Origin of the sequence: Microbacterium sp. (assembly GCF_031180975.1) — a bacterium.
GTDB lineage: Bacteria > Actinomycetota > Actinomycetes > Actinomycetales > Microbacteriaceae > Microbacterium.
The window spans coordinates 227839-283612 of sequence record NZ_JAPSLI010000005.1; the positions used below are offsets into that span (position 1 = coordinate 227839).

At 69.7% G+C, this 55774-nt stretch carries 59 protein-coding genes (2 of these 59 running past the window's edge); 40 read left to right on the forward strand and 19 right to left on the reverse strand.

The window, feature by feature from the left end:
• Positions 1-743 carry the 5' portion of a fumarylacetoacetate hydrolase family protein gene (locus RIF65_RS09195; RefSeq protein WP_309065226.1) on the reverse strand. 127 nt of this gene lie to the left of the window's left edge, so the window shows 743 of its 870 coding nt (coding positions 1-743); its start codon is at positions 741-743; its stop codon lies beyond the left edge, outside the window.
• A gap of 59 nt (positions 744-802) precedes the next feature.
• On the opposite strand from RIF65_RS09195, the gene RIF65_RS09200 reads away from it, so the two are divergent.
• Positions 803-2119: a PrsW family glutamic-type intramembrane protease gene (locus RIF65_RS09200; protein ID WP_309065227.1), complete on the forward strand. Its 1317-nt coding sequence runs from the start codon at positions 803-805 to the stop codon at positions 2117-2119.
• Positions 2120-2325: 206 nt separating this feature from the next.
• Here the strand turns inward: RIF65_RS09200 and RIF65_RS09205 are convergent, their stop codons facing one another.
• Positions 2326-3048, reverse strand: a complete 723-nt coding sequence (locus tag RIF65_RS09205) for a cache domain-containing protein (RefSeq protein WP_309065228.1) — start codon at positions 3046-3048, stop codon at positions 2326-2328.
• 33 nt (positions 3049-3081) lie between these two features.
• Entirely contained in the window at positions 3082-3894 is an 813-nt protein-coding gene (locus RIF65_RS09210) for a FadR/GntR family transcriptional regulator (RefSeq protein WP_309065229.1), read from the reverse strand.
• A gap of 111 nt (positions 3895-4005) precedes the next feature.
• On the opposite strand from RIF65_RS09210, the gene RIF65_RS09215 reads away from it, so the two are divergent.
• From RIF65_RS09215 to RIF65_RS09240, 6 genes are all read left to right on the forward strand, one after another.
• A complete protein-coding gene (locus RIF65_RS09215; protein WP_309065230.1) occupies positions 4006-5076 on the forward strand; it encodes an ABC transporter ATP-binding protein in 1071 nt (356 codons plus the stop codon).
• A gap of 40 nt (positions 5077-5116) precedes the next feature.
• On the forward strand, positions 5117-6307 hold the full coding sequence (locus RIF65_RS09220; RefSeq protein WP_309065231.1) for an extracellular solute-binding protein: 1191 nt from the start codon (positions 5117-5119) through the stop codon (positions 6305-6307).
• Positions 6308-6371: 64 nt separating this feature from the next.
• On the forward strand, positions 6372-7199 hold the full coding sequence (locus RIF65_RS09225) for an ABC transporter permease (protein ID WP_309065232.1): 828 nt from the start codon (positions 6372-6374) through the stop codon (positions 7197-7199).
• A 7-nt stretch (positions 7200-7206) separates the two neighbouring features.
• Complete coding sequence (locus RIF65_RS09230; protein WP_309065233.1) at positions 7207-8019, forward strand: ABC transporter permease; 813 nt, start codon at positions 7207-7209, stop codon at positions 8017-8019.
• A 109-nt stretch (positions 8020-8128) separates the two neighbouring features.
• Positions 8129-8497, forward strand: a complete 369-nt coding sequence (locus tag RIF65_RS09235; protein ID WP_309065234.1) for an FKBP-type peptidyl-prolyl cis-trans isomerase — start codon at positions 8129-8131, stop codon at positions 8495-8497.
• 136 nt (positions 8498-8633) lie between these two features.
• The gene (locus RIF65_RS09240) at positions 8634-9185 is read left to right on the forward strand and encodes a YceI family protein (RefSeq protein ID WP_309065235.1); all 552 of its coding nucleotides are present in this window, start codon (positions 8634-8636) and stop codon (positions 9183-9185) included.
• Positions 9186-9267: 82 nt separating this feature from the next.
• On the opposite strand, the gene RIF65_RS09245 is transcribed toward RIF65_RS09240, so the two are convergent.
• Positions 9268-9621 carry a VOC family protein gene (locus RIF65_RS09245; protein WP_309065236.1) on the reverse strand — a complete coding sequence of 118 codons (354 nt, stop codon included), beginning with the start codon at positions 9619-9621 and terminating at the stop codon, positions 9268-9270.
• A 42-nt stretch (positions 9622-9663) separates the two neighbouring features.
• Complete coding sequence (locus tag RIF65_RS09250; protein ID WP_309065237.1) at positions 9664-10476, reverse strand: helix-turn-helix domain-containing protein; 813 nt, start codon at positions 10474-10476, stop codon at positions 9664-9666.
• 115 nt (positions 10477-10591) lie between these two features.
• Here RIF65_RS09250 and RIF65_RS09255 point away from each other — a divergent pair, with 115 nt between their 5' ends.
• From RIF65_RS09255 to rpsO, 3 genes are all read left to right on the forward strand, one after another.
• Positions 10592-10951 carry a YciI family protein gene (locus RIF65_RS09255; RefSeq protein WP_309065238.1) on the forward strand — a complete coding sequence of 120 codons (360 nt, stop codon included), beginning with the start codon at positions 10592-10594 and terminating at the stop codon, positions 10949-10951.
• Position 10952: 1 nt separating this feature from the next.
• Positions 10953-12200: an RNA polymerase sigma factor gene (locus RIF65_RS09260; protein ID WP_309065239.1), complete on the forward strand. Its 1248-nt coding sequence runs from the start codon at positions 10953-10955 to the stop codon at positions 12198-12200.
• Between the two features lie 127 nt (positions 12201-12327).
• Complete coding sequence (gene rpsO, locus RIF65_RS09265; protein ID WP_055993247.1) at positions 12328-12597, forward strand: 30S ribosomal protein S15; 270 nt, start codon at positions 12328-12330, stop codon at positions 12595-12597.
• A gap of 83 nt (positions 12598-12680) precedes the next feature.
• Here the strand turns inward: rpsO and RIF65_RS09270 are convergent, their stop codons facing one another.
• From RIF65_RS09270 to RIF65_RS09300, 7 genes are all read right to left on the reverse strand, one after another.
• On the reverse strand, positions 12681-13904 hold the full coding sequence (locus RIF65_RS09270; RefSeq protein ID WP_309065240.1) for an MFS transporter: 1224 nt from the start codon (positions 13902-13904) through the stop codon (positions 12681-12683).
• The gene (locus tag RIF65_RS09275) at positions 13879-15090 is read right to left on the reverse strand and encodes an amidohydrolase family protein (protein ID WP_309065241.1); all 1212 of its coding nucleotides are present in this window, start codon (positions 15088-15090) and stop codon (positions 13879-13881) included. Before RIF65_RS09275 ends, RIF65_RS09270 begins: the two co-directional genes overlap by 26 nt.
• On the reverse strand, positions 15077-16180 hold the full coding sequence (locus RIF65_RS09280) for an ABC transporter ATP-binding protein (protein ID WP_309065242.1): 1104 nt from the start codon (positions 16178-16180) through the stop codon (positions 15077-15079). The genes RIF65_RS09275 and RIF65_RS09280 overlap by 14 nt, the downstream gene beginning before the upstream one ends.
• Complete coding sequence (locus RIF65_RS09285; protein WP_309065243.1) at positions 16177-17187, reverse strand: ABC transporter ATP-binding protein; 1011 nt, start codon at positions 17185-17187, stop codon at positions 16177-16179. Before RIF65_RS09285 ends, RIF65_RS09280 begins: the two co-directional genes overlap by 4 nt.
• Positions 17187-18188 carry an ABC transporter permease gene (locus RIF65_RS09290; protein WP_309065244.1) on the reverse strand — a complete coding sequence of 334 codons (1002 nt, stop codon included), beginning with the start codon at positions 18186-18188 and terminating at the stop codon, positions 17187-17189. Before RIF65_RS09290 ends, RIF65_RS09285 begins: the two co-directional genes overlap by 1 nt.
• Positions 18189-18253: 65 nt before the next feature.
• Positions 18254-19975, reverse strand: coding sequence for an ABC transporter substrate-binding protein (locus RIF65_RS09295; protein ID WP_309065245.1), 1722 nt, complete (start codon positions 19973-19975; stop codon positions 18254-18256).
• A gap of 45 nt (positions 19976-20020) precedes the next feature.
• On the reverse strand, positions 20021-21031 hold the full coding sequence (locus RIF65_RS09300; protein ID WP_309065246.1) for an ABC transporter permease: 1011 nt from the start codon (positions 21029-21031) through the stop codon (positions 20021-20023).
• Between the two features lie 151 nt (positions 21032-21182).
• On the opposite strand from RIF65_RS09300, the gene RIF65_RS09305 reads away from it, so the two are divergent.
• The gene (locus tag RIF65_RS09305) at positions 21183-22661 is read left to right on the forward strand and encodes a chlorohydrolase family protein (protein WP_309065247.1); all 1479 of its coding nucleotides are present in this window, start codon (positions 21183-21185) and stop codon (positions 22659-22661) included.
• 13 nt (positions 22662-22674) lie between these two features.
• Positions 22675-23337: a GntR family transcriptional regulator gene (locus tag RIF65_RS09310; RefSeq protein ID WP_309065248.1), complete on the forward strand. Its 663-nt coding sequence runs from the start codon at positions 22675-22677 to the stop codon at positions 23335-23337.
• Here RIF65_RS09310 and RIF65_RS09315 read toward each other — a convergent pair whose 3' ends face one another.
• Complete coding sequence (locus tag RIF65_RS09315) at positions 23338-24462, reverse strand: acyltransferase family protein (RefSeq protein ID WP_309065249.1); 1125 nt, start codon at positions 24460-24462, stop codon at positions 23338-23340.
• Positions 24463-24566: 104 nt separating this feature from the next.
• Between RIF65_RS09315 and RIF65_RS09320 the strand changes: the two genes are divergently transcribed.
• Genes RIF65_RS09320 through RIF65_RS09330 form a run of 3 tightly spaced genes read left to right on the forward strand, consistent with a single transcriptional unit; the run spans position 24567 to position 27244 of the window.
• Positions 24567-25793 (forward strand): LLM class flavin-dependent oxidoreductase, encoded by a 1227-nt coding sequence (locus RIF65_RS09320; protein ID WP_309065250.1) that lies wholly within the window; start codon positions 24567-24569, stop codon positions 25791-25793.
• A 1-nt stretch (position 25794) separates the two neighbouring features.
• Positions 25795-26439, forward strand: a complete 645-nt coding sequence (locus RIF65_RS09325) for an FMN reductase (protein WP_309065251.1) — start codon at positions 25795-25797, stop codon at positions 26437-26439.
• A 55-nt stretch (positions 26440-26494) separates the two neighbouring features.
• A complete protein-coding gene (locus RIF65_RS09330) occupies positions 26495-27244 on the forward strand; it encodes an SDR family oxidoreductase (RefSeq protein ID WP_309065252.1) in 750 nt (249 codons plus the stop codon).
• A gap of 24 nt (positions 27245-27268) precedes the next feature.
• Here RIF65_RS09330 and RIF65_RS09335 read toward each other — a convergent pair whose 3' ends face one another.
• A complete protein-coding gene (locus RIF65_RS09335) occupies positions 27269-27442 on the reverse strand; it encodes a DUF5302 domain-containing protein (protein WP_309065253.1) in 174 nt (57 codons plus the stop codon).
• A 58-nt stretch (positions 27443-27500) separates the two neighbouring features.
• A complete protein-coding gene (locus RIF65_RS09340) occupies positions 27501-28088 on the reverse strand; it encodes a DedA family protein (protein WP_309065254.1) in 588 nt (195 codons plus the stop codon).
• 155 nt (positions 28089-28243) lie between these two features.
• Here RIF65_RS09340 and RIF65_RS09345 point away from each other — a divergent pair, with 155 nt between their 5' ends.
• The 6 genes from RIF65_RS09345 (at position 28244) to RIF65_RS09370 (ending at position 35945) form a co-directional block, all read left to right on the forward strand.
• Positions 28244-30172: a glycosyltransferase gene (locus tag RIF65_RS09345; protein WP_309065255.1), complete on the forward strand. Its 1929-nt coding sequence runs from the start codon at positions 28244-28246 to the stop codon at positions 30170-30172.
• A gap of 285 nt (positions 30173-30457) precedes the next feature.
• A complete protein-coding gene (locus RIF65_RS09350) occupies positions 30458-32731 on the forward strand; it encodes a polyribonucleotide nucleotidyltransferase (protein ID WP_309065256.1) in 2274 nt (757 codons plus the stop codon).
• 208 nt (positions 32732-32939) lie between these two features.
• Positions 32940-33965 (forward strand): aldo/keto reductase, encoded by a 1026-nt coding sequence (locus tag RIF65_RS09355; RefSeq protein WP_309065298.1) that lies wholly within the window; start codon positions 32940-32942, stop codon positions 33963-33965.
• Positions 33966-34084: 119 nt separating this feature from the next.
• Positions 34085-34687, forward strand: a complete 603-nt coding sequence (locus RIF65_RS09360; RefSeq protein ID WP_309065257.1) for a histidine phosphatase family protein — start codon at positions 34085-34087, stop codon at positions 34685-34687.
• 71 nt (positions 34688-34758) lie between these two features.
• The gene (dapB, locus tag RIF65_RS09365; protein ID WP_309065258.1) at positions 34759-35505 is read left to right on the forward strand and encodes a 4-hydroxy-tetrahydrodipicolinate reductase; all 747 of its coding nucleotides are present in this window, start codon (positions 34759-34761) and stop codon (positions 35503-35505) included.
• Entirely contained in the window at positions 35502-35945 is a 444-nt protein-coding gene (locus RIF65_RS09370; protein ID WP_309065259.1) for a hypothetical protein, read from the forward strand. The genes dapB and RIF65_RS09370 overlap by 4 nt, the downstream gene beginning before the upstream one ends.
• Positions 35946-36018: 73 nt before the next feature.
• Here RIF65_RS09370 and RIF65_RS09375 read toward each other — a convergent pair whose 3' ends face one another.
• The 3 genes from RIF65_RS09375 to RIF65_RS09385 form a co-directional block, all read right to left on the reverse strand.
• Positions 36019-36444 (reverse strand): OsmC family peroxiredoxin, encoded by a 426-nt coding sequence (locus RIF65_RS09375; RefSeq protein WP_309065260.1) that lies wholly within the window; start codon positions 36442-36444, stop codon positions 36019-36021.
• 121 nt (positions 36445-36565) lie between these two features.
• The gene (locus RIF65_RS09380) at positions 36566-37027 is read right to left on the reverse strand and encodes a DUF4395 domain-containing protein (protein ID WP_309065261.1); all 462 of its coding nucleotides are present in this window, start codon (positions 37025-37027) and stop codon (positions 36566-36568) included.
• The gene (locus RIF65_RS09385) at positions 37024-37452 is read right to left on the reverse strand and encodes a TlpA family protein disulfide reductase (RefSeq protein ID WP_309065262.1); all 429 of its coding nucleotides are present in this window, start codon (positions 37450-37452) and stop codon (positions 37024-37026) included. Before RIF65_RS09385 ends, RIF65_RS09380 begins: the two co-directional genes overlap by 4 nt.
• Before the next feature lie 81 nt (positions 37453-37533).
• On the opposite strand from RIF65_RS09385, the gene RIF65_RS09390 reads away from it, so the two are divergent.
• The 18 genes from RIF65_RS09390 to RIF65_RS09475 all read left to right on the forward strand — a co-directional run bounded on the left by RIF65_RS09390 (position 37534) and on the right by RIF65_RS09475 (position 54480).
• A complete protein-coding gene (locus tag RIF65_RS09390; RefSeq protein ID WP_309065263.1) occupies positions 37534-38340 on the forward strand; it encodes a thymidylate synthase in 807 nt (268 codons plus the stop codon).
• A complete protein-coding gene (locus RIF65_RS09395) occupies positions 38337-38813 on the forward strand; it encodes a dihydrofolate reductase (protein ID WP_309065264.1) in 477 nt (158 codons plus the stop codon). Before RIF65_RS09390 ends, RIF65_RS09395 begins: the two co-directional genes overlap by 4 nt.
• Positions 38813-39574 (forward strand): SDR family NAD(P)-dependent oxidoreductase, encoded by a 762-nt coding sequence (locus RIF65_RS09400; RefSeq protein WP_309065265.1) that lies wholly within the window; start codon positions 38813-38815, stop codon positions 39572-39574. The genes RIF65_RS09395 and RIF65_RS09400 overlap by 1 nt, the downstream gene beginning before the upstream one ends.
• Before the next feature lie 14 nt (positions 39575-39588).
• Positions 39589-40251 carry a hypothetical protein gene (locus RIF65_RS09405; RefSeq protein WP_309065266.1) on the forward strand — a complete coding sequence of 221 codons (663 nt, stop codon included), beginning with the start codon at positions 39589-39591 and terminating at the stop codon, positions 40249-40251.
• Between the two features lie 90 nt (positions 40252-40341).
• On the forward strand, positions 40342-41319 hold the full coding sequence (dapA, locus tag RIF65_RS09410; RefSeq protein WP_309065267.1) for a 4-hydroxy-tetrahydrodipicolinate synthase: 978 nt from the start codon (positions 40342-40344) through the stop codon (positions 41317-41319).
• Between the two features lie 53 nt (positions 41320-41372).
• Positions 41373-43049: a ribonuclease J gene (locus RIF65_RS09415; RefSeq protein ID WP_309065268.1), complete on the forward strand. Its 1677-nt coding sequence runs from the start codon at positions 41373-41375 to the stop codon at positions 43047-43049.
• A 70-nt stretch (positions 43050-43119) separates the two neighbouring features.
• Positions 43120-45864 (forward strand): DNA translocase FtsK, encoded by a 2745-nt coding sequence (locus RIF65_RS09420; protein ID WP_309065269.1) that lies wholly within the window; start codon positions 43120-43122, stop codon positions 45862-45864.
• Positions 45864-46445, forward strand: coding sequence for a CDP-diacylglycerol--glycerol-3-phosphate 3-phosphatidyltransferase (gene pgsA, locus RIF65_RS09425; RefSeq protein WP_309065270.1), 582 nt, complete (start codon positions 45864-45866; stop codon positions 46443-46445). Before RIF65_RS09420 ends, pgsA begins: the two co-directional genes overlap by 1 nt.
• The gene (locus RIF65_RS09430) at positions 46442-46924 is read left to right on the forward strand and encodes a CinA family protein (RefSeq protein WP_309065271.1); all 483 of its coding nucleotides are present in this window, start codon (positions 46442-46444) and stop codon (positions 46922-46924) included. Before pgsA ends, RIF65_RS09430 begins: the two co-directional genes overlap by 4 nt.
• Before the next feature lie 168 nt (positions 46925-47092).
• Entirely contained in the window at positions 47093-47401 is a 309-nt protein-coding gene (locus tag RIF65_RS09435; protein WP_309065272.1) for a helix-turn-helix domain-containing protein, read from the forward strand.
• An 18-nt stretch (positions 47402-47419) separates the two neighbouring features.
• The gene (locus RIF65_RS09440) at positions 47420-47641 is read left to right on the forward strand and encodes a DUF3046 domain-containing protein (protein ID WP_309065273.1); all 222 of its coding nucleotides are present in this window, start codon (positions 47420-47422) and stop codon (positions 47639-47641) included.
• A 238-nt stretch (positions 47642-47879) separates the two neighbouring features.
• Positions 47880-48929: a recombinase RecA gene (recA, locus tag RIF65_RS09445; RefSeq protein ID WP_309065274.1), complete on the forward strand. Its 1050-nt coding sequence runs from the start codon at positions 47880-47882 to the stop codon at positions 48927-48929.
• A gap of 353 nt (positions 48930-49282) precedes the next feature.
• Positions 49283-49747 carry a regulatory protein RecX gene (locus RIF65_RS09450; protein WP_309065275.1) on the forward strand — a complete coding sequence of 155 codons (465 nt, stop codon included), beginning with the start codon at positions 49283-49285 and terminating at the stop codon, positions 49745-49747.
• 48 nt (positions 49748-49795) lie between these two features.
• The gene (gene miaB / locus RIF65_RS09455; RefSeq protein WP_309065276.1) at positions 49796-51346 is read left to right on the forward strand and encodes a tRNA (N6-isopentenyl adenosine(37)-C2)-methylthiotransferase MiaB; all 1551 of its coding nucleotides are present in this window, start codon (positions 49796-49798) and stop codon (positions 51344-51346) included.
• Positions 51347-51460: 114 nt separating this feature from the next.
• Positions 51461-52369 carry a tRNA (adenosine(37)-N6)-dimethylallyltransferase MiaA gene (gene miaA, locus RIF65_RS09460; RefSeq protein ID WP_309065277.1) on the forward strand — a complete coding sequence of 303 codons (909 nt, stop codon included), beginning with the start codon at positions 51461-51463 and terminating at the stop codon, positions 52367-52369.
• 36 nt (positions 52370-52405) lie between these two features.
• Positions 52406-52933, forward strand: a complete 528-nt coding sequence (locus RIF65_RS09465) for a dihydrofolate reductase family protein (protein ID WP_309065278.1) — start codon at positions 52406-52408, stop codon at positions 52931-52933.
• Positions 52934-52942: 9 nt separating this feature from the next.
• A complete protein-coding gene (gene dapF / locus RIF65_RS09470) occupies positions 52943-53815 on the forward strand; it encodes a diaminopimelate epimerase (protein ID WP_309065279.1) in 873 nt (290 codons plus the stop codon).
• Positions 53815-54480 carry an HAD family hydrolase gene (locus RIF65_RS09475; RefSeq protein ID WP_309065280.1) on the forward strand — a complete coding sequence of 222 codons (666 nt, stop codon included), beginning with the start codon at positions 53815-53817 and terminating at the stop codon, positions 54478-54480. Before dapF ends, RIF65_RS09475 begins: the two co-directional genes overlap by 1 nt.
• 16 nt (positions 54481-54496) lie before the next feature.
• Here RIF65_RS09475 and RIF65_RS09480 read toward each other — a convergent pair whose 3' ends face one another.
• Positions 54497-55144 carry a class I SAM-dependent methyltransferase gene (locus RIF65_RS09480; protein WP_309065281.1) on the reverse strand — a complete coding sequence of 216 codons (648 nt, stop codon included), beginning with the start codon at positions 55142-55144 and terminating at the stop codon, positions 54497-54499.
• A gap of 69 nt (positions 55145-55213) precedes the next feature.
• Between RIF65_RS09480 and hflX the strand changes: the two genes are divergently transcribed.
• Positions 55214-55774: the 5' end (the start) of a GTPase HflX gene (gene hflX, locus RIF65_RS09485; protein ID WP_309065282.1), read on the forward strand. 954 nt of this gene lie beyond the right edge of the window; 561 of the gene's 1515 nt are visible here — the first part of the coding sequence; the start codon lies at positions 55214-55216; its stop codon lies beyond the right edge, outside the window.

Here is a 55774-nt window from a genome sequence, read left to right on the forward strand (position 1 = left end):
GAGATCAGGGTGCCCGGCTGCAGGGTGATGGACTGGGACAGATGGGCGATCAGCGTCGACACCGGCCGCACCATCTGGTTCGTGCTGGCGTCCTGCACGGTGTGCCCGTCGACGACGGTCCAGATGTGCAGATCCTGCGGGTCGGCGATCTCGTCGGCGGTGACCGCGAACGGACCGGTCGGCGTGAAGCCGTCGAACGACTTGCAGCGCGACCACTGCGCCTCGGCGAACTGGATGTCGCGGGCGGTGATGTCGTTGACGACCGTGTAGCCCCAGACCACGTCGAGCGCGTCCTCGGCGGGGACGTCCTTCGCCGCGCGACCGATGATGACGCCGAGTTCCGCCTCGTAGTCCACGGACTGGCTGAGCGAACGCGGCCAGGACGTGGTCTCGCCGTGCCCGGTGAGCGAGTTCGGCCACAGCGTGAACACCGTCGGCGCGGCGTCGGTCTTGAGCCCCAACTCGCTGGAGTGGGCGGCGTAGTTCAGGCCGACCGCGAGCACCGCCGGCGGGGAGAGGACGGCCGAGCCGAAACCGAAGTCGTCGAGCGGATGCCGCGGAGCCTGCTCCTCGGAGACTGCCGAGCGCAGGCGGGCGAGTGCTTCGTCACCGCCCTCGATGAGCTCCTGGAGCGTTCCGGGAGCGGGGTCGAGAAGGTCACTGACGAGGATGGCGTCCGCTCCGTCGACCACCGCGAGGTGCAGTCGATCGGAGTCCCGGGCGCGCAGATGGGCAAACCGCATCCCTCTACGCTACCGGCAGACGTACCGGTCTCGCGGCAGCCGACCTCTAGGCTTTTCGCATGAGCTTTGGAGGACAGCCACCGGCCTATACGCCGCCCCCCGCGGCCGGCGACCCGTCGCGGCCGCCGGGGGCGGCCCAACCGGTGTACGGTGAGCCGCCGCGGCCGGTCTACGGGCAGCCGCCGGCGCCGCCACGTGCGGTGCAGGTCCGCGCCGAGTTCGCTTCGCCCTTCGATCGGGCGCCCGCCTACGCACCGCCGGCGCCGCAGGCGCCGTCTCCCGCTCCGGCGATGCCGGCACTCCCGGTCCCGGTGCGCAAGGGACGTTCGGCGTCCATCTGGGCGTTCGGTGTGCTCGGGTTCCTGATGCTCGGCCTGGCCGCCTACTTCGTGTTCGCGCTCGGTGCCGGCGCCTCGATCACCGGCATGATCCTCGCCCTGATCCCGCTGGCCATCGTGCTCACCGGAGTGCACCTCATCGACAGGTGGGAGCCGGAACCGCGGAGCCTGGTGGTCTTCGCGCTCGCGTGGGGCGGCATCGGTTCGATCGGCCTGACCCTGCTGTTCGACCTCGCGCTCACCGTCGCGGCCGGCCAGCGCAACGAGTTCTTCTCCGCCGTCATCCAGGCGCCCGTCGTGGAGGAGGTCACCAAGGGGCTCGGACTCCTGCTCATCTTCGCGATGGGCAGGCGTACGTTCGACGGCCCCGTGGACGGCGTCGTGTACGGCGCCCTGGTGGGCGCCGGGTTCGCATTCACCGAGAACATCCAGTACTTCGGGATCAGCCTGATCGAGGGCGGCGCGGGGCAGCTGACGTTCACGTTCATCGTGCGAGGGCTGTTCTCGCCGTTCGCACACGCCATGTTCACCGCCCTCACCGGCTTCGCGATCGGGCTCGCGGTACGGCGCGGCGCCCACGGGCCCGGGGTGATCGGCGCGGGAGCCGTCGGGGCGATCGGCGCCATCGCGCTGCACGCGTACTGGAACGGGTCGTCGCTGCTCGGAGACTTCCTGGCGCTCTACCTGACCACCCAGGTGCCGCTGTTCGTCGGCTTCATCCTGACCATCGTGGCGCTGCGGCGGGAGGAGGCGCGCCTGACCCGGGAGCGCCTCGCCGACTACGCCGCCGCCGGCTGGTTCACGCCGCAGGAGGTCGTCATGCTGGCGACACCGGCGGGGAGGAGGACCGGGCTGCAGTGGGCAGCGACCCTGCGGGGCGACCGCCGCCCGCTGATGCGCTCGTTCATCAAGGACGCCACCGCCCTCGCGGCGGTGCGGCAGCGGGCGATCCATGGGCACGACGCCTACGCCGCCGAGGACGAACGCGCGCTGCTGATGCGGATGCGCTCCACGCGGGCGGCGCTGCTGGCGTACTGACGGATGCCAGCGGCTTCGCGCATTGATCGAGGGGTGAGGTTTCGACTCGCTTCGCTCGCTCAATCTTGATGCGCAGACGACTCAACGCGCTTCGCGCATCGAGTCGTCTCGCATCAACACTCAGCGCCCGGTGCTGCGGCATTGCCTGCAGGTCTCCCGGGCGCTGAGTTGGTCTACACACAGGGTGTCGCGCCTCGTGGACGATGTCAAGACTTCTCGCTCACCCCGTTGTTCTCCACGATCACGTCCAGAGCCACCCCTTCGCACGCGATACGGGGCAGTTCGGCGAGTCGGCTGCCGCGGACGGAGTCGCCGGTCGCGCATCTCGGGTCGGTGGACACCACCACACGGCCGACGCCGTTGACCAGCGTCACCTGGTGTCCGAGGGCCGCGAACCGCGGGGTGAGCTCGCGCTCGACGTCCGACACCAGCAGGTCGAGGCCGGCGACCCCCATGGCCGTGCCGTCGACCACCGCGGGAACGGCGATGGTGATGGTGTACTCGTCACTGCACAGATAGTCCACGTAGGGTCCCGCGACGTGCGGGGCACCCGTGGACATCGGCACCCGGTACCACTCGAGCTCGCTGTAGTCGATGTGCTCCTTGTTCACCGACTGCGCGGCGAGCACCAGCTGTCGACGGTCGGCGCCCTGCCACCAGGCGAGATGGCTGTGCGCGTCCGAGAGCAGGTCGATTGCGGCGATGAACCCCGCGCCGTACACCGGCGCCTCCTCGAGATCGAGGGTCTGCAGAGCGTACGGCTCCACCAGGGCGTCCACTTTCGCGCGGGTGAGCGGGCCAGCGCGCAGCGCCGAGGCCAGCTGCTCGGCGAACGGATCGACCCAGCTCAACAGCATCCTGATGGGCGAGCCGAAGTAGTCCTGGACGATCTCGGCGGCATCCGCCGGGGCGGTGGTGGGTGTGGTCATCGCGTCCTCCTGTGCACGTCGATGGGGGTCTGGTCAGCGCGGGGCTGCGGTCTGCAGTTCGATGAGCGCGTCGATCACGTCGGTGACCATCTGCTCGCAGCGCCGGCCGGCGGCGTCCGGGTCGGCGTTCTCGACGGCGTCGATGATCGCTCGGATGCTGTCTGCCTGTCGGCGCAGCCCGTCATGGTCGGGAGCGACGAGCCGAAGATACGGCGAGAACTCGGCCTGCAACTTCATCTGCTCGCGGGTGAGCCGCGCCGACTGGCTCAGCGACGCGAGCTCGACCTGCACGTCGTCCAGGAGGCGGCGCTGCTGCTCCGGATCGAGCTCATCGATGCGCTCCAGGCGCCGGCGCACTGTGCGCGTCTCGCTCTCGTCGGCGCGCCGGGCGGCGAGGCGCACCGCTGCCGCCGTGATGGCGGCGTAGTGGGCGCCCATGTCGCGCAGCGCGAGGCGGGAACTCTTCATCACCGCGGCGCGGGCGAAGGCGAGCGGGTCGGCGTCGTCCACCACGAAGCTTCCGCCGTTGCGGCCGCGGCGCGTCACGATCAGCCCGCGACCGCGCACCGCGAGCAGCGCCTCGCGCACGGTGACGGGCGCCACACCGAAGCTGCGCGCCAGCTCCGACTCCGACGGCAGGCGCTCGCCGGCGCGCAGATGACCGCGGTTGATGGCATCCACCAGCCGCCGCTCCACCATCTCGGCGCGGCCCTCGTCGCCGATGGGCTGGAACAGGGCCCCCTGCAGCCGATGGGGCTGGCGCGCGCCGGGCCGCGCCCTCGCCGGAGCGCCCGGCGCACCGGTGACGGGGGCGTCGGTCTCCGGGGGAGACGGCAGCGGTTCCATGTCGCTGATTCTTCCACCTCGACGACTTCGGCAACACCACTTGAAATATGTCCTACGGTTTTATATGTTTAAGCGCACCTTCCGAGTTCGACGGAGATCGAGGAGTCCGAGATGGCCACTGCCGCCCCCACCACGCACGAGGCGAACGACGCCTCTGCCGTCAAGGGCAGCGTCTCGCTGCAGTCGCTCACCAAGTCGTTCGGCGAGTTCACCGCCGTGCGCGATCTGGACCTCGAGGTGGCGCCGGGGGAGTTCCTCTCCATGCTCGGCCCGTCCGGCTCGGGCAAGACCACCGTGCTGCGGGTCATCGCGGGATTCGAGGAGGCGACCTCCGGAACCGTCCGTCTCTCCGGCGTCGACGTCACACGGGTGCCGCCGCACGCGCGCAATGTGAACACCGTGTTCCAGGACTATGCGCTCTTCCCGCACCTGACCATCGCCGAGAACGTCGGCTACGGCCTCCGTGTTCGCGGCACCGGCAAGGCCGAGCGCGTGGAGCAGGTCACCGAGTCGCTCCGACGCGTGCGGCTGGATCATGTCGCCGATCGGCTGCCGCACCAGCTGTCCGGCGGTCAGCGGCAGCGCATCGCGCTGGCGCGCGCGCTCATCCTGCGCCCGCAGGTGCTGCTGCTCGACGAGCCGCTCGGCGCCCTGGACAAGCAGCTGCGCGAGCAGATGCAAATCGAGCTGAAGCAGATCCAGCGCGAGGTCGGCATCACGTTCATCTTCGTCACGCACGACCAGGAGGAGGCGCTCACGCTGAGCGACCGCGTGGCCGTGTTCAACAACGGCCGGATCGAGCAGGTCGGCAGCGCACGGGACGTCTACGAGAACCCGCAGACCGAGTTCGTCGCACGCTTCCTCGGCCTGTCCAACCTCATCGAGGCCGCTCTGGCCGAGGAGCTCACCGGCGACCGGCGCACCATGAGCATCCGCCCCGAGCGGGTCCGACTGCAGCCGGCATCCGATCCCCTCCGCGACGGCGATGTCGGCCTGCTCGGCACCGTGCGCGAGGTCGTCTACACCGGTCCGGCGACCCGCTTCCTCATCACGGCGGATGCCGGAGTCGAGCTCATCGCCGAGCAGCCGAACGCACACCACCCCGCGCACGAGCAGGCGCTCGGCCGCGGCGACCACGTCCGCGCCGTGTGGAATCCCACCCACGCCGCGCGGCTTCCCTGAAAACCCCACCGAGAAGCACTGATCCCGAAGGAGCGATCCCATGCGCAAGAAGATCCTGGCAGCCGGGGCGATGGCGGCAGCAGCCGCTCTGGCACTGTCCGGCTGTTCCGGCACCACCGACGCGGCACCCGCGGCGGGCGGTGACGGTCAGCTGAAGATCGACGTCCCCGACATCCCGATGATGGAGAAGCTGGGGGAGAACGAGAAGGAGGTGAACATCATCGCCTGGTCGGGCTTCGTGGAGCCGGCCTGGAGCGACGAGTTCACCAAGATGACGGGGTGCACGGTCAACCGCCGCGTCGCGGGCACCAGCGACGAGATGGTGCAGCTGATGCGCACCGGCGACTACGACCTCGTGTCGGCGTCAGGCGACGCGAGCCTGCGACTCATCGCCGGCGGCGACGTCCAGCCGCTGAACCTGGACCTGATCCCGAACTTCGGCGACGACATCGTCGAGGGCATGAAGGGCCAGATCTACGACACTATCAACGGCAAGTCGTACGGCATCCCGATCGGGCGCGGCGCGAACATCCTGCAGTACAACAGCGAGGTCGTCACCGAGGAGCCGACCAGCTGGGACGTCGCCTGGGAGAAGGACAGCCCGTACGCCGGCAAGGTGATCGCGTACGACGCGCCGATCTACATCGCGGACGCCGCCGTCTATCTGATGGCGCACGAGCCCGAGCTGGGCATCAAGAACCCGTACGCGCTCGACCAGAAGCAGCTGGATGCCGCCATCGACCTGCTCAAGCAGCAGAACGAGATCGTCTCCGAGTACTGGTCCGACCCCGCCGCGCAGATCACGTCGTTCGCCGGCGGCACCACGGTGCTAGGCACGTCGTGGGAGGTGCTGCGCAAGCTGGCCCAGGACGACAAGTTCAAGAGCGTGCTCCCTGAGGAGGGCTCGACCGGCTGGTCGGACGCCTGGATGCTGGCGGCCGAGGCGAAGAACCCGAACTGCGCGTACGCGTGGATGGACTACGCCTCCTCGCCGGAGGTGAACGGCGCGATCGCGATGAACTTCGGCATGGCCCCGGCCAACGCCGCGTTCTGCGACACCAGCGCCGAGGCCAAGGCCCACTGCGACTACTACCACGCCACCGACGAGGAGTACTTCAAGAAGGTGTGGTTCTGGACCACTCCGATCGAGCAGTGCATCGACGGTCGCACCGACGTCACCTGCACGAACTTCCAGCAGTGGACGGACGCCTGGCTCTCGGTCAAGGGCTGAACACGCGCCGGGGGCGGGGCTCGCGCCCTGCCCCCGGACCCTCTTCTTCGACGACAGGATCGACATGAAACGCCGCGCACGGATCGCGGGCCTGCTGGCCCTGCCGATGACCTGGCTCATCGGGATCTACATCTTCTCCCTCGTGATGCTGCTGGTCACCGCGTTCTGGGTGACGGACCCGTTCACCTCGAAGGTGAAGCCCGGGTTCACGATGCGCAACTTCGAGCAGCTGGTCGTCAATCCGGCCTACCTCTCCACCTCGCTGCGCACGCTCGGGATCGCCCTCGCGGTCACCGCGCTGTCGATCCTGGTGTCGGTGCCGCTCGGGATCTTCATGGCGAAGGTCGCCTCGCCCTGGCTGCGCGCGGTGCTCGCCGTCTCCATCACGCTGCCGCTGTGGGCCGGCTACCTCGTGAAGATCCTCGCCATGAGGATCACGTTCACCGAGGAGGGCTTCTTCAACTGGCTGGTCGCGCCGTTCGGCATCCGCGGTCCGGGCTTCAGCCTCTTCACCGCCGTCCTCACGCTGACCTACCTGTGGCTGCCGTACATGGCGGTTCCGGTGTACACCGCGATCCGGCAGCTGCCGCCGAACCTCTTCGACGCGTCCGCCGACCTCGGCGCCGGCTCGTGGCGCACCATCCGCACCGTCGTGCTTCCGCTGATCAAGCCCGCCATCATCGCCGGCTCGGTGTTCACGTTCTCGCTCAGCCTGGGCGACTATCTCGCGGCGCGCTTCGTGGGCGGCGACACCCAGATGATCGGCAGCGTGATCGCCTCGAACATCAACCTCAACCCGCCGCTCGCCGCAGCGTTCTCGGTGGTGCCGATCGCCTTCGTCGTCATCTACCTCGTGAGCGTGCAGCGCACCGGGGCCCTGGAAAGGATGTGACCGCACCATGCTGAGACTGTCTCGCACGTCCAAGATCGTGCTGGGCGCGATCGTCGCCGTCATCCTCGCCTTCATGTACGTGCCGCTCATGCTGGTCGTGCTGAACTCGTTCAACGCCGCGCGGATCGCCAGCTGGCCCGTGCCCGGCTTCTCGCTGGAGTGGTGGGGCAAGGCGTTCGCCAGCGTGCCCGTCCGCCAGGCGCTGCTCAACTCGGTCCTGGTCGCCGCCGGCGCCACCGTCATCGCGGTCATCCTCGGAACGCTGGTCGCGTTCGCACTGCAGCGGTACCGCTTCTTCGGTCAGCGGGCCGTGAACCTGCTCGTGGTGCTGCCGATCGCGCTGCCGGGCATCGTCACCGGTGTCGCGCTCAACAATACGTACAACCAGTTGTTGGAGCCGATCGGCATCCAGGTCGGGTTCTACGGGATGATCATCGCGCACGGCACCTTCTGCATCGTGATGGTGTTCAACAACGTGCTCGCGCGGCTGCGCCGCCTCAACCCGAGCATCGAAGAGGCGTCCAAGGACCTCGGCGCCACCCCGTGGCAGACGTTCCGGCTGGTGACCTTTCCGCAGTTCCGCAGTGCACTGGTGGCAGGGGCGATCCTGGCATTCGCGCTCAGCTTCGACGAGGTGTACGTGACGATCTTCACGGCTCCGCCGGGCGTCGACACGCTGCCGCTGTGGATCATGAACCAGATGGCCAGACCCAACGAGGCGAACGTCGTCAATGTGGTGGCGACCGTCGTGATCCTGTCGTCGTTCATCCCGGTCTGGGTGTCGCAGCGGCTCGGCCGCGACATCACCGAGCGGGACTGAAACCAGGGCGAACGCGGTCGGGCCGAGGGCCGGAGGAGGGTGCACCGCGTTCGCCCTCAGCGCAGGCCTCGCGTTGACCGATGCGCGAGGCCTCGGGTTGTATGGAGGCATGACTGATCGCACAAAGCCCGAGTTCGACGCGCCGACCGGCCCCGCCCCCGCGGAGCTCGTCATCCGCGACATCATCGAGGGAGACGGTGCCGAGGCCAAGCCCGGTGACACGGTCACCGTCCACTACGCAGGCGTCGAGTACGACTCCGGCGAGGAGTTCGACTCCTCCTGGGGCCGCGGCGAGACCATCCAGTTCCCGCTGCGCGGCCTGATCCAGGGGTGGCAGGAGGGCATCCCCGGCATGAAGGTCGGCGGACGTCGCGAGCTGGTCATCCCGCCGCACCTCGCCTACGGACCGGCCGGAGCCGGTCACTTCCTGTCCGGCAAAACCCTGATCTTCATCATCGACCTGGTCGCCGTCGGCTGACCTCGCCCGTCTTCGAGAGCCTCCGTCCGGTCCGTCGGCGGAGGCTCTCGCATGTGCGGGAATAGATGTATGCGCATGCATGTTCCTCTCGGATGAGCCGCGAACAGCGGCGGCCCCGAACTGAGGAGAAGCATCGATGTCCATCCAGATCCCCGGCTACCGCCCTGGCACCTGGGTCCTCGACCCCGCGCACAGCGAGGTCACCTTCAGCGTCCGCCACATGATGATCTCGAAGGTGCGCGGCAGCTTCGGCATCAAGAACGCCACGCTGATCGCCCCGGAGAACCCGCTCGAGGCCAAGGTCGAGGCGAACGTCGACGTCACGTCGCTCGACACCGGCGACGAGGGACGCGACGCGCACCTGCGCTCGGCCGACTTCTTCGACGCCGAGAACCACCCGGTGATGGAGTTCGTGTCGCGCAGCGCACGCGTGGAGGACGGCGACTTCTTCGTGGACGGCGACCTGACCATCCGCGGCGTCACCAAGCCGGTCAGCTTCGCGTTCGACTTCGGCGGTTTCGGCCAGGACCCGTGGGGCAACTACAAGGCCGGCTCGTCGGCGACCACGGTGATCAACCGCGAGGACTTCGGCCTCACCTGGAACGCGGCGCTGGAGACCGGCGGCGTGCTGGTGGGCAAGGACGTCACGATTAGCCTGGACCTGCAGGGCGCCCTGCAGCAGGACTGACGGTCGTCGCTGCCGCGCTGCCGGGCCCCCCGGACCCGCCCATGGCGGGTTCGGGGCCTTGTGCGTCGTCGGCGGCGTGCCGCTATCCGATCGGCTGCTTGAGACCGAAGACCACTCCGGCCGGATCCGTCACGTAGCACACCAGACCCTCGCCCGGGATCTCGTTGATCTCGCCACGCCGTGCGCCGCCGGCGGCTTCCACGTCGGCGACGACGGCGCGAAGATCGTCGACCTCCAGCCAGACGATCACCGGCTGAGCGCTGTGCTCACGGCTCATGACGGCGCCGTCGATCCCTGTCCCGGCCCCGGTATCGAGGAGCCGGTAACCCGGGAGATGAGGGGAGCTTCGGCTCCTCCATCCGAACGCCTCGGCGTAGAACTGTGCAGTCGTGTCGACCGATTCCGACGTGGTCTCGAAGTAGATGATGCGTCCCATGCCCCAACGGTAGAGACGGCGAGCGCGATGGGCTTGAACGAATCATTCACTCTCAGAGGGCCCGAACATCAGCAGGGCGATTCCGTCGAGCCGATCGCGGAACTCGGTCGGCGAGACGCCGGTGTGACGTCGGAACTCGCGAGCGGCATGCGACTCGTCGGCGTAGCCCCTGGCCGCTGCCAGCATCGCCTGCGTGTCGCCTCCGACGCGGTGGAGCAGGCCCGACGTGAATGCGAAGAAGCGTCGTATCGAGGCGTACGCCTTCGGGCTCACTCCGACCCACCGCACGAACGCCCGATACAGCGTTGCGGGGGACACGCCCAGGGCGCTCGCCAGCTCGCTCACCGATACCGCGGGCGGGTCGGCGTCGATCATCGCGGCCGCCGATGCCGCGAGCGCCCTGCCCTGCCGCTCAGACCGCCCCGAACGGGCGCGCCGCGACTCGCTGCGGAGCCATTCATCGAGAGCAACCTTCGGATCGGACGCCAGCGATTGCTTCGTCGGCTCGGTTCGGGCGACGCTCCGGACCAGTTCGGGCACTGCCGGCGCCTGCAGCCACAGCGCCCGGGCTCCCGTGGGCGTGAACTGCACCCCGACATAGTGAGAGGCGCCGCGCTGGGTGATGACGTACGGCTTCTCCGTGGCAGGCAGGAAGACATCGGCGTTGATCTCGGCGCGCGACGCGCCGGCGGCGCAGCGGTACCCGGCAGTTGCCAGACAGAACTGGACCGTACTGCGGCCGTTCGGAATCAGCACGGCTCGCACCTCACCCGGCGGATCCGGGGCGACGGCGACCCAGTAGTGCTCGACGACGTCGGCGAGATCGGGGGAGGGGGTGAGCCGGGCGTACTCCACCGCCTCAACTTACAAAACGAACGAATTCTCCGCCGCATGTCGAGAATCAGCGCACGCAGATCGTCATAGTTGTAGAGGTCGGCATCCGATCGACCCTCGATGAGGAGAACCGCTCATGACCAAGTACATGATGTTGATCTACGCGCCCACCGATCCGGCCCAGGCGGATGCCGCCGGCACCGACATCGAGCGCTGGATCGCCTACGACGCGATGCTGAAGGCGGCCGGCGTGCACGTCTCCGACCATCGGCTGCACGGACCGGAGACGTCCACGACCGTACGCGTGCGCGGGGGAGACACCGTGATCTCCGACGGTCCGTTCGCCGATACGAAGGAGTACCTGGCGGGGTACTACGTCATCGATGCGGGTGATCTGGATGCCGCGATCGCCCTCGCCGCACAGGTTCCTCTGAGCCACTACGGCTCGGTGGAGCTGCGCCCGATCATCCCGACCACCGGGGTCCCGGAGGAGTGACATGACCGGCTTCGACGGCGGTTCAGCACGGGGTGGCGCCCCCGCCGTCGAAGCCGCCTTCCGGGCCCATCATCGCCGGATCGTCGACGGGCTCGCCGGCCATTTCCGAGATCGGCAGCTCGCCGAGGACGTCGTGCAGGACGCGTTCGAGGCTGCGGCTCGAAGCTGGATCATCGACGGTGTGCCGGATCGCCCGGACGCGTGGCTCGTCGTCACCGCGCGCCGGAAGGCGCTCGATCGATTGCGGCGACGGGCTCTGGAGGGCGACCGATTCCGGATGCTGGCGGAGGCCGCCCGCGATGTCGAGTCGGCGTGGGGCCAGAGCGGCGGGTCGCCGATCGCGGACGTCCACCTCCGGCTCATCTTCACGTGCTGTCATCCGGCGCTGTCCGTGGAGAGCCGTGTGGCGCTGACACTGCGCATCGTGTGCGGAATGTCGACAGCCGAGGTGGCGTCAGCGCTGCTCAGCAGCGAGGCGACCATGGCGCAGCGGCTCGCTCGTGCGAAGCGCAAGATCCGTGACGCCAACATCCCGTACCGAGCACCGAACGATACCGAGATCGCGTCGCGTCTTCCCAGCGTGCTCGCGACGATCTATCTCATCTTCACGAGCGGGTATGGGCGTCGGAACGAGGGTCTCTGTGCCGAGGCGATCCAGCTGGGTCGCCTGCTCGCGGCACTCGTGCCAGGGGAGGCCGAGGCGCACGCGCTCCTCGCGTTGATGTGCTTCCATGCTGCACGCCTCGACGCGCGGGAGGCGGACGGGTGCCTGGTGCCGCCGGACCGGCAGGATCGCTCGAGATGGGACGGCGACCTGATGAACGCCGGTTGGGCGGCGCTGCGCCGGATGCGCCCCGGCGCCACTCCGGGCGCCTATCAGCTGCAAGCCCTCATCGCCGCGGCGCACGCAGACGTCACCGGCCGCGGGGACACCGATTGGCCGGTCATCGCCGCGCTGTACGAGAAGCTCTACCGCGTGCACCCTTCTCCGGTCGTCCAGCTGAACCGGGCCGTGGCGGTAGGGATGGCGGGACGCGTCCAGGAGGCGCTGCATCTCATCACACCGCTGCTCGACGATCCCCGGCTCGTGCAGTATCAGCCACTGCACGCCGCTCATGCGGAGCTGCTCCGACGCGTCGGAAGAGGGGAAGCGACGGCCGCGTATCAGGCGGCCCTGTGCCTGACCACCGATGAACTCGAGCGGGCTGAACTCACCCGGCGCATGCTCGACCGGCCGCCGCAGCTCTGACGGGCCGTGCGATGCATCGGCGGGCTGCTGGTAGACTCTTTCAGTTGCCGTTCGATCGGCCGCGGATAAAGAGAGCCCACGCATCAGGCGTCGGGCGCCGCGCAATGAGGGAAAGGGGATCGAATCTATGGCACTGGAAGCAGACGTCAAGAAGGCGATCATCGAAGAGTACGCGACGCACCCCGGTGACACCGGATCCCCCGAGGTGCAGGTCGCAATGCTGACGCAGCGCATCAAGGACCTCACCGAGCACCTCAAGGAGCACAAGCACGACCACCACTCGCGTCGTGGTCTGTTCCTGCTCGTCGGTCAGCGCCGTCGTCTGCTCGGCTACCTCCAGGACATCGACATCGAGCGCTACCGTTCGCTCATCGAGCGTCTCGGACTGCGTCGATAAGACCGATAGGACAGCAGAGCGACCAGCGTTCAATCGCGCAAAACGTTCTTGAGAAGGCCGCCCACCGGTGTGGGCGGCCTTCGTCATTCCCGGGCGGAGGCCGAGCGCGTGCCCACCGGTGACAGCAGGTCCACCGCCGGCCGGCGGATCACCAGGGCGACGACCACGCTGAGGGCCGCAGCGACCCCGATCATCAGCACCAGGCCCGCCGTCCAGCCGCCGGTGACGTCGTGCAGTACGCCGACGAGCAGGCTGCCCGCCCCGGCGAACGCGTAGCCGACACCCTGCGCGAAGGCGGACAGGATGCCGGCCGACGCCTCGTTCGCCGCCTGCCGCACGATCATGGCGAGCGACAGGCCGAACGCGGCGCTCTGCACCACGCCCAGCACGGTGGTGATGGCGAAGTACGACCCGTCGCCCGACGCGAGCCAGGCGAAGGCGATCACCATCACGGCTCCGAGTCCGGGGCCGAACCAGGCCAGGATCCGAGGGCGCTGGGCGAGGATGGGCGCCAGCAGGGTGGGGATGAGTCCGACGATGCTGAACCAGGCCAGCAGCCACCCCGCGGTGACCGGATCCACCCCCCGATCGCCGAGGATCTGCGGCAGCCAGGCGGTGACGGCGAAGAACACCATCGCCTGCAAGCCGAACACCGCCGTGGTCAGCGCCACGGTCGGCAGCGCGTCGCGGGTCACCCGCATGCGCCGGTCGCCGCCAGGGCGCGGTCCCGGATGCCGGGCGATCGCGAACACAGCGAGCAGGGCGATCACAGCGGGCACTGCCCACATTCCCAGGGCGAGCGGCGGGTTGACGGCATCCGACACCGGCACGGTCAGCCCCGCGCCAAGCGCAGCTCCGGCGCTGAACGACATGCTGCTCAGCCCGATCCACAGGCCGCCGGCCGACAGCGACTTCAGGTACTGGGGGAGGAGCGTCCCCGCCGCCATGATGGCCGCGCCGACCAGGAAGGTGCCGATCAGCATCCCGCCCGGCGCCAGCACGCGCATCACCAGCGCCGCCGCCAGAGCGACCATCGTCCAGGCCAGCGTGCGGGTGACACCGAGCCTGCGGGCCACCAGCGGCGGGACGGGCGCGGTCAGACCGAACGCGATCACCGGCAGCGTCGGGAGCAGGCTCGCCTCGACGGCGGTGAGGTCGAACCACGCGGCGGCCTGGTCGAGCAGCGCGGCGGCGGACGTGATCGCCGGCCGAAGGTTCAATCCGATGAGCAGAGCGGTGCCGAGTCCGATCGCCCGGCGGGAAGCCTGGACGCGCCGTGGCTCAGACGCCGACGACACGGAGGCCATCTGCGACGACTCGTCCGTCGTGGATGACGGTGCGATCGGATCCACGGTCCATCACTGCGCTCGTGGGGGTCTCGCCGTCCACGAGCAGCAGATCGGCGCGGTCCCCGACCGAGACGCCGGGATGATCGCCGAGCCCGGCAGGGCGGGCGACGTCGTGCGACATGATGCTCGCACCGCCCATGGTCGCCACCGCCAGCGCCAGCTCGATGTGGTCGTCGCGGCGGAATCCGTTCGTGAACGACAGCTGCCAGGTGCGGTCGAGCATGTCGCAGTTGCCGTAGGGGCTCCAGTAGTCGCGCTGCCCGTCCTCACCGAGCCCCACCCGCACACCGGCCTCCAGCAGCTGCACGAGCGACAGCTGGTGCGGTGCCGGTGGCGCGACGGTCGCCATGGCGATGTCGAGCTCGGCGAACTCCTCGATCAGTCGACGGCTGGTCGCCTCGTTCACAGCGCCGAGGTCGTACGCGTGCGACATCGTGACCTTGCCCTGCATCCCCAGTGCCCTGGTGCGCTCGATGACGAGCTCGGTGGAGAACACGCCGAGCGCACCCGGCTCGTGCAGATGGATGTCGATCTCGACCTGGTACTTCTCGGCGAGCCCGAACACGATGTCGAGATGGCGAGCGGGGTCGCGGTCGAGCTGTGACGGGTCGATGCCGCCCATCACGTCGGCACCCTGCTTGAGCGACTCCTCGAGCCACTCGACCGTGCCCTCCTCGCGCAGGATGCCGGCCTGCGGGAAGGTCATCACCTGCACGTCGGCGTGACCGGCGAACTTCTCCTTCGCGGCCATCACCGCGTCGAACTTCTCCAGCTTGCAGTCCACGTCGACCTGCGCGTAGGAGCGCACCCGCGTGGTGCCGTTCGCGATCATGCGCTCGAGGGTGCCGGCCACGCGGGTCGGCAGATCGATCTCGGCGTCGCGCCAGTTCCGGCGGTCGTTCATCATCATCGCCCACACTCCCGGCGCCCCCGTGTGGGGCCGGAACGGCAGACCGATCCGCGTCGAGTCGAGGTGCACGTGCACATCGCTGAACGAGGGGAGCAGCAGACGCCCGCGGCCGTCGACGTCGTCCGCGCCGGCGGCGGCGGATGCGTCGTGCGGACGGACCTCGGCGATGCGGCCGTCCTCGACGACGACATCGGACGCACCGGCACCCCAGGGACGGACGTTACGAATCAGCATGGATCTTCCTCTCGGTGGCGGTGGCGGTGGCGGTGGCGGCGGTGGCGATCGCGGGGGCGCTGCCTGCGGTCGCGGGGACGGCTGCGGTCGGGGCGGCACGGCCCGCCGCGAACGCGGCCGCCTCGGGGAGATGATGGCACGCCGCGTCGCCGCGCGGGATCTCTTCGATGCACCGGGTCTTCTTCTCGTCGTCCAGCAGCGCGAACACGGGGCAGCGGGTCCGGAACACGCAGCCGCTGGGCGGGTTGGACGGGTGGGGCAGGTCGCCGCTCAGTCGGATGCGACGGCTGCGGTCGGCCGTGGGGTCCGGTGCGGGCACCGAGGACAGCAGCGACTGGGTGTACGGATGCCGGGGTTCGCCGAACACGTCCGAGCTCGGTCCGTGCTCCATGATGCGCCCCAGGTACATCACGGCGACGTCGTGGGCGAAGTGCTTCACGACGGACAGGTCGTGGGCGATGAACACGTACGAGATGCCGGTGTCGGCCTGGATGTCCTGCAGCAGGTTGATGACCTGCGCTTGCACCGAGACGTCCAGCGCCGAGACCGGCTCGTCGCAGATCACGATGTCCGGTTCCAGCGCCAGCGCACGGGCGATGCCGACGCGCTGCTTCTGCCCGCCGGAGAACTCGTGCGGGAACCGGTTGTAGTGCTCCGGCCGCAGCCCGACCCGGTCCATCAGAGACTGGACCCGGTGCTTCATGCCCTCCTTCGGGGAGATCCCCTGGGCGCGCAGCGGAGCGGCGATGGCCGCCCCCACTGTCTGGCGCGGATTCAGCGACGAGGCCGGGTTCTGGAACACCATCTGCACGCGTCGACGGAATTCCTGCAGTTCCCGGTTGCGCAGCCCCGCGACATCCCTGCCGTCGAGCAGGATGCGTCCGGAGGTGGGGGTGAGCAGCCGCATCAGCAGCCGGCCGGTGGTGGACTTCCCGCAGCCGGACTCGCCGACGAGACCGAGCGTCCGGCCGCGCTCGAGGGTGAACGAGACGCCGTCGACCGCCTTCACGTGCGACGTGCCGCGCAGGAAGCCCTTGCTGACGGCGAAGTGCTTGGCCAGGTCTTCGACCTGCAGCAGCGGAGTGCTCATGACACGACCTCCAGGGAAGCGGCGGCCACGGTCTGCGGTGACAGATGGCACCGTGAGCGGTGCGTGCCCGCACCGGTGAGTTCGGGGCGCTCCGTGAAGCAGCGGTCGTCCGGCACCAGGTGCCGCACAGGACAGCGGTCGGCGAACAGGCATCCGGTCGGCAGGTTCAGCAGAGACGGCGGGAAGCCGGGGATCGGGGTCAACCGTCCGCTCTCGTCCGCCATCGACGGCATCGACGCGAGCAGTCCCTTGGTGTACGGATGCGCGGTGTCGAAGAAGGCGTCGTGCACGGCGGCCTCCTCGACGCACTGGCCGCCGTACATCACCACGACGCGCTGGCACACCTCGGCGACCACGCCCAGATCGTGCGTGACGAACACCACGGCGGAGCCGGTCTCGGCCTGCAACGACGCGATGAGATCCAGGATCTGCGCCTGCACCGTCACGTCCAGCGCCGTGGTCGGCTCGTCGGCGATGAGCAGCTCCGGCTCGCAGATCAGCGCCATCGCGATCATCGCGCGCTGGCGCATGCCGCCGGAGAACTCGTGCGGGTAGGCGTCGTAGCGCGACACGGGGTCGGGGATGCCGACGCGCTGCAGCATGTCGATCGCCTGCGCCTTCGCCGCCTTGGCGCTGACGGCGTTGTGCACGCGGTACGCCTCGGCGATCTGGCGTCCCACCGTGTAGAACGGGTGCATGGCCGAGAGCGGGTCCTGGAAGATCATTCCGATCCGCTTCCCCCGGTACGGGCGCATCTGGTTCTCGCTGAGCGGCACCAGGTCGACGCCGTCGAAGAGGATCTGGCCCGAGACCCGAGCGCTGGTTCCCTTGAGCAGGCCCATCAGCGTCTGGCTGGTGACGGTCTTGCCGGAGCCGGACTCGCCGACGATGCCGACGGTCTCGCCGCGCTGCAGCGTCAGATCCATGCCGTTGACGGCGTGGACCAGGCCGTCGTCAGTGGGGAAGGCGACCCGCAGGTCGCGGATGTCGAGGAACGGGGTGCCCATCAGCGGACCCTCACTCTCGGATCGATGCTTGCGTACACGACGTCGACGATGACGTTCGCGGTGATGATGAAGAAGGCGGCCAGCATCGTGATCGCCATGGTGACCGGCAGGTCCCCCGAAGTCGCCGCGCGCACGGCGGTGAAGCCCAGGCCCGGGACCGAGAAGATCTGCTCGGTGAGCACCGCGCCGCCGAGGAGCGCGCCGATGTCGAGGCCGAGCATCGTGATGATCGGGGTGATCCCGGCGCGCACGCCATGCCGGAAGGTGATCTCGCGTCGACCGAGCCCCTTCGCGCGCGCCGTGCGCATGAAGTCCTCTCCGAACGTCTCGATCATGTTGTTGCGGGTGATGCGGATGTACTGCGCGCTGAACAGGATCGCCAGCGCGATCCACGGCAGCAAGTAGTTCATCGTCCAGGCGCCTGGTCCGGCGGGACCGAACGGGGTGGCGATCTGGTTGCTTGTGAACGGCAGCCAGTGCAGTGTGCTGACGAAGACGAGCAGCAGGATGAGGCCGGTGACCGGCACCGGGAGGGAGACGCCGACGGAGGCGGCACCGACGATCAGCTTGTCGGTCGTGCGGCCCTTGCGCAGCGCGGCGAGCAGGCCCAGCCCGACTCCGGCGACCGTCCACAGCACCACGGCGCCGACGGAGATGGAGATCGTGTAGGGGAGTGCGCGAGCGATCACGTCGGCGACGTTCTCGTTGGTCTGGAAGGACTTGCCCAGGCACGGCCAGGAGCACAGCTGCTCCGAGCCGGGGGCGCCGATCATGCGGTCGGCGAAGAACCCGGACAGGTACGCGATGTACTGCTCGAAGAACGGCTTGTCCATGCCGAGCGCGACGCGCGCCTCGGCGATGCGCTCCGGGGTGCATTCCTGACCGCACGCCGCGGCGGCGGGGTCTGCGGGGCCGACCTGGAAGAGCGCGAACGTGACGAAGCTCACGACCAGGAGCAGGACGATCAGCGCGACCGCCCGTCGTACGAGGAATCTGAACATTGCTGTCCCGTGCGGGGGCCGGCCGGTCGGCCGGCCCCCGCCCTTTCAGATGCTGGCTCGGGTCGTCACTTCGCGACGCCGATGATGGACAGATCGATGCTTCCGAAGAAGTAGCCCACTTGGGCGTTGCGGATCTTCGATCCGACGACGCTGTTGGTGAACGTGCGGATCAGCGGCACGATCGGGTACTGCTCGGTGGCCTTGTTGTACAGCTCGGTCCACTTGGTGTTGAGCTCCTCCGAGGTGCCGTTGGTGTCGCGCAGCTGGTACATCGCCGCGGAGATCTCCTCGTCGTGGAACCGCGGGATGTTGCTGAAGCCGTACGTGGTGCCGTCCAGGCTCGGGCCGAGGTTCGGGTCCACCGTGGTGCGGGTGGATCCGGACGCGGCGCCACCGCACCAGCCGGAGCGGGCGATGTCCGGCATCTGGTCGCCGGCGAGGGTCGTGTAGTAGTTCGGCGCCGGGATGGCGACCATCTGCAGATCGATGCCGAGCTCCTTGAAGTTTTGCTGCAGCACCGTGCCGAGGTTCTTGTAGCGCTCGGCGGAGTTGGCGTAGCCGTAGGTGAGGGTCGCGGGGACCTCCTTGCCCTCGAGCAGCTTCTTCGCCTCCTCGAGCTTCGGCTTGCCCTTCGGATCCAGGTCGATCGTCGGCTCGATCCAGCCGACCTGCTGGTCGTTCAGGTACGAGTTGGTCAGCTTGCCGAACCGCTGGCCGCCGTACTGCACCTGGATGGAGGAGCGGTCGATGGCCAGGGCAAGGGCGTGACGGACGTCGGGGTCGGTGATGGTCTCGGTGTTGAAGTTCAGCACGTCGGTGCAGCCCAGCAGGCCCGAAGCCGTGCGCGAGGCGATCGCCGCGTCGGCGAGCCGTGACGCGTCGGACGCCTGCAGGGCGCCGTTGGCGTCGAGCGTGATCGCGGTCGGGTCGGCGTCCGACAGCAGCTGCTGGCTGATGGTCGCCTGCGCGGTCGACAGCGAGAACGTGAACGTGTCGGGCAACGCGGTGCGGTTCTCGTCAGTGGCCGGGTCCCAGTGCGGGTTGCGGACGAGCTTGAGCTCGCGGCCGCGCTCGTACGACTCGATCATGTACGGGCCGGACGAGATCGGGTGGTTCGTGTAGTCCAGCTTGGTGTCCTTCGCCCGCGGGACCGGGGCGCTGTTGGACCGCGATGCGAGGGCGGGGAAGTCCGGGTACGGCTGCTTGAGGTGGAAGACGATCGTCTTCTCGTCCGGTGCCTCCACGGCGGCGAGGTCGCCGTCGGTGTACGGGCCCTTGTAGGTGTCGGCGTCCAGGACCGCGTTCAGCTCCTGCGGGGCCTGGGTGTATACATCGCGGGCGAAGGTGCGCTCGATGCCGTACTTGATGTCAGCCGCGACGATGGGCGTGCCGTCCTCGTACTTGAGTCCGTCCTTCAGCGTGTACGTCCAGGTCAGGCCGTCCTCGGACACCTTGCCGGTGTCGGTGGCCAGGTCAGGGACGATCTCGGGCGGCTGACCGGCGGTCTCCTTCGCCATCGTCAGGGTGCGGTAGTACAGCTGGCCGACGTTGGCGGTCTGCACGTAGTTGCTGTTGCCGGGGTCGAGCGTCTGGAAGTCGCTCGACATGAGCACGTTGACGTTCCCGCCCTTCTCGGTGAATCCGGGCTGGACCACCTTCGCGGCGTACGGGTCGTTCTGACCGCCCTGGCCGGTGCCGGGCGGGTTCTGCGCGCCGGTGCTGCACCCGGTGACGACCAGGACGCACGCCAGTGCGGCGGCGGCGAGCAGATGACTGCGGTGTCTCATGACTCGGTTTCTCTTTCGGTGAGGGATGGGGGATGGGAGGAAGGGTCAGTGCCGGGAGGCCTTCGGGTCGAGCGCGTCCCGGACGGCGTCGCCGAGCAGGTTGAAGGCGAGCACCGTGACGATGAGGGCGACACCCGGCACCATGAGGAACCAGGGATCGCTGAGGTACCAGTTGCCGGCCTGCGCGGCGTTCAGCATCTGCCCCCAGGAGGGGGTCGGGTCCTTGACGCCGACGCCCAGGAACGACAGCGCCGCCTCGGCCGAGATGTTGGCGGGGATCAGCATGGTGCCGTACACGAGGACGACGCCGAGCACGTTCGGGATCACCTGCGTGAAGATGATCGTGCGGTGCGACGCGCCGTAGCTGCGGGCCGCCTCGATGTACTCCTGCTCGCGGATGCTGAGCACCTGCCCGCGGACGACGCGGGCGAGGTAGGCCCAGCCGAAGAATCCGAGGATCAGCACCAGAGACGCGATCGGCACGAAGCTGCCCTGCCCGAACGGGGTGTCCCGGAGCCGCGACTGCAGGATCGGCGTCAGCGACAGCACGAGAAGCAGGTGCGGGAAGGCGAGGAAGAGATCAATGAGCCGGCTGATCACCATGTCGACCTTGCCGCCGAAGTAGCCGGCGGCGGCACCGAGCACGGTGCCCAGCACGACGGAGACCAGTGTGGACAGCAGGGCGATCAGCAGGGACACCTGCGCGCCGTAGGCGAGCCGGGCGAACAGATCGCGTCCCAGACCGGGCTCGACGCCCAGCCAATGCTCCGCGGACGGATACATGTACTCCGGCAGCGGCAGCCCCGGGGTCATGAAGTTGTCCAGCACCTCGGGACCGGTGCGGGTGGTGTAGGGGTCCTGTCCCTCGATCGCCACCAGCACAGGGGCGAGCAGCGCGAACAGCACGATGGCCACCACCACGCCGAACGAGACGAGCGCAACAGGGCTCCTGCGGATGCGCAGCCAGGCGGTTCCGAGCAGCGAGCGGCCCGTCGCGATGCGCGGGGAGGCGGTGAGCACCTCGGTCTTGGGTGCCTGCACAGGTGTAGCCGTCACGATCTTCCTCGATTGTTCCGGGTCAGGGATTCCAGAATTGTATACCAGCACAGCATGAGCACAAGTGCGGAATGAGAGTTTTCGCGCAATCGCTTGCCCGATGGTGAGGCGATGGATAAGTTTTGGATACCAAACAGCAGAAAGGGCCGCCGTGCGCACTCTCATCACCGCCGACCACGTCCTCGCCTTCGACGGCGTGTCGCACACCGAGCTGCGCGACGGCGCGGTGGTCGTGGAGGACGAGCGGATCGCGTTCGTGGGCAGCAGGGCGGCATGCCCGCGTGACGTCGACGACCGGATCGACCTCGGCGAGAGCCTGCTCATGCCGGGCCTGATCGATCTGGATGCGCTCACCGACATCGACCACCTGATCCTGGACTCGTGGGGCGACGTCCCACACGGCAGGCGGCTGCAGTGGTCCAGCGACTGGTTCGACCGGCGCCGCCACGTGTTCACCGCGGAGGAGCGCCGCCGCATCCGCGAGATCGCCCTGGTGCAGCTGGCGTTGCACGGCATCACCAGCTACATGCCGATCGCCTCGGAAGTGCACTCGGCGTGGGCGGAGGAGGCCGACGACTTCTTCGCCATGGCGGAGTACTCACGAGGACTGGGGCTGCGAGGTTTCCTCGGGCCGTCCTACCGCTCCGGGGTGAACGTCGTGACGACGGAGGGCCAGCGCACGGTCCGCTTCGACGAACCCGAGGGTGAGGCGGGGCTGGCCGACGCGCTGCGCTTCTTCGACGAGGTGCTCTCCTGGGCGGATCCGCTGCTGACGCCGGTACTGCTGCCGTGCCGCATCGAGACGCTCACGCCGGAGCTGCTCGCCGCGACCGCGGCCGCGGCCGCCGAGCGGGGTGCGCTCGTGCGGCTGCACGCGCTGCAGTCCGCGTTCGAGCGCGACTGGATCGTCCGTGCGCACGGACGCACACCGCTGGAGCTCATCGAGGCGCAGGGCCTGCTGAACGACCGGCTGATCATCCCGCACGGGGTCTTCCTCGACGTGAACCCGCAGGTGCACGGCGAGGACCGGGGCGACCTGGATCGGCTGGTCTCGGCCGGGGTGTCGATCGTGCATTGCCCGCTCACCAACGCCCGTTACGGCTCGGAACTGGAGACGTTCGCGCGGTACCGCGACGCTGGTCTGACCATCGCGCTGGGAACCGACTCGTTCCCGCCAGACCTGATCCGCGGCATCGACACCGGTGTGTCGGTCGCGAAGGTGCAGAACCGGGACCTCTCGAAGGGCGATCTCGCCCGGTACGTCGAGGCTGCCACCCTGGGCGGGGCCGCGGCGCTGCACCGCCCGGATCTCGGCCGCATCGCCGTCGGGGCTGCGGGCGACCTGACGGCCTTCCGCCTCGACGACGTGCGGCTGGGACCGATCGAGGACCCGCTGCGGAACCTCGTCCTGGCCGGCTCCGCGCGCGACGTGCGGATGACGATGGTCGCCGGCCGCGTCGTCGTGCGCGACGGCATCCTCCCCGGTGTGGACCTCGAGGAGGTGCGACGGGACTCGCAGCGGCTGTTCGCGAAGATGCGCGCGGCGTACGCGGAGCGCGACCATCGCGCCGGGGAGGGCGGTGAGCTGTTCCCGCCGGTGTTCCCGCTATCCTCGTCCGAAGCGGAGTGAGGGGATGTCTGGGGTGGCGACGGCGCGCGCGAAGGAGGACCGGACCGCATTGGCGGACCGCGTCTACGACGATCTGCTGAGGGCGATCGTCACGGGGGAGCTGAGCCCCGGGGCGTGGCTCAAAGAGCGCGAGCTGTCGGAGCGCTTCGACGTCTCCCGCATCCCGGTGCGGCAGGCCCTGCAGCGTCTCGAATCCGAGGGGTTCGTCGTGACGACCCCGAACCGCGGAGCGAAGGTGACGCCGGTCACCCGCGCCGACATCGAGGACCTGTTCGACGCCCGGCTGTGCATCGAGCCGTTCGCGGTGCGCCGCGCCGCCGAACGCGTGCGCGACGGCGAACCCAGCGACCGGCTGCGCGAGGTGCTGGATCAGGCGCTGCATCCCCGCGAGCACGCGGAGCTCGGAGCGGCCAACCTGCGCTTCCACGTCGAGATGGTCCGGCTCTCCGGCAACAGCCTGCTGCTGCGCAGCCTGACGCCGATGATCGGCCGGATGGAGTGGATCTTCCGTCTCACGCAGAGCGCGCTCGAGCGTGAGCACGCGATGGAGCACCAGCAGCTGTTCGACTCGATCGCCGCTGGGCGGCCGGAGTTGGCCGCCGCGCAGGCCTTCGCTCACATCGAGTTGGCGCGTGAGCCGCTGATCGCCGCGCTCGCCGACATCCTGGAGTGGTGATCAGCTCCGGCGCGACCCGGTCGGATCGTCGCGATGGTCGCCGGTCGTGACCAGTGAGGCGTCGGCGAACATCCACCGCGGGCGGGGCTCGATGAGCGGACGGAACACCGTGCGCACCGGGCGGGACGACAGCAGCAGGGTGATTCCGACGGACAGGATCGTGATCAGCGGCAGCCAGAACCAGGTGGGGTCGAGGCCGCGCAGCACACCTGATTCCCGGAACGGGTACAGCACGAACGAGTGCAGCAGATAGACGTACATCGTGTACTGGCCGAACCGGGTCCACCAGCGGGTGCTGCGTGGCACCAGCGCGAAGAACGCGGCACCGAGGACGATGGCCAGGCACATCAGCACCAGGCGCAGGCCGCCCGCCCACCACTGCTCGCCGCCGAGATCGGCGTAGGAGTCCTCGTAGAAGAACCAGTGCCGCAGGTCGATCTGCTGCCACAGCGGCAGCCAGCGCCAGCACACGAACGCCCACAGTCCCAGGACCGCGACCGCCGCGACCCGCACCCACCATGGGCGGCGTTCGACGAGCTGGAGGCGCCGGACCACGTCTCGTTCGCGCAACCACCATCCGAACGTGAAGAAGAACATCAGCCCCAGCGTGCGGGACAGTGAGAACGTGCTGTTCACGTTTCCGAGGTAGCCCACGCCGATCGAGATCGCGAGCGCCCACAGCAGCGGCCAGCGCAGCAGCGCGAGGTACGGCAGCACCAGGCGGAAGATGCCGAGGGCGAGCAGGAACCACAGCGTCCACGACGGCTGGGTGAGATTGGGGTTCGCCTCCCCCTCGACGAGCCACTTCGTCAGCGTCCACAGCAGCTCGAAGACGAGGTAGGGCAGCAGGATGTCGGTGATCACCCGAGCCATCTGCCGCCGGGTCGGGCTGGTCGATTTCGAGAAGTAGCCGGAGATGAGCGCGAACGCCGGCATGTGGAAGGCGTAGATCCACAGATAGAACGCGTATGCCACGTCGGAGTCGTAGATCAGGCGCTGTGTCCCGTGGCCGAGCACCACGAGCACGATGCACGCGAACCGGGCGTTGTCCCAGAACGGCACCCGCCGCCGCGGGCGAGGGACGGGGCCGGTGGCCGTCGGCGGCTGCTGCGCGGGACTGCTCATGGATCGAGGGTACCGGCGGGAATAATGTTGTGCCTGTCGCGTTGGATCAATTACATTCACATGAATAGAGCGGATGCCCACCGGCATCCCGATCGGAGAGAACCATGAGCGAGCACAGCGCGATGCAGTTCGGCATCATGTCGGTCAGCGACATCACGCAGGACCCGACCACGGGTGTCACGCCCAGCGAACGCGAGCGCATCCAGGCGACGCTGACGATCGCCAAGCACGCCGAGGAGGTGGGTCTGGACGTCTTCGCGATCGGTGAGCACCACAATCCGCCGTTCTGGTCCTCCAGTCCCACGACGTTCCTCGCGGCCGTCGCCGCGCAGACCGAGCGCCTGATCGTCTCCACCTCGACCACGCTGATCACGACGAACGACCCGGTGCGCATCGCCGAGGAGTACGCGATGCTGCAGCACGTGTCCGGCGGACGTATGGACCTGATGCTCGGCCGCGGCAACACCGGCCCGGTCTACCCGTGGTTCGGCAAAGACATCCGTCAGGGTCTGCCGCTCGCGATCGAGAACTACGCGTTGCTGCACAAGCTGTGGCGTGAGGACGTCGTCGACTGGGACGGCAAGTTCCGCACCCCGCTGCAGGGCTTCACCGCCACGCCGCGACCGCTCGACGGCGTCGCTCCGTTCGTGTGGCACGGCTCGATCCGCACCCCCGAGATCGCCGAGCAGGCCGCGTACTACGGCGACGGGTTCTTCGCCAACAACATCTTCTGGCCCAAGGAGCACTACCAGCGCCTCATCGAGCTGTACCGCCAGCGGTATGCGCACTACGGCCACGGCACCCCGGAGCAGGCGATCGTCGGTCTCGGCGGCCAGGTGTTCATGCGGGCGAACTCGCAGGACGCGGTCAACGAGTTCCGCCCCTACTTCGACAACGCCCCGGTGTACGGCCACGGTCCGAGCATGGAGGACTTCACCGAGATGACGCCGCTGACGGTGGGCTCGCCGCAGCAGGTCATCGACCGGTACGCCGCGATGCGCGACCACTTCGGCGACTACCAGCGCCAGCTGTTCCTGATGGACCACGCCGGCCTGCCGCTGAAGATCGTGCTCGAGCAGCTCGACATCCTCGGCAGCGAGGTGGTGCCGGTGCTGCGCCGTGAGCTGGCGCGCAACCGACCGGCATCCGTGCCCGACGCGCCGACCCACGCCGCCCGTGTGAAGGCGGTCTACGGCGACGGCCCGTCGCGCGAGGCGCGGCCTGCGCCCAACCGTGGCGACAACCTCACGGCCGGCTCGCCGTACCAGGACGCGCCGGCGACGGCATCCGGCTCGGCGTTCGGCGCCGCCGCCAGCAGGAAGGGAGCCTGACATGACCGAGCGCAGGATCGCCGTCGTCTCGGCCGGCCTGTCGAACCCGTCGTCGACCAGGATGCTGGCCGACAGGCTGGCGGCGGAGACCGCCAAGGCCCTCATGCAGCGCGAGGTGCAGGTGAAGGTGGACATGATCGAGCTGCGCGACCTCGCGCACGACATCACCAACAACCTGCTCACCGGCTTCGCCCCACCGGCACTCGAGGAGGCGATCAACCGGGTCGTCTCCGCGGATGCCGTGATCGCGGTCACCCCGATCTTCTCGACGAGCTACTCCGGCCTGTTCAAGTCGTTCATCGACGTGCTCGACCCCGATGCACTCACCGGCAAGCCGGTGCTGATCGGCGCGAACGCCGGAACAGCACGGCACTCGCTGGCGATCGACTACGCCATCCGCCCGCTGTTCACGTACCTGCACGCGGAACCCGTGTCCACCGGCGTGTTCGCCGCCTCCAGCGACTGGGGCGCCAGCGCCGACGACGTGGCACCGCTCAGCGCCCGCGTGGAACGTGGCGCACGCGAGCTGGCAGAGGCGATCCTCCGCCGTGAGCCCGCCAAGGACGCCGACCCGTACGACCCGGCGACCTACCTCGGCGAAGGCCGGTCGTTCGGCCACCTGCTCGGCGGTCTCGCGGGGGAGTGAACCCGTCCACCCGGCCGGCTGACAGCGGCCGGCCGGGTGCGGGATGATGGTCGGCATGGACATCGCCGTCGCGGGAGGGACCGGGGTTGTCGGATCCCGGATCGTGAGGATCGCGCAGGCCCGCGGGCACGCCACTCGAGCGCTGAGCCGCAGCGCCGGCGTCGACGTCCGCACCGGCGTCGGCCTGGAGGGCGCGCTGCGCGGAGCGGATGCCGTCATCGACGTGCTGAACATCGAGACGCTCAGCGAGAAGGCAGCCACCCGGTTCTTCCGCACCGCCACGTCCAACCTGCTGGACGCCGAGGGCAGGGCAGGGGTCGAGCATCACATCGCTCTGTCCATCGTCGGCGTCGACCGCGTGCCGCACGGCTACTACGGCGCCAAACTCGCCCAGGAGGGGCTCGTCGCCTCGCACGCCGTCCCGTGGACGATCCTGCGAGCCACGCAGTTCCACGACTTCGCCGCCCAGATGCACGCGCGGCTCGCGTTCGGGCCCGTGCACCCGGTGGCGCACATGCGCACGCAGCCGGTCGCCGTCGACGAGGTCGCCGCGCGGCTCGTCGATCTGGCCGAGGGCTCGCCGCAGGGGCGGGCGCGTGACCTCTCCGGACCGCAGGAGGAGGACCTCGCCGACATGATGCGGGCGTGGGCCCGGCGCAGCGGCGGGCGAGGCTGGATGCCGCGGATCCGCGTACCCGGCGCCTTCGGTGCGGCGATGCGGGACGGCAGCCTGCTCCCCGGGCCGGATGCCGAACGCGGGCGCGTCACATTCGAGGAGTGGCTGGCGGCGCAGCCCGTGGGCTGAAGCGACCGCCTGCCGCTCTGACGCTCAACCGCTCTTGCGACGGAACTCGCGCTTCATCTGCGGGGCGTGGGTGGCGTGTACGGCGGAGTCGCCGTCGAGGTGGGCCTCGCCGTTGCGGTTGCGTGCGTTCTTCTTGTCGAGCGCTTCCTTGAACTTGCGCTTCATCTCGTCGGAAGAGACTGCCTTGTCTTCGCTCATGGCGTCAGCCTAGCCCGGATGCCGCGCCGTGTGCGCCGATCGCAGCGAGTGAATCGGATCACAGCGGGGTGCGCCGACGCAGGGCCAGATCGAGCAGCAGACCGATGCCGACGGCGACCGCCACCGACACCAGGATCGCCGGGACCGGGCCGCCGGGGACCACCGCCGCCACGACGGCACCGATCGCCGCCTGGTATGACGCCCAGCCCAGCGCCGCGGCCCCGGCCAGGGCGAGATAGCGCGCCGGGTGCATTCGTGCCACACCGGCCACGAGGTTCACCGCGAGCCGGGCGAACGGCACGAACCTCGCGGTGAACAGCACCGTCGCCGCGCCGCGCTCAAGGCGCGCGTGCGCCCAGGCGAGCGCGGCGCGCACCCTCGCGGCACGCATCCAGCGCCAGCGGTCCACGCCCGCCAGGCGGCCGAGCAGGTAACAGGCCACATCACCGAGCCACGCCGCGCCGGCCGCGACCGCGATCACCGCCGCGAGCCGTCCCGCGCCGTGCGGGAGGGCGAGAGCGCCGAGCGCCGTCACGGCGATCTCACCCGGGACGACCACCAGGAACGCGTCGCCCAGCACGAGCGCGGCCATCACAGCGAGCCCCCACGGTCCGGTCAGAACGCTCAGCACGGGTTCGGGCAGCATGAGGCCACTGTGCCCCGCCGAGGTGAACATCAGCGGTCCGGAAGCTGGCCGGTGACCGGCATCCGTTCGTCCGGTGAACTCTTGGCGAAGCCGCCGCCCACGGCACCGCTCGTGCGTGCACTCCGGGGGATCCTGGCAGCGTGAGAGTGGCGATCGTGACCGAGTCCTTCCTCCCGCACATGAACGGCGTGACCGGGTCGGTGCTGCACATCCTGCGGCACCTGGAGCGGGCCGGCCATGACGCGCATGTGATCGCCCCCGCCGCGCGCGACATGCCGGTGCGCTCCGGCGCCGCCCGGGTCGAGCCGGTCGCCTCCCTGCCGCTGCCGGGTTACCGGCATGTCAGGGTGGGCACGTCGTCGACGAACAGGGTGACCGAGGCTCTGCGCCGGTTCGAGCCGGATGTCGTCCATCTGGCGTCGCCGTTCGCGCTCGGCTGGCGCGGGGTGCTCGCCGCCGAGCGTCTCGGCATCGCCTCCGTCGCGGCCTATCAGACCGACGTCGTCGCGTACACCAGCCGCTACGGGGCCGCGGTGACGCGCTCGTTCGCCGAGGCTCACATCGGCCGCCTGCATCGGCGCGCCACCCTCACCCTCGCGCCGTCGACGCAGTCCGAGGCGCAGTTGGCGCGTCTGGGTGTCGACCGCGTCCGGAGGTGGGGCAGGGGAGTGGACGCCGAGCGCTTCCACCCCGATCGACGGTTGCAGGCCTGGGTGCACCGCGCGGACGGCCGGACGGTCGTCGGCTACGTCGGACGGCTCGCGCCGGAGAAGCAGGTGGAGGACTTGGCCGCACTCGCCGCGCTTCCCGGCATCCGTCTGGTCATCGTCGGCGACGGCCCCGCCCGGCCGCGGCTGGAGACGCTGCTGCCGGATGCCGTCTTCCTGGGGCACCTCTCGGGTGCGACGCTCGCCGAGACCATGGCATCCTTCGACATCTTCGTGCACCCGGGGGAGAGCGACACCTTCGGACAGACGCTGCAGGAGGCGCACGCCAGCGGGGTGCCCGTCGTCGCCACGGGGCGGGGCGGCCCGCTCGACCTCGTCAGGATGGGCGTCGACGGATGGCTGTACCGCCCCGGCGACCTCGACGACCTGCGGATGCGTGTCGCCGACCTCGCCGGCGACACGCGCAAGCGCCAGGCGTTCGGACGCGCCGGCCGAGCCGCCGTCGAGGATCGCTCCTGGGACGTCGTGTGCGACGAGCTGCTCGGGCACTTCGAGGATGCGCGCCGGCTGCACGGGATCGACAGCCGGATGCGACGTCCGCGCACGCCGCGCCCGGAGCTGCCGCGGAGTGAGCCCAGACGACCGTGGCAGCGGTACATCGCCCTCGGCGACTCGCTCACCGAGGGGTTGTGCGACCCCGCGCCGGACGGTGCGCTGCGCGGCTGGGCCGACCGGCTCGCCCTGCTGCTGTCCGCGGATGCCGGGCTGCACTACGCGAACCTCGCCGTGCGCTCGCAGCGGGTGGGCGGGGTGTGCGGCGACCAGCTGCGCCGAGCGCGCGAACTGCGGCCCGACCTGGTGTCGATCCTGGTGGGCGCGAACGACCTGGTGCGGGTGCGCGCCGATCTGGACGCGCTCGTCGCGGAGTTGGAGGCCGGCGTCGTGCAGCTGCGCGAGGATGGCGCCGACGTCGTGCTGGTCACACCCTTCCTGCCTCGTCGCGTGGAGTCGGCGTTCTTCGCGCGGCGGTTCGCGGACTTCGCCGGCGAGCTCGCGCGAGTCGCATCCCGCACGGGCGCGATCCTGGTGGACACCGACCTGCATCCGCAGCTGGGGGAGCGGGCGAACTGGGCGGAGGACCTGGTGCACCTCTCCAGCCGCGGCCACCGGCTGCTCGCCTACCTGGTGGCCGAGCGACTGGGCGTCCCGCACGCGCAGGCGCTGGGCGCACTCGACGAGGTGCTGCACGAGCACGAACGGCTCACCCGCCGGCTGTGGTGGCGCCGGCACGCCTTGCCGTGGATGTGGCGCCGACTGCGGGGGAGGGTCGCCGGCGACGGGCGCTCGGCGAAGCACGGCGACTACGTGTACATCGGCCGATCGAATGTGCACGATCCGGCCGCCGCGCCGTCTTGATGGACTCGGGGTCTTCGGCCGCCCAGGTGCCCCCTGCTAGGCTGGATGCGGTTGCCTGTGGCATCCGTCAACTGCATACAGGCTGACACGGAGCGGTCGGCTGAGAAGCTGGTCCCCTGTGGTGGGTTCCTCGTCGCACACGGCGCCGGGTGATCTTCTACTGGTGGCCAGCGCAGGCGAGATTCGCGGGAGTGCCCGCGCGCTTATATCTGTCCGCATCCGCTCCTTCGCACCTACTCGCGCACCATACGGGTCCGCGAGCCTAAACAAAGAAGGAGAGACCTCTTGGAAGGTCCTGAAATCACCGCCACCGAGGCCGTTCTCGACAACGGCCGCTTCGGCACCCGCACCGTCCGGTTCGAGACGGGTCGTCTCGCGCAGCAGGCGCAGGGCGCCGTCGCCGCGTACCTCGACGGCGAGACCATGCTTCTGTCGGCCACCAGCGCCTCGAAGCACCCGCGTGAAGGGTTCGACTTCTTCCCGCTGACCGTCGACGTGGAGGAGCGCTCCTACGCCGCCGGCAAGATCCCCGGCTCGTTCTTCCGCCGCGAGGGCCGTCCCTCCACCGAGGCGATCCTGGTGTGCCGCCTGATCGACCGTCCGCTGCGTCCCTCGTTCGTCGAGGGTCTGCGCAACGAGGTCCAGATCGTCATCACCGTGCTGTCGATCGCGCCGGGCGAGTTCTACGACGCCCTCGCGATCAACGCCGCATCGGCGTCGACCCAGATCTCGGGCCTGCCGTTCTCCGGCCCGATCGCCGGCGTGCGCCTGGCGTTCATCCCCGGTCACGGCGAGCACGCCGACCAGTGGGTCGCGTTCCCGAACGCCGAGCAGGTCGACCAGGCCGTGTTCGACCTGGTGGTCGCCGGTCGCGTCGTCACCAAGTCGGACGGCTCCGAGGACGTCGCGATCATGATGGTCGAGGCCGAGGCCACTGAGAACAGCTGGAACCTCATCAAGGCCGGCGCGACCAAGCCCAACGAGGACATCGTCGCGCAGGGACTCGAGGCGGCCAAGCCGTTCATCTCGCAGCTGGTGAAGGCGCAGGCCGAGCTGGCCGCCACCGCCTCGAAGGAGCCGGGCGTCTACCCCGTCTTCCCGGCGTACAGCCAGGAGGTCTACGACTTCGTCGCCGGCCGCGCCTACGACGAGCTGGTGAACGTCTACCAGATCGCCGACAAGCAGGAGCGCCAGAGCGCCGACGACGCGATCAAGGACCGCGTCCGCAACGAGCTCATCGAGGCGACCGAGGCCGGGAACCTCCCGGCGGCGGCGCCGCTGGAGTTCGCGGCCGCGTACAAGTCGGTCACCAAGAAGATCGTCCGCGGGCGCATCCTCACCGAGAACGTCCGCATCGACGGCCGCGGCCTTGCCGACATCCGTCCGCTCGACGCCGAGGTGCAGGTCATCCCTCGGGTCCACGGCTCGGCGATCTTCCAGCGCGGCGAGACCCAGATCCTGGGCGTCACCACGCTGAACATGCTCAAGATGGAGCAGCAGATCGACTCGCTGTCGCCCACCACGAGCAAGCGCTACATGCACCACTACAACTTCCCGCCCTACTCGACCGGTGAGACCGGCCGTGTCGGGTCGCCGAAGCGTCGTGAGATCGGGCACGGCTTCCTCGCCGAGCGCGCCCTCGTGCCGGTGCTGCCCAGCCGCGAGGAGTTCCCCTACGCCATCCGCCAGGTCTCCGAGGCCCTCGGGTCGAACGGTTCGACCTCGATGGGCTCGGTGTGCGCCTCGACTCTGTCGCTGCTGAACGCGGGTGTGCCGCTGCGCGCCCCCGTCGCCGGCATCGCGATGGGCCTGGTCTCCGACGAGGTCGACGGCGAGACCCGCTACGCGGCGCTGACCGACATCCTCGGCGCCGAGGACGCCCTCGGCGACATGGACTTCAAGGTCGCCGGCACCAGCGAGTTCGTCACCGCGATCCAGCTGGACACCAAGCTCGACGGCATCCCGTCGTCGGTGCTGGCGGGTGCCCTGACCCAGGCTCGCGACGCGCGTCTGACCATCCTGAACGTCCTGAACGCCGCGATCGACTCGCCGGACGAGATGGCGCCGACCGCGCCGCGCGTCATCAGCGTGCAGATCCCGGTGGACAAGATCGGCGAGCTGATCGGCCCGAAGGGCAAGACGATCAACGCGATCCAGGACGAGACCGGCGCGCAGATCTCCATCGAGGAGGACGGCACTGTGTACATCGGCGCGACCGACGGCCCCTCGGCCGAGGCCGCCCGCGCCCAGGTGAACGCGATCGCCAACCCGACCAACCCCGAGGTGGGCGAGCAGTTCCTCGGAACCGTCGTCAAGATCGCGACCTTCGGCGCGTTCGTCTCGCTCCTGCCCGGCAAGGACGGCCTGCTGCACGTCACCGAGGTGCGCAAGCTCGCCGGTGGCAAGCGCGTCGAGAACGTGGAGGACGTGCTCTCGGTCGGACAGAAGATCCTCGTGAAGATCACGAAGATCGACGACCGCGGCAAGCTGTCGCTCGAGCCCGTGCTCGACGACGCCCCCGCCGAGGGTGAGCAGGTCGCTGAGAGCGCCGACGCCTGATCCGCAGGGATGCCGGTGAACCGGCGTCCCTGAAACCGGGGCCCGGACCGCCTGCACACGCGGCCCGGGCCCCGTCGTATCCGATGTGACCCAATCGTTATACGATCATCGCCGCACCCCGCCGATCCCGTCGGGCCCGAGCCCGATCGTCACCTACCCTCGGAAGTACGCACCTCGGGGTGCGTCAGCGGGGATCACGGGGGTGAGGATGCGTCTGTTCGGCGTAGGCACGGCAGCGGATGCCGAGCGCGCCGCCGACCCGCGCGACGAACACCCCTCCGCCCCGATCCCGGTGGTCGGACCCGGCGTCGGCGAGGGCATCCGCGTCGCACTCGGCGAGACGGGACACGCGGTGTTCCCCCTGATGCTCGGCGCCGCCGAGTTCGGCTGGAACGTCGACCTGGAGACGAGTCACGGCATCCTGGATCGCTACCTGGAGTACGGCGGAAACGCCGTGCACACCGCCGACGGCTTCTCCGGCGGGCGCAGCGAACACATCATCGGACAGTGGCTGCGCAGCAGAGGCGCACGCGACCGCGTCGTGCTCGGCGTCAGGGTCGGTGCGCACGCCGACAACCCGGGCCTCGGCTCGGTGAACCTGGTCCGTGCCGTCGAGGGGTCGCTCACCCGTCTCGGCGTCGAACGGCTGGACGTGCTGTACCTGGATGCGACGCTGGATCGCACCACCAACCTCGAGGACACCCTCGCCACCGTGGAATGGCTGCGCGAGGCAGGCAAGATCTCGTCGGTGGGTGCCTTCCGTTTCACCGCCGAGCGACTGGTCGAGGCGCGCATCCTCGCCTCCGCCGGGTACCCCCGCATCGAGGTGCTCGACGAGCCGTACAACCTGCTGCGCCGTGACGGCTTCGAGGGGGATCTGCGCCTGGTCGCCTCGGCGCAGAGCCTCGCCGTGACGCCGTCGCACGCGCTCGAGCACGGGTTCCTGTCCGGGCGCCACCGACGCAAGGGACAGGCGTCAGGAGTGCGCGGGCAGCAACTCCGTGAGCACATCAACCGGCGCGGCATCCGGGTGCTGCGCGCCTTGGATCTCGTCGCCTCCGAACTGGGCGTCCCGGTGGCCGCCGTCTCGATCGCCTGGCTGCTCGCGCAGCGCACCGTCGTCGCGCCGATCGTGAACGCGTTCGCCGCCGCTCACGTCGAGGAGCTCGTGCAGGGAGCGGGGGTGAGCCTGTCGCGGGCGCAGCTGGCCGAGCTCACCCGCGCCGGCGTCTGACGCGCCGCGCATCGCTCCTTCGCGCTCCGCACCGGCGTGTGTCATCCCGCCGGGCGCGCCGTGGCACGTGACCTAAGCTGGAGGAGCCCCCATGCGGCGGCGACGAAGCGAGCAGGGTTGTGACGCACTACATATATCTGGTCAGACACGGTGAACATCAGGACGCCGAGCACGGCGTCGACGACGGACCCCTCTCGCCGCGAGGGCAGCGTCAGGCGGAGCTGATCGCCGACCGGCTCTCCGGTCTTCCGTTGGAGGCCGTCTGGCATTCGCCGCTGCTGCGGGCCACCGAGACGGCGAAGGCGATCGCCGCCCGGCTCCCGTCCGTCGACCCCGAGCCGTCCGCGCTGCTGTTCGACTGCGTGCCCACCGGAATGACCGAGGACACGCCCGCAGCGTATGAGCCGTTCTTCGGCTCGGTGACCGAGGCGGAGATCGACGCGGGGCGCGCGCAGATGGCGGATGCCGTCGGCGAGTTCCTCACCCGCCGTCACGGCGACGTGCACGAGGTGCTCATCACGCACAACTTCGTGATCGCGTGGTTCGTCCGCGAGGTGCTGGGCGCCCCGGACTGGCGCTGGATGACGCTGAACCAGGCGCACTGCGGCCTGACCGTCATCGCGCAGAAGCAGGGGCGACCGTGGACGCTGCTGAGCCACAACGACCTCGGACACCTGCCGATGGAGCTGCGCACCGGTCTGCCAGACATCGTCGCGGTGTGACGCGGCCTCACCCGGACCATGTCCGCTGCGTGGCGGCGTCCCGGTGCGCCCGCCGAAACTAGACTGGATCCATGTCCACTCAGGTTGCTCTCGTCGGCGGTTCGGGAAAACTCGGCGGGGTCATCCGTGCGGTGATCGACGAGCTCGACGGCTTCGAGGTGCACAGGATCCTCACGTCGGGCAGCGACCTGGGCGACCTGGACGGCGCGCAGCTCGTCGTGGACGCATCGACGCCTGCGGTGAGCGTGGAGGTGGTCCGTGCGGCGACCGAGCGGGGGATCAACGTGCTCGTCGGCACCTCGGGATGGTCGCAGGAGCGGATCGCTCTGGTGCGCCCGCTGGTGGAGGCGGCGGGCACCGGTGCGGTGTTCATCCCGAACTTCTCGCTCGGATCGGTCATCGGCTCGGCTCTCGCGGCCGCCGCGGCGCCCTTCTTCGAGTTCGCCGAGGTCGTCGAGGCGCACCGCGACACCAAGATCGACTCGCCCAGCGGAACGGCCGTGCGCACCGCAGAGCTGATGACCGCCGCGCGTGACGAGCAGGGGCCGTTCCGTGCGCCCCACGCCGACCAGCGCGCCCGCGGCCAGCAGGTCGCCGGCGTCCCGGTGCACTCGCTGCGACGGCCGGGCGTCATCGCCCGTCAGGAGGTGATCCTGTCCGGCGCGGGGGAGTCGCTCGCGATCGTGCACGACACCGTCGACCCGGCCACCGCCTACGCGCCCGGCATCCGACTCGCCCTGCCGTACGCCCGAGACGCCCGCGGCGTGACCGTCGGCCTCGAACACATGATCGACATCGGCATCAGGGCTCGCTCGTGAGCTCGCGCATCGCGGTCGTCGTGATGACGGCCGCCCTGCTGCTCTACCTGGTCGTCGTCGGGTGGCGCGCCGTCGCTCTGGTGACGTCCGGCGACGCGATCGCGGTCGCCATGGGTGTCGCACTCCTGGTGCTGCCGCTGATCGGCGCGTGGGCACTGGTGCGCGAGCTGCAGTTCGGCTTCGCCGCTGACCGGCTCGGCCGTGCGCTGGACGCGGAGGGCGGAATGCCGGAAGCCACGCAGCCGCTCACACCGAGCGGGCGGCTCGCGGACGCCGACGCGGAGGCGCTGCTGCGGCGCTACCGCGCCGAGGCCGAGGCGGCGCAGGGCGACTGGCGTGCCCACTTCCGGCTCGGGGTCGTCGAGGACTCCGCCGGACAGCGCCGGGCCGCGCGCTCCAGCATCCGTGCCGCGATCCGGCTGGCCCGGACGCGCCGCTGACGGCCACGCCGCACAGCGATGAGCCCCGGGTCCCATCGCGCGTGCGCGGGACCCGGGGCTCGGAAGGCGGCCGTTACGCCAGGGACGCCTCGATGGTGATCTCGACGCCGGCGAGGGCCTGCGACACGGGGCAGCCGACCTTGGCCTCCTGAGCGATCTCCTGGAACTTCTCCGGCGAGATGCCCGGAACGGTGGCGTTGACGTTCAGGTGGCTGCCGGTGATGCCGGTGCCGGGCTTGAACGTGACCGACGCCGTGGTGTTCAGTCGCTCCGGCGGGGTGCCGTTCTCGGCCAGCGCGTGCGAGAACGCCATGCTGAAGCAGGACGCGTGCGCGGCGGCGATGAGCTCCTCCGGGGTGGTGGTCGTCTCGGAGCCCTCGGTGCGGGCCTTCCAGTCGATCGGGAAGGTGCCGAGGTTCGAGGACGAGAAGGCGACCGTGCCGGAGCCCTCCATCAGGGAGCCGGTCCAGGTGGTGGTCGCTTCGCTGGTAGCGGTCATGGGGTTCCTCCAGAAGTCGCGGGGTCGCACGACGACGCACTTGTCGCGCCGTCCGGCCAGCCTACCGATGCCCCCGGACGCGAGGGAACGCCTCGGCCGGGTTTCGCGGCGGCCGTCGTGATCAGGACGCCGGACGGAGGATGCCGGACCGGCGCAGGAGCAGGTACAGCTGGCATCCCAGGCACAGCCCGAACACGGCGTTCAGGAACGCCGCGACGAACGCCGCCGCCGTCGCGATCGGCAGCGCCCACGGCACCCCGAGCAGGTGCAGCAGCAGGCCCGCGCCGACGACGAACAGGCCCACAGCCTGCGCGAAACGCGGCGGGCGGGGATCCTCGAGCTCGGCCGGAGGTGCCAGGCGCGGGCGGACCACTCCTCGGTACAGCGCCGCCCACGGGTGCGTGGCCGGCGACACCACGCCCCACAGGAACAGGCCGGCGAGCAGGACGGTGAGCAGCACGGCGGGGAGCGACGCCCTCGGGCCGCCGAGCAGGCCGAGCAGGGTCGCCACGAGCAGCAGAGCGGCGGTGATCGCGGCGGCGAAGCGTGGGCCGCGCGGGTCGATGCCGGTGGGAGGGGTCATCGTCTCTCCTCGGTTGCGGGGATGGTGGCGAGCGCCGTCACGAGGTCGTGACGGCGAGGGACGCCGTTGAAACGGGATCGGACCCGCCCGTCACGGTCGAGCACGAACGTGGTCGGAGTCTGCAGCACGTGGTAGCGGCTCGCCAGATCCGGTCGGTGCGTCAGGTCGACCTCTATGTGCTCGACCCCGTCGAGAGCGGATGCCAGGTGCGACAGCATCCGGCGCACGTGCGGGCAGCGTGCGCAGATCTCGGTGCTGAACTGCACCAGCGTCGCGCGGGAGCCGCTCAGCGGGATGTCGGCGGGGTCGACCCTGCTGCCGTCACCGGCGCGGAGCCGGCCGTCCCGCAGCCGCCACACCACGCCGACGGCGATGGTCGCCAGCAGCAGGGCGGCGACGATCGCGAGGGCGGCGGTCGGCGACATGACACGAGAGTACGTCCGCGCGACCCGTGCGGGGGTGGATGTGACGATGGATGACGACCCGGCCGGGGTATCGTGGCAGACATGAGCGCCGTCCCCACGCCCTACGAAGATCTGCTGCGCGACGTGCTGGAGAACGGCACCCACAAGGACGACCGCACCGGCACCGGGACCACCAGCGTGTTCGGGCGACAGATCCGGTTCGATCTGTCGCAGGGTTTCCCGCTGATCACCACCAAGCGGGTGCACTTCAAGTCGATCGCGTACGAGCTGCTGTGGTTCCTGCGCGGCGACTCGAACGTGCGCTGGCTGCAGGAGCACGGCGTGACGATCTGGGACGAGTGGGCGGACGCCGAGGGCGACCTCGGCCCGGTTTACGGAGTGCAGTGGCGGTCGTGGCCGACGCCCGACGGCGGCAGCATCGACCAGCTCGCGCAGGTGATCGAGCAGATCCGTGCCACACCGGACTCCCGCCGCCTGATCGTCTCGGCGTGGAACCCGGCCGACATCCCCGACATGGCGCTCGCGCCATGCCACGCGCTCTTCCAGTTCTACGTCGCCGACGGCAGGCTGTCGTGCCAGCTCTACCAGCGCAGCGCCGACCTCTTCCTGGGCGTCCCGTTCAACATCGCCTCGTATGCGCTGCTGACGTTGATGGTGGCGCAGCAGACCGGTCTGGAGCCTGGCGACTTCGTCTGGACCGGAGGCGACTGCCACATCTACGACAACCATGTGGCGCAGGTGCGGGAACAGCTGACGCGCGAGCCCTACCCGTACCCGACGCTGCGGTTCGCCAGGACGCCGGACTCGATCGTCGACTACCGGTACGAGGATTTCATCGTGGAGGGCTACCAACACCACCCCGCGATTCGCGCGGAGGTCGCGGTATGACGTGGATCGGACTGGTCTGGGCGGAGGCCCACGGCGGTGTGATCGGCGCGCAGGGCGGGATGCCGTGGCACGTGCCCGAGGACCTCGCGCACTTCAAGGAGGTCACCCTCGGTGCACCGGTCGTGATGGGTCGCAAGACCTGGGACTCGCTGCCCGAGCGGTTCCGGCCCCTGCCGGAGCGGGAGAACGTCGTCATCACACGCCAGCAGGACTGGAGCGCCGAGGGGGCTCGGCGTGCCGCGAACGTCCAGGACGCGCTGCGCGGCCTGGAGCGGGCGTGGGTCATCGGCGGCGCCGAGATCTTCCGCCAGCTGATCGGGGAGGCCGACCGGCTGGAGGTCACCGAGCTGGATGTGGACGTCGAGGGCGACGCGTTCGCGCCGTCCAAGGCCGGCTGGCGCGTGGTCGACGAGGGGCCGTGGCAGACCTCGCGATCCGGCATCCGCTACCGCTTCCTGGGCTACGAGCGCTGATGCCCACCGCGCTCATCACCGGCGCGAGCGCCGGACTCGGCGCGGAGTTCGCCCGCCGACTGGCCGCCCGCGGCGCCGACCTCGTGCTGGTCGCTCGCGGCGTCGAGGCGCTCGAGGCGCTGGCCGGAGAGCTGCGCGAGCGGCACGGCGTGGCCGTCGAGGTGATCCCCGCCGACTTGTCCGTCGCCGATGAGGTCGACCGGGTGGCCGAGCGCCTCGCGGATGCGGCCGCGCCGGTCGACCTGCTGGTGAACAACGCCGGCTTCGGCCTGCCGCTCACCTTCGCCGACAACGACATCGATGACGAGGTGCGCCACCTGCGGGTGCACGTCGAGGCGACGATGCGGCTGATGCACGCCGCGCTGGGCACCATGCGCGGCCGCGGCGGGCGCATCATCAACGTCGCATCCGTCGCCGGCTTCATCTCCCGTTCCACGTACTCGGCGTGCAAGTCCTGGGTGATCGGCTTCAGCCGCTGGGCCAACGACGAGTACGCCCGGGACGGGGTGAGCGTCACCGCGCTGTGCCCCGGGTTCACGCACACGACGTTCCACGAGCGGATGGGGCTGGCCGTCGGCGAGGAGGGCCTGCCTGCCTTCGCGTGGCTCGACGCCGAGGACGTGGTGCGCGCAGGCCTCCGCGACGCCGCCCGCGGCAAGGCGGTCTCGGTGCCGTCGCTGCGCTACAAGGCGGCGGTGCTGCTCACCCGTGTGCTGCCCCGATCACTGGTCTCCGCGGTCGCCCGGCGCGGGCGCGTCTGACACCTGGAGGGACGATGACGAAGGAAGAAGCGCGGGGCCGGGAGCGGCGGCAGACGCCCGGAACGAGCTTCACCGCGCCGCCGCCGTTGGGGGCCGACGCCCCCCTGGTCGACGAGGACGAGCTCGGGACGATCTGGGGTCATGACGCGACGCGGCGAGCCGCGTGGGCCCGTGAACTCCTCATGCGCGCGGCGGCCGATCGAGGACAGCCGTACGATCGCTCGACTGTGCGGTACGCGGTCACGCGGGGGCCGGAAGAACTCGCGGCGGTCTGGCACGACGGCGGCGAGACGGTGTTCGTGGCACCGGACGGGTCGGTGCTCCGCTCGCCGTCGGGACGCTTCGACCCCGATACCTACAGGGCGTTCCTCGGTGGCATGCGGACGCCCGTGGCCGATTTCGGTCCACCGCCGCCCGTCACGGGTCCTGTCTCACGAGCGGATCTCGCAGCGCATGCCGAGCACCTGGCGCGACGGGCCGCGCTCGACGTCCTGCCTCGGGGCGCAGCCGACCTGCTCGCGATCGGTGATCGGGAAACGTACTGGCGGGTGCGGGAGGAGGACGGAGAACTCCTGGCGTTCCGCTTCGATCGGGGCTCTCACAGCGAGATCGCACGCTCGCGGGAGCCGGCGGTCATCCTGGACGCCCTGGAGCGCGCGCTGTTTGGGACCCAGTGACGGGGATTCGAGGGGTGAGCGCGGCGGTCAGGGACCGGCGTGACGGCAGCCGACGGCGTGATCGCCGCCTCGAAACGATACGCTGAGAGCATGACGCACACGGGCAACCCCTTCGGACAGGTTCTCGTCGCGCTGGTCACGCCGATGACCGCCGACGGCGAGGTGGACTGGCCCGCGGTCGAGAAGCACATCGACCGGGTCATCGCCGACGGTGCGGACGGCATCGTCGTCACCGGCACGACGGGGGAGACCTCGACCCTGACGGATGCCGAGAAGCTGCGCCTCGTCGAGGTCGGCAAGGACGTCGCCGGCGGCCGCGCGAAGATCATCACGGGCGGAGGCTCGAACGAGACCGCGCACGCGATCGAGCTGTACAAGGCCAGCGAGAAGGCCGGCGCGGACGGCATCATGATCGTCACGCCGTACTACAACAAGCCCACGCAGGCCGGCATCCTCACCCACTTCCGTCTCGTCGCCGACGCCACCGACCTGCCGGTGATCCTGTACGACATCCCCGGCCGCACCGGCGTGCCGATCAAGTACGAGACGATCCTGCGGCTCGCCAAGCACCCGAACATCCTCGCCGTCAAGGACGCCAAGGGCGACTTCAGCGAGGTCAGCCGCGTGCTCAACCAGACCGACCTGATGTACTTCTCCGGCGACGACGCGAACGTGCTGCCGCACCTGTCCATCGGCGCGACCGGCCTGATCGGCGTCACCGCCAACATCACGTCCGCGCCGTACCGCACCATCGTCGACGCCGTGAACCGCGGCGACCTGAAGGCCGCAACCGCCGAGCACAAGCGGCTCGAGCCGCTGGTCCGCGCGGTGATGACGCACGTGCCAGGCACGGTCTCGGCGAAGTACATCCTGCACGGCCTCGGCCGCATCGGCAGCCCCCGCGTGCGGCTTCCGCTGGTCGGCCCGGAGGAGTGGGAGGCGGCGATCATCGAGGACGAGCTCGCACTCGTGACGGACGTCCCCGGCGCCGACTTCTCCAACTTCCGTCCCGACCGCAACGCCGCCGCAGGCGGCGCCCTGCCGAAGGTGCACGGCACCACCCGATGACGCGAACGCGCTGACGCCACGACGGGCACGGAGCTGCCCCACTGAGGAGACGAATGTCCATCCCCATCGCCGACCCCGAACAGCTCGAGAAGGGCACGCTCCGCGTCACCCCGCTGGGTGGACTCGGCGAGGTCGGCCGCAACATGACGATCTTCGAGTTCGACGGCAAGATCCTCGTCGTCGACTGCGGCGTGCTGTTCCCCGAGGAGCACCAGCCGGGCGTCGACCTGATCCTGCCCGACTTCGAGCCGATCAAGGACCGCCTCGACGACATCGTGGGCGTGGTGCTCACACACGGGCACGAGGACCACATCGGCGCCGTCCCGTATCTGCTGCGCCTGAAGAGCGACATCCCCCTGATCGGGTCGGGGCTGACGCTCGCCCTCGTCGAGGCGAAGCTCAAGGAGCACCGGATCCGCCCGTTCACCCTCACCGTCAGGGAGGGTCAGCAGGAGCGGGTCGGGCCGTTCGACCTCGAGTTCGTCGCCGTGAACCACTCCATCCCGGACGCCCTGGCGGTCGCGATCCGCACTCCCGCGGGTCTCGTGCTGGCCACCGGCGACTTCAAAATGGATCAGCTGCCGCTCGACGGCCGCATCACCGACCTGCGCGCCTTCGCGCGACTCGGCGAGGAGGGCGTCGACCTGTTCCTGGTGGACTCCACCAACGCCGACGTGCCGGGCTTCACCCCGACGGAGCGCTCCATCGGCCCGGTCCTCGACCAGGTGATCGGCAAGGCGCCCCGCCGCGTCATCGTGGCGAGCTTCTCCAGCCACGTGCACCGCGTGCAGCAGGTGCTCGACGCCGCGCACGCGCACGGGCGGCGGGTCGCACTGCTCGGGCGCAGCATGGTGCGGAACATGACCATCGCCGCCGACCTCGGCTACCTCACCGTGCCCGAGGGTGTGCTGATCGACTACAAGAAGGCCCGCGACCTCCCCGACGACCGGATCGTGTACATGTCGACAGGGTCGCAGGGCGAGCCGATGGCGGTGCTGAGCCGCATGGCGAACCTGGACCACGCCATCGAGGTCGGCGAGGGCGACACCGTCATCCTCGCGTCCAGCCTGATCCCGGGCAACGAGAACGCCGTCTACCGCGTGATCGACGGACTCACCAAGCTCGGCGCGAACGTCGTGCACAAGGCCAACGCCAAGGTGCACGTCTCCGGTCACGCGGCCGCCGGTGAGCTGCTGTACTGCTACAACATCCTGAAGCCGCGCAACGTGCTGCCGGTGCACGGCGAGTACCGGCACCTCATCGCCAACGCGAAGCTCGCCCAGGACACCGGCATCCCGGAGGAGCGCACGATCATCGCGTCCAACGGCACCGTCATCGACCTGAAGGACGGGGAGGCGCGCGTTGCGGGTCAGCTCGACCTCGGGTTCGTCTACGTGGACGGCTCGACGGTGGGTGAGATCACCGAAGCCGACCTGAAGGACCGCCGCATCCTCGGCGAGGAGGGCTTCGTCTCCGTCATCGTCGTGGTCGACTCCGCCACCGGACGCATCATCTCCGGACCCGAGATCCACGCCCGCGGTGTGGCGGAGGACGACGCGGTGTTCGATGATGTCGCCCCGAAGATCGTCGCCGCGCTCAAGGAGGCCGCGGGCAACGGCGTGCGCGACAGCCACGCACTGTCCCAGATCGTCCGGCGCACCATCGGCCGGTGGGTCAACCAGAAGCTCCGCCGCCGGCCGATGATCGTGCCGCTCGTGATCGAGGCCTGACCGGGCCCGATCGCCGCGGAAAGCCGCGTCACTACGGGTCGGCGTCCGCGCACGGGCGTAGCGTGGAGGCATGCCCAGGAGCACCACGAAGTCCGCGCGCGCCGCTGAGAGCACGCCGTCGCGCCCGAAGCGGCAGACGGCCTCGAAGAGTCCCGCCAAGGCGGCTCCTGCGCCCAAGCGGTACATCGACGAGAGCGAGCGCCCCGCCCTCGCCGTGCGGATGTGGCTCGGCGTCGCCCACGGCGTGGGCGGGCTGTTCCGCGCGTTCGGGCCGGAGACCCTGGAGAAGGACCAGCGCCGCGACGGCTTCCCGTTCCTGCTCGTCCTGCTGGCGTGCATCGGCGCGGTGGTGGAGTGGTTCTTCATCGGCGAGCCGATCGCGCAGACCATCAGCGCGTACAGCTGGGGCGGGCTGATCGGGCGCACCGCGTTCGTGCTTCCCGTGCTGCTGCTCCTGCTGGCGGGCTGGCTGTTCCGGCATCCGTCGTCGGTGCACGACAACGGCCGAATCGGCATCGGCTTCGGCCTGTTCGTGCTCGCGCTGGCAGGCTTCTGCCACGTCGCCTCCGGAGCCGTGAACAGCCTGGGCGCGATCGTGCGGCCCCAGCCCAAGGAGGGTATGCCGGCGCTGAGCGCGGCCGGTGGCCTGTTCGGCTGGATGCTGGGGGAGCCGCTGGCGTTCCTCACGCCCGTCGTCGCGTACATCGTGCTCGGCCTGCTCGCCGGGCTCAGCATCCTGATCCTCACCAAGACACCGCCGAACCGCATCGGCGCACGCCTGGGCGACCTGTACGCGTGGATGTTCGGCGCCGAGCAGCCGCTGCGGCCCGCCCCGGCCGAGACGGATGCCGCGGAGGAGGACGCCGAGAAGGACGACTCGCTGCCGTGGTGGCGACGCAACAAGACCGGCCGCGAGGAGGACCCCGACGAGGGCGCCGACTCCCAGGCCGTCACCGCCCTGCTCGAGGAGCCGGGCACGAAGGCGGCGTACGACCAGGCGGTCATCGTGGACGACGCACCCTACGACGCCGCCACCGAGGTGCTCACCGACGTGAGCGCGCTCACCGACATGCTCGACGAGCAGAACTCCACCGCGCTGCTCGACGACTCCGGCTCGACCGGGGAGCTGCCGGGGCTGGACGGCTTCGGCACCGACGGCCCTGGGGAGCGCGGACCGCAGCCGCCCGCCGCACCGTACGTGCTGCCCTCGCCCGCTCTGCTCAGCGAGGGTCCGCCTTCGGTCGCGCGCTCGGAGGCGAACGACCGCGTCGTGCAGCAGATCACCAACGTGCTCAGCCAGTTCAACGTGGACGCGAAGGTCACCGGGTTCTCGCGCGGGCCGACGGTGACCCAGTACGAGGTCGAGGTCGGACACGGCGTCAAGGTCGAGAAGATCCTGCAGCTGAGCAACAACTTCGCCTACGCCGTCGCCTCGAACGACGTGCGCATCCTGTCGCCGATCCCCGGCAAGAGCGCGATCGGCATCGAGATCCCGAACTCCGACCGCGAGAAGGTCGCGCTCGGCGACGTGCTCCGCTCTCCGGCCGCCCACAAGAGCACCCACCCGCTCACGATCGGCGTGGGCAAGGACGTCGGCGGCAACTTCGTCGTCGCGAACCTCGCCAAGATGCCGCACCTGCTGGTCGCCGGCTCCACCGGGTCGGGAAAGTCCAGCTTCGTGAACTCGATGATCACGAGCCTGCTCATGCGCGCCCGCCCGGCCGACGTGCGCATGGTGCTGATCGACCCGAAGCGCGTGGAGCTGACCAGCTACGCCGGCGTGCCGCACCTGATCACCCCCATCATCACGAACCCGAAGAAGGCGGCCGAGGCGCTGCAATGGGTCGTGAAGGAGATGGACATGCGGTACGACGACCTCGCGTCGTTCGGGTTCCGCCACATCGACGACTTCAACCGCGCGGTCCGCGCCGGCGAGGTCGAGGTGCCCCCGGGCAGCGAGCGGGTCCTCAAGCCGTACCCGTACCTGCTGGTCGTGGTGGACGAGCTCGCCGACCTGATGATGGTGGCGCCGCGTGACGTCGAGGACTCGATCGTGCGCATCACCCAGCTGGCGCGCGCCTCCGGCATCCACCTCGTCCTCGCCACCCAGCGGCCGAGCGTGGACGTCGTGACGGGCCTTATCAAGGCGAACGTGCCGTCACGTCTGGCGTTCGCCGTCACCAGCGTCACCGACAGCCGCGTCATCCTCGACAGCCCCGGTGCCGACAAGCTGATCGGTCAGGGCGACGCCCTGTTCTCGCCGATGGGATCGTCGAAGCCGTTCCGCCTGCAGGGCGCGTGGGTCGAGGAGAGCGAGATCGACGCGGTCGTCAAGCACGTCACGCGTCAGGCCCGGCCGGAGTACCGCCCCGACGTGCAGGAGGCGGTCGAGGGCAAGAAGAAGGAGGTCGACGAGGACATCGGCGACGACCTCGAGCTGCTGCTCGCGGCGGCCGAGCTCATCGTCACGTCGCAGTTCGGCTCCACCTCGATGCTGCAGCGCAAGCTCCGCGTCGGCTTCGCGAAGGCGGGTCGATTGATGGACCTGCTCGAGTCGCGCGAGATCGTCGGCCCGTCCGAGGGCTCGAAGGCCCGCGACGTGCTCGTCACCGCCGAGCAGCTGCCCGGTGTGCTGGCACGACTGCGGGGGGAGGACGCACCGACGCCCGCACCGGCCGCCCCCTCCGCGGCGCCGACAGCGGCATCCTCTGCCGATCCGTACCCGCGCGACCCGCTCGAGGAGCAGTACGACGGACTGCCCGTCGTCGAGCAGAGCGGCGACGAGGACGCCTGGGGACTGACGGGACGCGACTGATGGCCATCCCACAACAGCTCCCGAACGCGATCACGATCGCGCGCATCCCGCTCGCGATCGTCTTCTTCGTCATCCTGCTGCTCGGCGGAGCCTTCGGCCTCGAGAACATCGGGCTGCGGTGGGCGGCGGGTGCGCTGTTCGTGTTCGCGATCTCGACCGACTGGGTGGACGGCTACCTCGCACGGCGGTACGACCTGGTCAGCGACTTCGGCAAGCTGTGGGACCCGATCGCCGACAAGCTGCTCACCGGCGCCGGATTCCTCGGCCTCGCGGTGCTCGGCGAGGTGTGGTGGTGGCTGGTCGTCGTCATCCTGGTGCGCGAATGGGGCATCACGATCCACCGCTTCGTCGTGGTGCACGAGCGCGTCGTCGCGGCGGCCTGGATGGGCAAGCTCAAGACCCTCGTGCAGTCCGTCGCGCTCGGCTGGGCGCTGCTGCCGCTGCACTTGCTGGTCGGGATGCCGGTGTGGGTCGTCACCACGCAGGTGCTGATGGTCATCGCCCTTGTGCTCACCGTCGCCAGCGGCATCGACTACGTCGTCGCGCAGGCGCGCGGCGGGGGCAGCCGCGGCCGCTCATGACGGATGCCGGCGCACTGCTCACGGCGCTCCGGGAGCGGGGCTGGACGCTCGGCGTGGCGGAGTCGCTGACCGGCGGCGCCGTGTCGGCGGAGATCGTCACCGTGCCGGGTGCGTCCGCGTCCCTCCTCGGCGCAGTGGTCGCCTACGCCACTCCGGTCAAGCACAGTCTGCTGGGAGTGGACGCCGCGGTGCTCGACGCCCACGGCCCTGTTCATCCCGACGTCGCACTGCAGATGGCGCTCGGCGTTCGCGTGGCGGTCGCCGTGGATGGGATCGCCGCGGACGTGGGCCTCGCCACCACCGGGATCGCGGGACCGGACTCCCCGGACGGCCAACCGGTCGGCACCGTGCACATCGGCGTCGTCACGCCCGTGCGGCAGAATGTGCGTTCGTTCGTGTTCGGCGGCGATCGCGCGGATGTCAGGGCGCAGGCCGTGTCGGCCGCGATCGCGTTCGCGCGCGAGCTGGTCGCGGAATAGGGCCGGGCCACTCGCCGTTAAGAATGATGTGCTGATCCACACGCCACCGGCAGAACGACTCACAACCGAAGCACAGGCAGAAACACTAGATTCGACGACGTCCCATCGGGTTAGACTGGCGATCCACTCGGATCGTCATCCGGGACACACGACGGAGGGGAGGCTCTGATGATCCTTGTACGACAGGAGATCGGCGACGTGCTCCGTGACCTCCGTCTGCAGAAGGGGCGCACCCTTCGACAGGTCGCCAGCAAGGCGTCCGTCGCACTCGGCTACCTCAGTGAGGTGGAGCGCGGGCAGAAGGAGGCGTCCAGCGAGATCCTCGCTTCGGTCGCAGAGGCCCTCGACGTTCCCATTTCCACCATCATGCGCGAGGTCGGAGACCGCATCTCCGTTCTCGAGGGCCTGCACGCCTTCCCGGATGTCGTCCCCGACGACCTGGTGGCGTCGGTCGAGCCCGAGCTCTCGCTGCACTGACGTCACGAGCACGACGACATGCGGCGCAGCGAGTTCCTGCGCGCGGTGGACGACGAGTTCGGCTCCCGCGCGAACGCGCTGACCCACGACCTGATCCTCGGTGCGCTCGGACGCACGGCGGTCGAGGCCCTCGACGCCGGCGTCCCTCCGCGCGACATCTGGCTGGCGTTGTGCGAAGAGACCGACGTGCCCGCTGAGCGGCGGTACGGCGTGGGGCGGATGGAGCCGCGCAAGCGCTGACGCCCGCCGGATCCCGGCGTGTCGTCGAATCTCTGTTCGAAATCGGCGTATCGTTCTGCACAAGTGGTCTCGACGCGATTTCCATCCACAGCGGGCGGATCCGCCGACACGATGTCGGTGGCCCCTCCTACGGTGAAGGACGTGGCACCGAGCCATACGCCTTGTCGAAGAGCACTCCCCGCCCGGGGAGGCCGCGACAGCCTACAGGCGGCAGCAACCGATCATTGAGGAGCACGTCATGCCATCCACAGACGACCGCGAGAAGGCTCTGGATTCCGCGCTCGCGCACATCGAACGACAGTTCGGCAAGGGCTCGATCATGCGGCTGGGCAGCGACGAGCGCGCCCCGGTCGAGGTCATCCCCACGGGTTCGATCGCACTCGACGTGGCCCTCGGCATCGGTGGACTGCCCCGCGGGCGCATCATCGAGATCTACGGGCCGGAATCATCCGGTAAGACCACCCTGACCCTGCACGCGATCGCCAACGTGCAGCGCGCCGGGGGCATCGCCGCGTTCATCGACGCCGAGCACGCGCTCGACCCCGAGTACGCCAGGAAGCTCGGCGTCGACATCGACCAGCTCCTCGTCTCCCAGCCCGACACAGGTGAGCAGGCGCTCGAGATCGCCGACATGCTGATCCGCTCCGGCGCGATCGACCTCGTCGTCATCGACTCCGTCGCCGCTCTGGTGCCCGAGGCCGAGATCAAGGGTGAGATGGGCGACTCGCACGTCGGCCTGCAGGCACGACTGATGTCCCAGGCGCTGCGAAAGCTCACCGGTGGGCTGAACCAGACCAAGACGACCGCCATCTTCATCAACCAGCTGCGCGAGAAGATCGGTGTGTTCTTCGGCTCGCCCGAGACCACCGCCGGCGGTAAGGCGCTGAAGTTCTACGCCTCCGTGCGCCTGGACATCCGCCGCATCGAGACCCTGAAGGACGGTGCCGAGGCGGTCGGAAACCGCACGCGCGTCAAGGTGGTCAAGAACAAGATGGCGCCGCCGTTCAAGCAGGCCGAGTTCGACATCCTGTACGGCGTCGGCATCTCCCGCGAGGGCAGCCTGATCGACTTCGGCGTGGAGCACGGCATCGTGAAGAAGTCCGGTGCCTGGTACACCTATGACGGCGACCAGCTCGGTCAGGGCAAGGAGAACGCCCGCAACTTCCTGCTGCGCAATGAGGACGTCGCTCTGGCGATCGAGGCGCAGATCAAGGAGAAGATGGGCATCGGTGCGAAGGCCGCCGAGGACGCACCGGCTGACGAGCTGGCGCAGCGCCGGCCGGCCTGATGACTCCGAGGAGCGGGGGCGAGGAGTCCGGCGACGGCCACCTCGCCCCGGTGATCCCGCTGTTCGGTGGTGCAGACCGCCACGGGCGATCGCGAGCGGTCGACGACGCTGGTCCGCGCCGTGCGCACCCTGCCGGGTCGGACGTGCACGGCGCGCCTCCGCAGGATTCCGACCGTGGCGGTGCTACTGAGTTCGAGCCCGACGCGCCGTCGGCCCGAAGCTCGCAGCCTGAGGAGCCAAGCGCACTGCGTGTCCTCGGGCGACGGATCGCTGATCCCGTCGCGGCACCCTCCGATGATGCGTCGGACGAGCCCGATCCCGCCGAGGTGCGCAGGGATGCCGAGGAGGCGCTGGTGCGCAAGCTGCGCGGGCGTGCGCTGTCGGTATCCGAGGCACGCGCGGTGCTGCGCGAGCACCGTCTGCCGCGAGATGAGATCGAGGACGTGATCGACGACTTCTCCCGTCGCGGCTACATCGACGACCGCACCCTGGCGACGCTTCTGGTCACCAGCGGGGTGGAGCGCAAGAAGCAGGGACGTGTCGCACTGGCGCGGACACTGGCGCAGCGCGGCATCCCGCGTGAGATCGTCGACGAGACGCTGTCCGAGCTTCCCGACGATGACGCGGAGCGCGCGCTCGAGTTCGCCCGTTCGAAAGTCGGCGCGATGTCCCGGCTCGACCCCGAGGTCGCCAAACGGCGCCTGGCCGGACAGCTCGCCCGTCGCGGCTTCCCCGGCGACGTGGTGTCCTCGACGGTGCGCACCGTGATCGCCGAGCAGTTCTCGACGCGTCGCGGGTCGGGTGTCCGCTTCGAGTAGTGCGGGCCTGCCCTGTGCGCGTGTGACGGCTCGTAGAATGGCTTGATCATGACCTCTCCCTCCTCCGAGCCGACGACGATCGCGCCGTCGCCCGCCGCCATCCGGCCGGACGGCCGCGCCCGCACCTACGAGGTGCGCACCTTCGGCTGCCAGATGAACGTGCACGACTCCGAGCGGCTGTCCGGGTCGTTGGAGAGCGCCGGCTACGTGCGCGCCGCCTCCGACGAGGACGCCGACATCGTCATCATCAACACGTGCGCTGTCCGCGACAACGCCGCGGGCAAGCTGTACGGCACGCTCGGGCATCTGAAGTCCCGCAAGGACAAGCACGAGGGCATGCAGATCGCCGTCGGCGGCTGCCTGGCGCAGATGGACAAGCAGGCCGTCCTCGACAAGGCGCCCTGGGTCGACGTCGTCTTCGGCACGCACAACATGGGCTCCCTTCCCGGGCTGCTCGAGCGGGCGCGGCACAACGGCGAGGCGGAGCTCGAGATCCTCGAGTCGCTGGAGATCTTCCCCTCCACGCTGCCCACCAAACGCGATTCCGCGCACAGCGGCTGGGTGTCGATCTCGGTCGGCTGCAACAACACCTGCACGTTCTGCATCGTGCCGAGCCTGCGCGGCAAGGAGAAGGATCGTCGCCCGGGCGACATCCTGAACGAGATCCGCCTCCTGGTCGAGGACGGCGCGATCGAGGTCACCCTGCTCGGACAGAACGTCAACTCCTACGGCGTCGAGTTCGGCGACCGGCAGGCGTTCGGCAAACTGCTGCGCGCCGCCGGTGAGATCGACGGGCTGGAGCGGATCCGCTTCACCAGCCCGCATCCCGCGGCGTTCACCGACGACGTCATCGACGCGATGGCCGAGACCCCTGCGGTGATGCCGCAGCTGCACATGCCGCTGCAGTCCGGCAGCGACAGGATCCTGCGCGCGATGCGCCGCTCCTACCGCAGTGACCGCTTCCTCGGCATCCTCGACCGGGTCCGGGAGCGGATCCCGCACGCCGCCATCACGACCGACATCATCGTCGGCTTCCCCGGCGAGACCGACGAGGACTTCGAGGACACCCTGCGGGTCGTCGAACAGGCGCGGTTCTCCGGGGCGTTCACGTTCCAGTACTCGATCCGCGAGGGCACCCCGGCGGCGACCATGGAGAACCAGGTGCCGAAGCACGTCGTGCAGGAGCGCTACGACCGCCTCATCGCGCTGCAGGAGCGCATCTCGTTGGAGGAGAACCAGAAACAGGTCGGCCGCGAGGTAGAGGTGCTGGTCTCGGTGGGCGAGGGCAAGAAGGATGCCGAGACGCACCGGCTGACCGGTCGCGCCGAGGACAACCGTCTGGTGCACTTCGAGGTGACGCCCGGTTCCGAGCTCCCGCGCCCCGGCGACGTCGTGACGGTGAAGGTCACGCACGGGGCTCCGTTCCATCTGCTCGCCGACGATCCGACCGGCGCACCGCTGCGCATCCGCCGCACCCGCGGCGGCGACGCGTGGGACCGTGCACAGGCGGAATCGTGTGCCGTCCCGGCCCCGGCCGGCGAGCCTGGCACGCCGCGGCCGGTGTCGCTGGGGCTGCCCACCCTTCGCGTCGGCGTGTGACCGGCTCCGTTCGCCGTCGAGACCCCGTGGTGACGCCGACACCCCGAGTTGTCGGCGTCGCCGCCGCAGGGTGTCGGCGTGAAGCCGGGGCGTCGGCGAGCGGGGGCGCGTGAGATGCCGCGCCTGTGGGCCGTGGTCGGCGCGACCGGCACCGGCAAGAGCGATCTCGCCCTCGACCTCGCCGAGGCGCTGCGCGCCCGCGGCAACCCCGCAGAGATCGTCAACGCCGACGCCATGCAGCTGTACCGCGGCATGGACATCGGCACCGCGAAGCTCCGCTCCGACGAGCGCCGCGGCATCCCGCACCACCTCTTCGACGTCCGCGACGTGACCGAGGACGCGGCCGTCGCCTGGTACCAGCCGCTGGCACGCGCAGCGATCACCGACATCACTCGGCGCGGTGGCGACGCCGTCCTGGTCGGCGGTTCTGGGCTGTACGTCTCGAGCGTCATCTTCGACTTCCGCTTCCCGCCGCGTGACGCCGACCTGCGCGCACGACTGGAAGCCGAACTGGCCGAGCACGGTCCCGGCGCGCTCTTCGAGCGGCTGGCTCGACTCGACCCCGTCACCGCCGCGCGGATCGATCCGAAGAACGGTCGCCGCATCGTGCGTGCGCTGGAGATCGTCGAGCAGGGGAGTGCCACGCACGGCGCCGCGCTCCCCGAGCAGCCCGTGTTGTGGCATCCGCGCACTCGCATCGTCGGGATTCAGGCTCCGCGCGACCAGCTGGTGCATCGCCTCGACAGACGTGTGGAGCGGATGTGGCGGGACGGGATGCTGGACGAGGTCGCACGACTCCGAGACGCGGGCCTCGAACGCGGCACCACCGCCTCCCGGGCGATCGGCTACGCGCAGGCTCTGGCTCAGCTGCGCGGCGAGAAGACCGAGCAGGAGGCGATCGCTGAGACGCAGGCGCTCACCCGCCGCTACGCCCGCCGTCAGGTCTCGTGGTTCAAACGCTATCCCGATGTCACCTGGCTCGCTTCCGGCGCGGCCGATGCGGTCGGCCTGCTGCGCGACTGAGAGCCGGATGTCGGTGGCCAGGCGCAGCATGGACCCATGACCACCCACTACTTCACCGCGTCCAGCCTCGACGGCTTCATCGCCACCCCTGAGCACTCGTTGGACTGGCTGCTGAAACAGGACTTCGACACGCGCGGACCGATGGCGTATCCGGCATTCATCGAGCAGATCGGTGCACTCGCCATGGGAGCCTCCACGTACGAGTGGGTGCTGGCGCACGACGAAGGATGGAGCTACCGCCAGCCCGCCTGGGTGTTCAGTCATCGTGAGCTGCCGGTTCCCGACGGTGCCGACGTCCGCTTCGCGCGCGGAGATGTGCGCGAGGTGCACGCGGCGATGACGGAGGCGGCCGGTGATCTCGACCTGTGGGTGGTCGGCGGGGGAGAACTCGCCGGTCAGTTCGCGGACGCCGGGCTGCTCGATGAGATCTGGGTGCAGTTCGCTCCTGTGACACTGGGTCAGGGGGCGCCGCTGCTGCCGCGCGCCCTCGACCTGGAGCTGGTGGACGTCGCGCGGAACAGGGCGTTCCTGTGCGGACGGTACCGGGTGCTCGGCGCTCTCTAGACTGTTGCCATGGTCGCATTCACCAAGGGGCACGGCACCGGCAACGACTTCGTCATCATCGACGACCCGGATGGCGCCCTCGACCTGCGTCCCGAGCAGGTGGTGGCGCTGTGCGACCGTAACTTCGGCGTCGGGGCAGACGGCGTGCTGCGGGTGGTCCGCTCGGCGGCGATCCCCGAGGGTGCCGCCGCTCTCGCGGAGGAGCCCGATGCCGAATGGTTCATGGACTACCGCAACGCGGACGGTTCGATCGCCGAGATGTGCGGCAACGGCATCCGGGTCTTCGCCCACTACCTCCTCCGGTCCGGGCACGCGTCGCTGGAAGCGGGGTCGACGCTCCCCATCGGCACGCGCGCCGGCGTCCGCGACGTGATGCGCTCCGAGACCGGCTACCAGGTCGATCTGGGCCGCTGGCGTCTCGCCGGAGGTGAGCCGTTGGCCAGGGCTGCCGGCCTGTCCGTCGCCCGTCCCGGGCTCGGCATCGACGTGGGAAACCCGCATGTCGTCGTCGCGCTCGCCTCCGATGAGGAGCTTGCCGGCCTGGACCTCAACCCGACGCCGATCCTCGACCCGGCTCCCGTCGACGGCGCCAATGTCGAATTCGTGGTGCCGGGGGAGCCGCTGGTACGTGACGGTGTCGGACACGTGCGCATGCGCGTGCACGAGCGCGGCGTCGGAGAGACCCTCAGCTGCGGCACGGGGGTCGCCGCCACCGCCCTCGCGGTGCGCTACTGGGCAGGGGAGCGCGCCCCGCATTCGTGGCGTGTGGAAGTGCCGGGCGGCGTGCTCGGCGTGCGGATGTTCCCGGCCGAGGACGGCGAGCACGTCGCGCTGTCCGGACCGGCTCAGCTGGTCTACCGCGGCGAGATCGACTTGGTCTGATGGCGGTTCCCGACGACATCCGTCTCGTCATCTTCGACTGCGACGGAGTGCTCGTCGACAGTGAGCGGCTGTCCGTCGAGATCGATCGGCGGGTGCTGTCCGACCTGGGCTGGGAGCTCACCCGCGGCGAGATCGTGCACCGCTTCGTCGGCCGCTCGAACGCACACTTCCGCGCGGAAGTGGAGGCGCACCTCGGGCGTGAACTGCCGGAGGATTGGGAGGCCCCATATCAGCGTTGGTACATCGAGGCGTTCGAGCGCGAACTGCGCGCTGTGCCGGGCGTCGAGGCAGCACTGGACGTCATCAGCGCTCCGACGTGCGTCGCGTCCAGCGGCACGCACGAGAAGATCAGGATGATGCTCGGGCACACGGGGTTGCTGCCGCGTTTCGAGGGACGCATATTCAGTGCGGTAGACGTCGAGAACGGCAAACCCGCCCCGGACCTGTTCCTGCACGCTGCAGCGAACCTGGGAGTGGCTCCCGAGTACTGCGTCGTGATCGAGGACAGCCGCTTCGGCGTCGAGGCGGCACGCGCGGCGGGGATGCACAGCTTCGGCTTTGCCGGCGGGCTCACCCCGGCATCCTGGCTGGCAGGGGAGAACACCACGGTGTTCGACGACATGGCCGATCTCCCCGGGCTGCTCGGAATGAGGACCCCGGGCTGACGCATCGGGACCGGCGTCAGGCGCCGGGAACCGCGATCGGCGCGGTCGGCGGGGTCCCGTGCCGGCGGACCCGCAGCACCCGATAGCCCTTGCCTGTCGCGGCCCGGAACACGCTGTAGCCGGGGCTGAACGTGGCGGCCATCCAGCGCTGCAGCGAATCGGCGCCGAGATTGCGCTGCACGACCAGCCAGGCGTCGCTGCGCTCGTCGAGCCGCGGGATCCAGCGTTCCAGCATGCTGTGCAGCTCGTTCTTGCCGACACGGATCGGCGGATTCGAGCGGATCGTGCGGAACGTCACCGTCTCGGGAACATCGTCGGGCTTCACGGCGTTGACATTGGTGAGGCCGAGAGCCTCCGCGTTGCGCCGGGTCAGATCCAGCGCTCGCTCGTTCACATCGACAGCCCACACGGTCGCGTGTGGGGAAGACAGCGCCATCGTCAGACTGATCGGCCCCCAGCCGCAGCCGAGGTCGAGGAAATCGCCCCCCGGCGGAAGCGGCGGCATGTTCGCGAACAGCACGGCGGTTCCGGCGTCCAGGCGGTCAGGACTGAACACGCCACCGGCAGTGGTGAGTTCCAGGTCCCTGCCTGCCAGGGTGACGTGGATCGTCCGCAGGTTCTCCGCACTTGCCGGGGCCGCACTGAAGTAATGGTCGGACGGCATGGAGCGAGCGTACCGGACCGCGGGGGCTAAGGTTAAGGCGCGTTGCAGAGAAGGCAGATTCAGGACCGGATGACGAAACCCACCGACGACAACAACACATCGGATGCACTCGATCGGGTGCTCGCCCACGCCGAGCCGCGCACGCAGGCGCGGGTGTTCGGTGGCGCCCAGGCGCTGCAGGACGAAGCGACCGCGACGCACACCGACGCCGACGGCGCGCAGTGGGATCTGGACGACCGCCACGCGCTGCGCCGCGTCGTGGGTCTGTCGACCGAGCTCGAGGACGTCACCGAGGTCGAGTACCGCCAGCTGCGCCTGGAGAACGTGGTCCTCGTCGGGGTGTACCCGCAGGGTGCACAGGAGGACGCCGAGAACTCGTTGCGCGAGCTGGCGGCCCTCGCGGAGACGGCGGGCGCGGTCGTGCTCGACGGTCTGCTGCAGCGCCGCCCGCACCCGGACCCGGCGACCTATCTCGGCCGCGGCAAGGCGCAGGAGTTGAAGGACATCGTCGCTGCCGCCGGCGCGGACACCGTCATCGCCGACACCGAGCTCGCGCCCAGCCAGCGGCGTGCCCTGGAGGACGTCGTGAAGGTGAAGGTCATCGACCGCACCACCGTCATCCTGGACATC

Coding starts and splice junctions, on each gene's coding strand:
- dapA (WP_309065267.1), top strand. CDS start 40,342: ATGACGCACACGGGCAACCCCTTCGGACAGGTTCTCGTCGCGCTGGTC.
- RIF65_RS09340 (WP_309065254.1), bottom strand. CDS start 28,088: ATGCTGCCCGAACCCGTGCTGAGCGTTCTGACCGGACCGTGGGGGCTC.
- RIF65_RS09205 (WP_309065228.1), bottom strand. CDS start 3,048: ATGACCACACCCACCACCGCCCCGGCGGATGCCGCCGAGATCGTCCAG.
- RIF65_RS09225 (WP_309065232.1), top strand. CDS start 6,372: ATGAAACGCCGCGCACGGATCGCGGGCCTGCTGGCCCTGCCGATGACC.
- RIF65_RS09210 (WP_309065229.1), bottom strand. CDS start 3,894: ATGGAACCGCTGCCGTCTCCCCCGGAGACCGACGCCCCCGTCACCGGT.
- RIF65_RS09315 (WP_309065249.1), bottom strand. CDS start 24,462: ATGAGCAGTCCCGCGCAGCAGCCGCCGACGGCCACCGGCCCCGTCCCT.
- RIF65_RS09465 (WP_309065278.1), top strand. CDS start 52,406: ATGACCACCCACTACTTCACCGCGTCCAGCCTCGACGGCTTCATCGCC.
- pgsA (WP_309065270.1), top strand. CDS start 45,864: ATGGCCATCCCACAACAGCTCCCGAACGCGATCACGATCGCGCGCATC.
- RIF65_RS09220 (WP_309065231.1), top strand. CDS start 5,117: ATGCGCAAGAAGATCCTGGCAGCCGGGGCGATGGCGGCAGCAGCCGCT.
- RIF65_RS09420 (WP_309065269.1), top strand. CDS start 43,120: ATGCCCAGGAGCACCACGAAGTCCGCGCGCGCCGCTGAGAGCACGCCG.
- RIF65_RS09440 (WP_309065273.1), top strand. CDS start 47,420: ATGCGGCGCAGCGAGTTCCTGCGCGCGGTGGACGACGAGTTCGGCTCC.
- miaA (WP_309065277.1), top strand. CDS start 51,461: ATGCCGCGCCTGTGGGCCGTGGTCGGCGCGACCGGCACCGGCAAGAGC.
- RIF65_RS09380 (WP_309065261.1), bottom strand. CDS start 37,027: ATGACCCCTCCCACCGGCATCGACCCGCGCGGCCCACGCTTCGCCGCC.
- RIF65_RS09270 (WP_309065240.1), bottom strand. CDS start 13,904: ATGGCCTCCGTGTCGTCGGCGTCTGAGCCACGGCGCGTCCAGGCTTCC.
- RIF65_RS09435 (WP_309065272.1), top strand. CDS start 47,093: ATGATCCTTGTACGACAGGAGATCGGCGACGTGCTCCGTGACCTCCGT.
- RIF65_RS09330 (WP_309065252.1), top strand. CDS start 26,495: ATGGACATCGCCGTCGCGGGAGGGACCGGGGTTGTCGGATCCCGGATC.
- RIF65_RS09235 (WP_309065234.1), top strand. CDS start 8,129: ATGACTGATCGCACAAAGCCCGAGTTCGACGCGCCGACCGGCCCCGCC.
- RIF65_RS09395 (WP_309065264.1), top strand. CDS start 38,337: ATGACGTGGATCGGACTGGTCTGGGCGGAGGCCCACGGCGGTGTGATC.
- RIF65_RS09325 (WP_309065251.1), top strand. CDS start 25,795: ATGACCGAGCGCAGGATCGCCGTCGTCTCGGCCGGCCTGTCGAACCCG.
- dapF (WP_309065279.1), top strand. CDS start 52,943: ATGGTCGCATTCACCAAGGGGCACGGCACCGGCAACGACTTCGTCATC.
- RIF65_RS09320 (WP_309065250.1), top strand. CDS start 24,567: ATGAGCGAGCACAGCGCGATGCAGTTCGGCATCATGTCGGTCAGCGAC.
- dapB (WP_309065258.1), top strand. CDS start 34,759: ATGTCCACTCAGGTTGCTCTCGTCGGCGGTTCGGGAAAACTCGGCGGG.
- RIF65_RS09200 (WP_309065227.1), top strand. CDS start 803: ATGAGCTTTGGAGGACAGCCACCGGCCTATACGCCGCCCCCCGCGGCC.
- RIF65_RS09280 (WP_309065242.1), bottom strand. CDS start 16,180: ATGAGCACTCCGCTGCTGCAGGTCGAAGACCTGGCCAAGCACTTCGCC.
- RIF65_RS09290 (WP_309065244.1), bottom strand. CDS start 18,188: ATGTTCAGATTCCTCGTACGACGGGCGGTCGCGCTGATCGTCCTGCTC.
- RIF65_RS09430 (WP_309065271.1), top strand. CDS start 46,442: ATGACGGATGCCGGCGCACTGCTCACGGCGCTCCGGGAGCGGGGCTGG.
- RIF65_RS09390 (WP_309065263.1), top strand. CDS start 37,534: ATGAGCGCCGTCCCCACGCCCTACGAAGATCTGCTGCGCGACGTGCTG.
- RIF65_RS09255 (WP_309065238.1), top strand. CDS start 10,592: ATGACCAAGTACATGATGTTGATCTACGCGCCCACCGATCCGGCCCAG.
- RIF65_RS09400 (WP_309065265.1), top strand. CDS start 38,813: ATGCCCACCGCGCTCATCACCGGCGCGAGCGCCGGACTCGGCGCGGAG.
- RIF65_RS09335 (WP_309065253.1), bottom strand. CDS start 27,442: ATGAGCGAAGACAAGGCAGTCTCTTCCGACGAGATGAAGCGCAAGTTC.
- RIF65_RS09230 (WP_309065233.1), top strand. CDS start 7,207: ATGCTGAGACTGTCTCGCACGTCCAAGATCGTGCTGGGCGCGATCGTC.
- RIF65_RS09285 (WP_309065243.1), bottom strand. CDS start 17,187: ATGGGCACCCCGTTCCTCGACATCCGCGACCTGCGGGTCGCCTTCCCC.
- RIF65_RS09355 (WP_309065298.1), top strand. CDS start 32,940: ATGCGTCTGTTCGGCGTAGGCACGGCAGCGGATGCCGAGCGCGCCGCC.
- RIF65_RS09240 (WP_309065235.1), top strand. CDS start 8,634: ATGTCCATCCAGATCCCCGGCTACCGCCCTGGCACCTGGGTCCTCGAC.
- RIF65_RS09260 (WP_309065239.1), top strand. CDS start 10,953: ATGACCGGCTTCGACGGCGGTTCAGCACGGGGTGGCGCCCCCGCCGTC.
- RIF65_RS09475 (WP_309065280.1), top strand. CDS start 53,815: ATGGCGGTTCCCGACGACATCCGTCTCGTCATCTTCGACTGCGACGGA.
- RIF65_RS09480 (WP_309065281.1), bottom strand. CDS start 55,144: ATGCCGTCCGACCATTACTTCAGTGCGGCCCCGGCAAGTGCGGAGAAC.
- RIF65_RS09415 (WP_309065268.1), top strand. CDS start 41,373: ATGTCCATCCCCATCGCCGACCCCGAACAGCTCGAGAAGGGCACGCTC.
- RIF65_RS09295 (WP_309065245.1), bottom strand. CDS start 19,975: ATGAGACACCGCAGTCATCTGCTCGCCGCCGCCGCACTGGCGTGCGTC.
- RIF65_RS09375 (WP_309065260.1), bottom strand. CDS start 36,444: ATGACCGCTACCAGCGAAGCGACCACCACCTGGACCGGCTCCCTGATG.
- RIF65_RS09275 (WP_309065241.1), bottom strand. CDS start 15,090: ATGCTGATTCGTAACGTCCGTCCCTGGGGTGCCGGTGCGTCCGATGTC.
- miaB (WP_309065276.1), top strand. CDS start 49,796: ATGACCTCTCCCTCCTCCGAGCCGACGACGATCGCGCCGTCGCCCGCC.
- recA (WP_309065274.1), top strand. CDS start 47,880: ATGCCATCCACAGACGACCGCGAGAAGGCTCTGGATTCCGCGCTCGCG.
- RIF65_RS09245 (WP_309065236.1), bottom strand. CDS start 9,621: ATGGGACGCATCATCTACTTCGAGACCACGTCGGAATCGGTCGACACG.
- rpsO (WP_055993247.1), top strand. CDS start 12,328: ATGGCACTGGAAGCAGACGTCAAGAAGGCGATCATCGAAGAGTACGCG.
- RIF65_RS09405 (WP_309065266.1), top strand. CDS start 39,589: ATGACGAAGGAAGAAGCGCGGGGCCGGGAGCGGCGGCAGACGCCCGGA.
- RIF65_RS09215 (WP_309065230.1), top strand. CDS start 4,006: ATGGCCACTGCCGCCCCCACCACGCACGAGGCGAACGACGCCTCTGCC.
- RIF65_RS09385 (WP_309065262.1), bottom strand. CDS start 37,452: ATGTCGCCGACCGCCGCCCTCGCGATCGTCGCCGCCCTGCTGCTGGCG.